The sequence below is a fragment of the Paenibacillus polygoni genome (assembly GCF_030263935.1).
GTDB classification, from domain to species: domain Bacteria; phylum Bacillota; class Bacilli; order Paenibacillales; family Paenibacillaceae; genus Paenibacillus; species Paenibacillus polygoni.
On the sequence record NZ_CP127162.1, the window covers coordinates 2,146,033 to 2,203,703 of the forward strand.

The following is a 57,671-nucleotide window of genomic DNA, read 5'->3' on the forward strand; positions in this document are numbered from 1 at the left end:
CGGCATCTATGTGTACAATCACTTATACTAACATTACGGGAAATTTGTTTATCGATCTTTTTATTTTTCTGATCATAGGTCTAATTAGCATTTATTTTAGTTTACCTATAGTTTACTCGGAATTTAAGGAGATAAAGCAAGAGGAAAGCCGAATATGGAAGATAATTTCGATGATGTGTATACCTATCTCAGCAAGTGTAGGAGTACTTGCTTTCGGTTGCTTATTTGTATGTATTTCAATATTGAACTTGATTGCAGAAATCGCTTGTAAAATATGATCGCTAAAGTTAACAATCGTGCGGATATTTGATATCAAAAAAAGTGCACCTTTTGAAGATACCAAACTTCCCCAATTGTTCTACTTTGATGATTGAACTAACAGAAAAATGATAGTTGAATATAGAGGGGAGAGAAGCTTGCCAATTGGCAGTTGCCCTTTTTTATTATACAAAGAGGCAATTTAACGCAACAAATATATCTTGAATTTATGATATGGGTTACCGTAATATATCTAAACACAAAGTACAGTTTGTCCACAAAATATACATCAAAATATAAAGACAAAGCCACTCCTAACAAAGGGGTGGTTTCTTCGAATATTGTTACTATATCGGGAAATTAAATGGGAAAGGTATATTTTAATTCATTTGAAACGTATTTTATCCATTCGTTTTGCGGCGACACGATCTCAGGTAACTTGTTAATTGGAGACCAAAACAATTTGAAAGTATGATTATCCGCTTGCTGTTCCCACTCACTAAGTTCGCTATTTGTGTGTAAATGATAAAAATGTCTTTCAACCGTTGATGCTAATTGTGTTTCCTCTACCCAACCTGTTATTTGATAAGTGACGTAGTTTGGTGCTGGATATTTATCTCCTTCAATATAGGAGATTTGTACAAACTTTTCGTTCTTGCGTTCGTGTTTGACAGTAATACCCCTTCTAATCTCAGCCCAATGTGAACTTGATAAGTCTGGTCTTGAATAGACCTTTGCTTTTTGAAAAACGATGTATCTATCTCCTGAAAAGTTCAACTCTTGTTTTCCTATATAATTACATGAAAGAAATTCATTTAGCCCAGTTTCTTCAAAGGCTTCACGTAAGGCAGACTGTTTAAAATCCTCATTTATCTCAACCGTCCCTGCTGGAAATTGAATACCTGCATTTGGATGTTGTATTAGAAGCAGTTCAATATTGTTCTTTTTCTCCCTAGTAATAAAGCACGTGACTTTTCCCATTACATTAGGTTTTATCATTATTTCCCCCACAAATTATATTCTTTTAAACCCTTTTTACTTTACTATATATTGGAAAAACATTCTATATCGTTTCGGTTTAAAATTAACGCTTAGTCGGTCGATGTGCATAGCATCTATTCAAATCCAAGAGCATTAGGAGTGGTGTACACCACCCCCACCCTGTGTCACCTTGAACAAGCTCTTTAGACCGCCTAGATCGTTTCTAATTTGTCCTACCATTGTATCCGCAACACATGAAGTCAGCAATCAGAAGCCCTATACAGTCCCGCTTCCTCCATTTTGTCAATGTCAAAAGGTATAGTTTTTGACAAGCTCCTCAGGTTCATGAAGATACCTATAATTTCCTTACTCCTTCTTTAATAGAGAAGGTGATTTGTTTAAACGATGTAAGAATGAAATCTGAACGCTCTCGTTACTGTATAAATATGGAAACAATAGTGGGTTGGTGATACAATGTAATCAATAAACGGTATTTAAGGAATTATATGGGGGGTTTTATTGGTGGAATCAACACAACAGAATAAAAAAGCATGGAACACTGGTACTTACGATTCTTGGGTTAATCGGTTTGGAACGCCGATGGAAGCTGTGGAGAAAATAAAGAAAGAACCTTTAAAGAGAATTGGAGCAGCTTTCAAATACATGGGTGAGAACATTGAGGGCAAGAGAATAATCAATCTACTTGGATCAAACGGAAATAAAGCAGTAGCTTTAGCACTTTTAGGAGCAAATGTAACGGTTGTCGATTTCTCATCTGAAAACAAGCGTTACGCTACAGAATTAGCTAATCAAGCAGGTGTTGAATTAAGTTATATCGTTTCAGATGTATTGAAGTTACCCCTAAATGAGTTATCAAATCAATACGACCTTGTATTTATGGAATTTGGCATCCTACATTACTTCACTGACTTATCCTCTTTTTTTAATTTGGTTCAAAGTCTTCTTAATGATGGTGGAATGATGATTCTGCAAGACTTTCACCCTGTTTCTACTAAATTGATAACCTCAAAGGGAACAACAGCCAATATTAGGAAACATAAGGTTACAGGTGACTATTTTGATACATCGCTTATTGAAAAGGATGTATCCCATTCTAAGTATTCCGAATGGGATCATATCAATGAAAATGCTCATAAGGTTTATCTACGTAATTGGACACTGGGTGAGATCGTTACATCTATTGCGAGTGAAGGTTTAACAATCAAAGTGTTGGAGGAGCTTCCTAATCTTTCATCTGAGGTGTTCGATAAAGGAATACCTAAAACATTTACAATAGTAGCGAAAAAATAAGGATAACCTAAGGAAGAACCCGCTCCAATATCAGGAGTGGGTTCTTCCTTATATTATAATGATGTTTTTTGGTCAAAGTGTACTTTGTATTTAGATACAGTACGGTGAACCGTACCATAGATGACAGGTGAGGTCATTACGCAAAAAAAAAGACGATAGTTGAATACTTCAGGGAGTAGCTTGCCAGTTGGCAGTTGCTCCCTTTTAGTTATGCAAACGGGCAGAATAGTTTAACAACCACTAGAATTAAATTCATATCTAGATTGAATGTTTATCTCATTAACAGAGAGCTAATATAAGAACAGGTGCCCATATATCAATAGGCACCATAAGTGTTCGAGAATTACTTTAGATTATTGATGGAGATGTCTAGCCGGTTAGAGATTTGCGGGAAATTGCCAATGAATACTTTTTTTGTTTTGGTCCCCTGCCGAGTATTGCCAATATAGTTGGCTCCTACTAAAAATAAACTAACGCTCCCAATTCCCTTTATTTAACTTTTTATGTAATTATCAAAATACAAATACATATAAAGAGAATAAGATGTCTATACTCTAGTTTTAATATGGCGCTCTAGCCAGTCAGTATTTAAAAGCCAAAGTTCCGTTGTCGGTTACTTTGGCTTTTATGTAGTGACTCAATTATTCTTTAATTTGACCAATAACATTCATGACATCATCAAGAGTACCTGTTATTGTAGAGGCAGTATAGAAATGATCCGATGTCATTAAATGAACGACTTTTCTATTCTCCCCATCTACATAGGCAGCAGTGTAATCATTAATTTTGGTTACTTGTACTTGTTCCAAATGATAGGAGTTTTCTAAACTTGCAATAGTCTCTTCATCAGTTAGAGTAGCGGGCACTTGAGTAAAGAGAATTTCACTACCAGATTGAGTGTTATAAAATGTCCGGAGCTGAAGCCCAATATCTGTTTTCCTTGCATATATTTCACCTTCGGTTAGTAACGCATTACTTTTAGTGACAGAAGATATATCTGGAACCGATTTAGGGATAAAGATTTCATTAGCCGACACTGTGGAAAGATCCACAGTTCCTTCCAGTTGAGTATCTTGATTTACTGTTGCGTCATTGTTTACAGCTTGCGAAGACTGAGCTTCTTGATTAGTTACTACTGAGCTTGTTGTAGCTTGAGCTTGTGCAATGCTATTCCCATCAGCGTAAGAATGGTAGATGAATCCTCCACTTGCAAGAATAGTGGCCACGCTTGCAACAAATAATGTTTTTTTCATTTTTCATCCTCCTTAATAAACGCTACCAGAGTTAACGACGGCGTTATTACTCTTATACAATAATTGATAGGACAAATTAGCATTGTTATTTTTGTTAGCATACATCGCCCAATATGTTGAGCTTTCCCCTGTCCATAAAGAGAAACTTACATCAGGAACTTCTACAATGGTATAGGAACTCATCTTATTCCAAGTCCCTGAACCAACTATACCGTCAGATGTTAGTTTGTGACTACTTTGAAAGCTTTTTGCCGCGTTAAACGTACCTGTTCCGAAACTGCCATCGATACTTCCGACTGTAGATTGTAACCCAAAGCAGTACAAATTAACTTGTAACGCCTTTACATAACCACCACTATTTCCACTTTTAAGTGTAGGGAAACCAGCAAAATCCACTGCTGCGCTTGCAGAAGCTATACCCGCCGCCAACGAGGAACCTAATAGGGCCAATGGGATAAGCTTTGCTAATAGTTTCTTTTTAAACATAGTTTAACTCCTTCCAAATAATAGTTTCATATATTAGAACACGTGAAAGTAGCAAAAAGTTATATATTTTAAAAAAAGTAAAAAAAATACAATAAGAGATTAAACTGTACCCTTTGTAAAGTTTAATCTATATCAGCTAATATCTTGTCAAGATTATCGGTAAAAGGAACTTAAATCATGATGACAAATAACCCTCCAACCCATTTTTTGGAAGCTTACACCAATTCAAAAAAGTTTGGCAGTGCGAAAAGATTTTTGATCTTCAGGATGACATAAAGCCAATGAACTAGCTTATTTGCCATGCGACTAATGCTATTTTATGTTGCTTTCCTTCTGCTCTTTTGCGATGTAAAAAATAAAAAGGAGGTTAATGAATGAAAGGAATCTTTGATCGGTTTGAAGGTGATTACGCGGTAATCGAAATAGATGGACAGACACATGATGTTTCTAATTCCATTGTTGATGCTTTTATCAAAGTGGGAGATGTAGTTACATATGGAAGCCAAAACCGACTGAAATAGAGCAACGAGAGAAGCAAATTGAGAAGCTTATGGACGATGTTTGGGAAGATTGATCGATAATTTATTTCTACAATTATAGTTTACTTATTGTAAAAACCTGATTACGCTTTTAGAAGTCGGGTTTAATCTATTTATTCTATCTGATTTCTGTTCAGCGTTATTAACCGTTTGGATATTTCTTCTAAACCAGTTGAATTGATTGCAGAAATGGCTGTTATGAATAGGTTTTTTTAAATAAATGGTTTGAAGCAAGACCGCAATGAACGAAGTTATGTAATAAAATAGAATAATATATTATTATTGAAATTTATTTGGCAATTTAATCGATACAGCGAGCCCTTTTAGAACTATGCAAATACCGATTTTTGCTGGATCGTTGTCGACCGTCAATTCGATGACGTCAAAGGACACCCGAATCGGGTGCTCTTAGCTTTTGCTCAACCAACGATACGATGAACCCTATTATAAGAAGAAATGCTGATCATTAAGCTAACGAGAAAACGTTAGTTTAATTAGGAAAAGAAAGCAACCGATCAATAGATCGGTTGTTTTCTTTTTAGGATACTCGGCAAGATAGCGAGAAGCATACCCTCAATATAGTGAAAATTAAAGGAATGAAGATATGTTTCAGGAATATCTACATATAGAAAATATTTAAATAGGATGTGAAAAAATGGACAAACATTACGAATATCTCCTATTAGCTTTCGAAGAAGCAGAAAAGGCAAAAGGTGAAGGTACTTTTCCAATCGGTGCTGTTATTGTTGATGCAGATGGAACAATTGTAAGCCGAGGTAGGAACAGAGTATTTTCAAGTTGTGATTCGACAGCTCATGCGGAAGTGGATGCGATAAGAAAAGCCGGAAATAAGATATTAAATCTTGAAAGCAAGAGATTTATACCAAATAATGAGCTAACCTTATATACAACTTGTGAACCTTGCCCAATGTGTACGGGGAATAATCGTGTTATCTTTGATAAAAAAAGTAGTTTGGGCAGCAAATGATTCAGATATTGGTGCATTTAAAAAATTTAAGGAAGCAACAAGCGAGTTACCAATTTATGATGAGTTGTTTCGTGACATCGAGATTGTTGCTGCTCCTTACATAGATTTAGAAATTAGACAAAGACGACTGTTAGCGGAATGGAATAACAAACGAGGATACACTGAAACTCATTGGAATAAAGAATTAAAAAATGATATTGCTCTTTACTAAACGTAGATTTCACCTGACGATTCAACTAACGAAAAAACGATAGTTGAACTAGAAAAAGTAAGCAACCGATCAATAGACCGGTTGCTTTTTCTTTAAATACTGGGCAGGTTAGTTTAATTCACTTCGCGATGCCGATTTTTCGGCTTAATATCGAAACTTTTTCCAGGTGTTTATAGTCTATATGATTAGTATACAAATACATCATAGGATGTGGAAATTCATGAAGAAATTTAGTTTTTGGTTATCGATATTTGGTCTATTGGTATGTTTATTGAATGCTACAGGGAAGGATGACAAGAACTTACTATTGTTCTTTACCAGCCCTCACTTGATGTTTATGGAAGAGTATAACCTTGTGCGACAAATAGATGGAATTTTGACCATCTATATAATCAATATTGTGGGCTGGTTCATAATAGGTCTAGTTATTGATTTAATCATTGCTGCATTTAAACGTAGATAGATTAAGGATATATGTCTAACTATAAATTGGAACCCACCCTTTGAAATTCAGCTATGTGAATGACTATAAAAATCTGGGCGGTGATTGGTACAATTATGTCTTTCATTATGACAAACCTAAAAATGAAGATGACTTTCGGAACCTTGTTTGGTCCAAAATCTCAGGAAAGGAGCACCATAACCATATCCGAAACAGAAAGCCATAGTGATCATAGAGTCTGGAAAAAACGTTGGCTATTGGATTGATGACAGAAAGTTAGATATTGCAGGAGGTGATTGTTATCGATCTATTTAAAGTTTTTATGGTTCTCGGAATGGCTGTGCTAATTACAAGTTGTTCGACTCAAAACAATGAAAATCATTCGGATAAAGCAAAGAACGATGTTGCTGCAACAGATGCAAAGGTAAGGACTCTTCCCAAGGTTGAAAAGCCGTATTTGCCTGAAAAAGCGGCTGAGAACGGGGATATTGTAAATGTGCACGGAAAATTCTCAAATTTGGAAAAATGGCAAGTTTTCTTGGAAAATATAGAGCGAAAAAATGCAGACGCTATTCGAATTACCCAATATACAACGGAAGGCGACCCGATTTTGTACGAGCTTTCCTTTAATGGGGAACAAATCGCATATACCTATAATGATTCCATGGATGCTTTTGGCGGACAAACAAAGGGCAAACAAAACACTCTTTGTGGAGGAATCACAAAGAGAGAGCCAATGGATGATTCGCAGGCCCCTAATGTGTATCTCCTTACTGGCTGTAAAGCCCAGGATGTGGGAAACACCTTCTACTTCAGTGAAAATCTTTCTTAAGCAATAATACAGCATCCAAGAACGAGTCGTTTCTTGGGCATTACTAAAACATTGGGAAATGGATTAAGGTCTTTTATTGACTAACGAAAAAACGATAGTTTAATTAGAAAAAGTAAGCAACCGATCGATAGACAGACCGGTTGCTTTTTTTAAAATATTCGGCAGATGAATGGAACTTTAATAGTTGCGTCTTCATCTATGAAGTACCACATAAAGGGGGCTTATGAAATGAAAATCAATTTAGCGCTTGTGGTCATTGTAATGACTTTGCTCACTGCCTGTGCCAAAAACGTCGATGGAGAAGATACTGCAAGTCGTACGGGTAATGACAACACCACCAATGTGGAAATGGCTGTTGTGTCGGATGCTGCTTTGCAAACCAACATGGTGGAATTTTATGGACTTGCTTTAGATGCGTTCATATCACTTGGAGACGGACTTACAGATAAGATGAAATTTATTGCCATCGATATGAGTAACTTGAAGGATCTATCGGAAGAAGACAAAGATCAGGTTTTACGCCATTTTAGCAAATACGATGTGAACGTAATGGATATCACTCTAGAACAATTGGAGAAAGAGGGTCGAGTGAAAGATGCTCGCTCTCTTGAAGGCATCTTGCTCAGAGTGGAGAACTCGGAAATCTTGGAAAATAAAATTATCATTGAAGGTTCCTTATTCAAGTCTGCAAAAGGTGCGATAGGAACATCCGTCATTCTAGAATATCTAGACGACAAATGGCAAGTTACGAAAGCATCCGATACCTGGGTGAGTTGATTTTCGTTAGGCATAAAAATAACGTTGTTCAACTAACGATAAAACGTTAGTAGAAAACAGCAGGGAGCAGCTTGCCAGTTGGCGGCTGCTCCCTTTTAATTATGCAAACTGGCAGGATAATGTAATATTCCATCATGCACCCCGAAAAATATTCGGTTGTATGTTCACTTCTTGGTTAAATTAGCTCAATAAATCCTTATAATAAGATTTTATATGGTATAATCTGTAAATATATTCCAAAAATACTAGAACGTTATGAAATGGTGGGACTAAACGAATGGAACATACAATTCAATTAATGGAAAATCATTTAAATATCACTCTTGGAAATTCGCCCTTTTTAAAATTAGATAAAGGGTTACAAATTCCATACTCTTCAATTAAGGGGATAACAACAGGGAGACCCATACCAAATGCTTTCAAGCTTTATGGTGCTTCTTTTGGAGGAAAAAGAAATGGGTTATTCAGATTCAATGGAGGTTATCATCTCTATTTTTTTAATAATGAGGTTGATACCCTTCATTTTGACCTGAATAATTTTCCTGTTGGTAAATTTAAAATATCAAAGTTAATTATTGATGTTAAAAACCCTGAAGAAATAAGTAAAACTATCTCGGAGAGATTGTTTCTCAACTAGCAGGCAGTTTAGTTGAATAATCACATGTTGAAATATCATAGCGTTGACCTAGTTCTGAAAAACTGCACTAGTTTATTACAATAAAGCTAAGTGCAGTTTTTGTATCAGGTATGATTGAAAATAATTTTATCAATCTTTAGATTTATGTCTACATATTTCATCACTAAGAAAAGGAAAACTATTATTGCTGCCACCAATAGAGAATAAAGTAAGATGTCAGGTATATCATCATTTAGATTGATTAGAGTTACTCCTGCTATCAATGTTAATCCAATATTTTCTCTAATATGATCCATTGCTCTCGACTTTATTAGTCTAAATGTTGGGATAGATAAAAGAAAAATAAATAGTATGACTCCGATAATGGTTAGCAAAATATTTTCTCTCCTTCCAGTTAATATATTTTATCATAATTTTCACAGGTAGCTGATTGTACTAAAGATAAAACGATAGCTGAACACAGCAGGGAGTAGCTTGCCAGTTGGCAGTTGTTCCTTTTAGTTATGTAAACCGGCAGGATAGTTCTAAAGTTTCCCGAATATCCTACATCTAGAATTGTCCAGAAAGTTCGTGAATAATAAGTTATGTGCAATTCCTGTATAAATTAATAAAAAGTAGATACTTTTTATTAGTGTTTAATATCACCTTGTTAATGGTTCATTCTAGAATGGGTATAAGAGAGCTTGTTCAGAAGACGATATTTTGTTGTTTGTATCAAACAATTGACTATCGTAAATATAAAGTTGTGAACGGAGAGATAGAATGTTAATTAGGGACTATAAAGTTGAGGATGAACAAGGATGGTTAAGCTGTAGAGTGCTTGCTTTTTTAAATACAGCTTACTATGACAACGTTCTAAATAAAAAGGAAGTATATGAAAATCCATCAATTGAGTTAGTTGCTGAAATCGATGGACAAATTATTGGTCTAATAGACATTGAATATGAAATACAAGAAAGTACAGTTTGTTCAAGAGGAAAAGGTTTAGGAGGGATGATATGGCATATAGCTGTCCATCCTGATTATTCACGTCAGGGTATAGGAGAAGGATTACTAAAAGTTGCCGAAAAACGAGCAATTGAGAAAAATTTAAATCGTTTTGAAGCATGGACTCGTGATGATAATTGGGTACTAAATTGGTATAGAAAAATGAGATTCAATCTAGTAGAATCATATTTTCATATTTATTTTGAAGGAAATGAGATGAACAACAGGATTACAAATAATGTTTCAAAGTTATATCCCGTATCTACTTTTGCTCATTATGTTGGCGAAGATGTTGAACAATTCAATTCTGTTAAGCGTAAACATCAATGTGTTTGTTTTGAAAAATATATCGACTAAAGAAATTTTAAGAGTTAATTCTAGACGGCAGTAACAGCACATAACACAATATTCACGTATGGGGCATTCGCCCCTAGTCTGCAGAAGCAATTACGAAGAGTAAATTCAGCAGACAATCCTGCCTGGCTAAGATAAGAGATATATCCTAAGCCAGTGAGGTTCGTGAATACCTGAACGTTAGATGAAAAACTTGCTTACTCAATAACCATTAAAGATAGGAAGAGATACAGAATGCAAATTAAAGAGACAGGCTTTATTTTGTTTTTAGAAAATTACGAAGAAAATGTTCAATTTTATACCGATACACTTGAGCTTGTAGTTAGAGAGAGAAAAGAAGGACTTGTAAAGCTTGATTTTGGTGGAAGTTACTTAATGGTCGAGAACAATGGAATTTCAAATAAGACTGAGAAGAATAGAGGCCAAAACCCAACTGTAATAAGGATTGAAGTAGATGATATTGACGGAACTGTAAGACTGCTAAGGGATAAAGATGTTCAAGTCGAGGTACATAAATTCAATTGGGGAACGATTGGGGTGCTCATCGATCCAGAGGGAAATAGAATTGAAATAAAAGAATATTGATTTTCATGTAAAGTTGAAGAAGAAAAGGACTTCGCCTAACAGAATATTCACACATCGGGCATTCGCCCTCGGTCCGGTCGGAGATAGGAGTGCTTTCGGAGAAGCCTCTCAGTTGCAGGGAATCTGAGTCAGCCGGACACATTCGCACCGACTAACCGCATCGCGGCCGGCTCCTGGCAGTAAACCAGGTCAAAGATCAATATAATATGCTTTAATTATTACTAATTCTTTTATTCAGATGCCTCAAGGCGAACCATAACTGTTATTGAACTAGTCAGGACACGTTAGCTTATCAAATACCTTTGTCTAACTAGCGGGCATTACATTGGAAGAATAGTGTAATATTAATACTTACAATATTAGGGGGAAGTTCTTTATGTCAGAAAACAGGACAGAACAATTAACAGATATTCAAATTGATGGAAAAGATATTTATTTGAGAATTGCTCGGGAGTCCGATCTAAATGATTACTTTACTTACTTACAAGATCCTGAGCTAAGACTGACTGGCACGCAAAGAGAATTCACTTATGATGAAATTGCCGCTTGGATTAGAAAAATTAGCGTCATAAGCAGTGATCGTGTAGATTTTTTAATCTTCTTGAAAAGAACTAACGAACTATTGGGTGAGGTAGTGTTAAACGAAATAGATTCTATAAATCGGTGTGCAAATATTCGAATTGGAATTCAAGGGACTCAGCATCGTGGGCATGGCTACGGTACGGACGCTATCATTCAAATGCTACGGTATGGTTTTAACACTATAAACCTGCATCGAATTGATTTAACCGTTTACACTTTTAACCCCAGAGCGATCCATGTGTACGAGAAGATCGGCTTTAAACGAGAAGGGTTGCATCGAGATACCTTGTATTTAGATGAGAGATTTTATGATATGCTCACGATGGCTATTCTCGAAGATGAATTCCGATCATTATACGAGTAGTTAAGCTAACGATAAAACGATAGTTTAATTAGAATAATTAAGCAACCGATCAATAGATCAGTTGCTTTTTCTTGAGCTGATGGGCGGGGGTTATTGGTAATCATATCCATGTTACAATGTAATTAATAAATTTATTGAAGGTGGACAAACAAATATGGAGAAATACGCCAAAATTATGGGAGTTAATTTCCCGAAGATGACGTTAGACCGTACAATAGAAGTTCTCACCGATGTAATTGAAGAGAATAGTCCCGAACTCTTTCATGTAATAACGGTTAACCCAGAGATCACCATGGCTTGTCAAAAAGACACATCGTTGCGGTCAATAATTGATGAAGCAGGTCTGATTACAGCTGACGGTATTGGAATTGTAATGGTATCTCGTCTAAGAAGTGGAAATCTTCCCGAAAGGGTTACTGGATACGACATGTTGTTAAGGTTACTTGATGCGGGGAACCAAAAGAAATGGTCTTTTTATTTTCTGGGTGCAGATCCACTAACCAATGAAAAAGTATGTGAGGTTATACACAAAAAGTATTCTGACCTTTCCATAGTAGGTAGACACCATGGTTTCTTTAAACAAACTGAAGAAGATAAGATTGTTGAAGAAATTGGAACCTTACAGCCTGATATTTTAGTCGTTGCACTGGGAGCACCTTATGCAGAAAGATGGATCCATAAGAATAAATCAAAACTAAATGCGAAGATTGCTATTGGTGTTGGAGGTAGTCTTGATGTAATTTCAGGAAAAGTAAAGGAGACCCCAGAAAAGTGGAAACAGCTAAATTTGGAATGGCTTTATAGGTTGATTCAACAACCTTCGAGATGGAAGCGACAGTTGATCCTGCCTAAATTCGCAATTCGTGCACTAACGTTTAGAGAAAAGTAAATCGTTATTTCATTGGACTAACGAAAAAACGTTAGTTGAACACAGCAGGGAGCAGCTTTCCAGTCGGCAGCTGCTCCCTTTTAGTCATGTAAACAGGCACAACAGTTGAAGCTAACATGTAACTCATCCTTAACTTTTAGCGTTGTTTATAAGATATGGCTAAATGAGTAGGAAAGAAAAACGGAAGGGTAAAGCAAAAAGGCTTTAATAAATTTTGCTGCTTTATAAAATGCGGTTAATGCAATAAGTTAGTATTCCTTGTTAGTAAGGTGGTGTATCAATGAAAGATTTAAGGAACGCTGCTGCAATAGCGATGGCATTCATTATCATCAAGTTAGTTTTCAGACTGATCCCACCCTCGGAGAGATTCTTTAGCCTTTTTGAAAATGGTGTCTGGGTTGGACTAGGAATTATTTTAACTGCTTACCTTATTTTATTCGTTATCATTTATCTAATACTGGTAGTAAAAAGAAGGCGTAAGGAAAAAGGATAAATTGTTAAGATCACTGGAAAGTTATTTGTAATAATTTCAGAGTTGAAGGATTTCACTTATATCGTTAGATCTATGTGTATAAGATTGATGCAATCTAGATAGGAAGATATCCCACTGGAGGTTATAGAATGTTGAACAAACAAGCGATAGTAAAACAACTTGAACAAGTAGGATTGGGCCAATATGGACATGCCATTGCAAACTGGGCTTATCCTACAGCTCAACTTTTTCTTGAACCTGTATCTGACACTATGATTCCTATTGGAGAAAGCAAGGTAGGAGGTAATCCTGATCTTACTGATGATATGGAATGGCCATTATGGAAAGATTATGATATGACTTTTATTGCTCAAATTAATTTGGCAGATTGCCCAGTAAATATGTCTCTTCCTCAAGAGGGGTTGCTGTCTTTTTTCTATGCTGCAAAAGCTATGTATGAGGACGATGACTTTTATAATGATCCTCACACATGTCGAGTGATCTACATCGATTCAGAACGTCTCTCAAACATTTCACGAAGAATTAATCCTAATCATTTAACTGATTCAGAAATAATGAAGCCGAACAAGATTTTATATGAGGAGGGTATATCTCTACCAACTGCTGAGTCCGCTTATTTGAAAAGTTTGGGGTTAGGCTGGAATGGTAACAGAGATCAATATTAGGCTTAACCGATTTTTTAAATGAACCGAATAAAGTAGACTTAGCCATTCCATATTTAGCTGCATTTATTACAACACTATTTATGACCTTTTTTGCATTGAAATGGTTTATGGGAATTATGAAAAGTGGAAAACTGATTTATTTTACATATTATTGCTTCATTGTTGGAGTGTTGCTTCTGGTATTTTTCTAATGGGTGTTGAATAATTGCTATAGATAATATAGTTGAATAATGATTATTGCTCCTCATTTTCTAGTAGTTTGTTTAAGCCAACGGGGAACGATAGGTAATAAAAATAAAAAGGCAGTCGATCGATACGATCGGCTGTTTTCTATTAAGTTAACATAAATTTCATATAAATGTAAAATTATAGATTAACTAAACTTTGGGTGTTATCATTAGAGGGTTAGAAGTGGATTTAGAGGAGTGAGAACTGATGCAAGCAATAGACTTGAAAGTAGAAACATATATCAACAAATATATGGATTTATGGAATTTTTATGGAGTTGTGCAAGTTATCCAAAAAGACAAGGTGCTTTTTGAAAACTCATACGGCTATGCCAATATTGAATTTGGAATGAAGAACGATATGAATTCACGCTTCTCCATCGCTTCCATATCAAAACAGTTTACTGCCTTTACGATTATGACTCTACATGAAAAGCATATGCTAGACATCGATAAATCCGCACGATTATATCTCCCTAACGATTTGAAGATTGACGATTCGATCACGATACATCATTTACTGTCGCATACTTCTGGGTTATACAATTTTTATAATTTTGAAGATGATTTTTTTGCTGGATACAACAAAACGGATTATTCACGAAACGATTTCTTCCGGCGGTATGTTGATAAGAAGCCTGTTAAACCACCAGGGACGGCGTATGATTACAATAACTCAAACTATAATTTGCTTGCCTGGGTTATTGAACATGTTTCTGGAGAGAAATATGAAGATTATATTCGAAATAACATATTTCTACCTCTGAATATGATGAGTAGCGATGTTGATGATGGATGCAAAACGATTAAGAACAGAGCAAACAACTATGTATATGATTTTGGTGAAATTATTAAATGTCCGTATTATAACGAGAAATTTAGCATCGGGGCAGGCGCCATTATCTCAACGTGCGAAGATTTGTACAAATGGTATGTTTGTTTGCGGGATGGGAAACTCTTGTCGAAGGAAACATACACTCGATTTTTCAACGTGAACAAAAACAACTACTCCTATGGGTTGGAACATCATCATGTTTATGGCACCGATCGATACTCCCATGGAGGAGATCACCTTGGGATAAGTACCTATATTCAGTATTATTTTGATGAAGATATATGTATCATCATTCTTTCAAATAATGAGTCTATTAATCAGTACAAACTGGGCAATGATCTGTCAGATATTCTGCATCATGTTAATGTAGAGGATCCGATAAAACATGAGGAGTTTCCCATTGAGGAAAGCAAGCTTAAAGGATATTGCGGAACTTACTTGAAAGATAAGATCCAAGTTGAATTGATTAACGGAAAATTATACTTTACGAGATTCGCCGGTAATCTTCATATTGAAATTTATCCCGTTGGCAAAGGATTGTTTGCACGCAGATATTGCGACCAGATCCATCCTTACCGTATTGCTGAGAATGAAGAGGGAAAGATGTCATTTTTCGGGTATGTAAAAATTTGAATTCGTATACAAGTAGTTCAGGTTTTATATTTATGATCGAACTAACGGGAAATGATAGATGAGGAGTTGAATGAGAAAGATGACAGCATTATTTTCACATAAGCCCGAAGGATACAAATGTCCATTTTGTCGTGTTTGGGGTATCGAGCAACCTAATCAGGGGACAAAACAAAGGGATATCATCTATCAGAATGATAAGGTAACGGCATTTATAGCCAGAAAGTGGTGGCCAAACAATAAAGGACATGTTCTGGTTGTTCCTAATCAACATTTCGAAAACATCTTTGAACTCCCTGCGGATTACGCTGCCGAAATTCACCGCGCGGCTCAGCTTACAGCATTTGCAATGAAAAGTACATATGGATGTGATGGGATTTCTACGCGGCAACATAATGAGCCTGCAGGAAATCAAGACGTGTGGTATTATCATCTCCATGTTTACCCTAGATATGTGAATGATCAACTATATCTGTCAAAGGGTTCTGAGTCCGATCCTGATGAACGTTCTTTCTATGCTGATAAGTTGCGTTCTTGGATACAGGAAAATATATAAGATCTAGGAAGTGCACATGATGACCCTAGTAGGAGAAACCTGCATTAAGCTCCCTCGAAATGATTTGATTACCTCGCACAAGTTAACGGGGAACGTTAATTCAATATATCAGGGATAATTAAGGTATAAGCTAGTATGGCAAGGTAGTAATGTAATATAGGAGAATTTAGCAAAAAGGAGCTGAAAAATTGCGGTTAAAAATCTGCATGCTGATTTTTTTATTTATCTTGTCCGGATGTAATATAGAAAGCGAAGAAACAAATGTACCACCTGAGAATCTGGAACCTACTAGTATCAAGCTAACACCGATCGATTTGTTCGATGGTGAAGCAGGTAAGTTTAAAAATTTTCTTGGGTCAATGTCTGGAGGAATTAAATTAGAATATGAGGGAAGTAAACCTAATGCTAGCTTGGATATAGACATCTGGGAGAATGGAAAGAAAGTAGATACCGCAGGATCGATAGGGGATTTATTTTATAGTTTGGATGAGCAAAAGAGGAGTAACGAAGTAGAAATAATCATATCGATTGATACAGTGAACTTTGAGGGACAAAATGAATACAGCATAATAAAAGTTAATAAAGTTCGGAATTCTGGTTCAAGTCTATCTACCGTTACTCTTCCTTGGAACAAAGAGTTAACCTTACGGGGAGTGCTGCAGCATACTGAACCCCACTCCTTTTCTGTGGAGCTACCTGTAAATGTTTTTGGAATGCAGGCTACCAGATCAAACCAAATATCTACTGCAGATCTCTCAGAGGAATCATTAGCAGAAACGGAATGGGCTTTAGTGTTTACCTTACGATTTGATGATTAACTGCTGGCTCAAGCTTTGAACTAAAGGAAACTTTAGAACAATAAATGGTCGATTAACTGTTTGGTTAGAGTATAGGTACGAACTGGCCGAAGAACCGATCACCTTTCTAGCGTGAGTAATATGTTTTATCGTTAAGAATGGATGAATCTAAATAGTACATATGGAGGTAATTAAGTTTGAATACTCACTACTATCTCAGTTGGTTTAATGATTTTTTTCAAAGAAACTAGTCCAATGTTTACATGAGGATATACAAGACAGAAAATTATAGAAATTCAATTTAGAATTGGAGGTATTTATGGAATTTATAACAGCAACTGTGGAGCATCTTCCTGCAATTGTTCGGTTATTAGCGGACGATAAATTAGGTGCTAGCCGAGAACGTTATGAAAAACCACTGCCAAAAGAATACTTTCTGGCGTTCGCAAAGATTGAACAACAGATAGGTAATTCCATAATCGTTGCTATGGATCAGGACGAAGTTGTAGGTTGCCTTCAGCTTACTATTATTCCCGGGATTTCAAGATTAGGTGCAACAAGAGGCCAAATTGAGGGTGTTCGTATTGACAAGGATTATCGAGGCAAAGGTGTGGGTGAGTCGTTATTTCGTTATGCAATTAATGAGGCTAAAACAATAGGTTGTGAGATGATTCAACTGACAACAGATAAAAAACGTAAAGATGCCCATAGGTTCTATGAACGACTTGGATTTGTTGCTAGTCATGATGGTATGAAGCTTATACTCAGTAAATAGTGCATTCATCTAACGGGAAACGTCAGTTTAATAATAACAAGTAAGCAGCCGCTCAAACGACCGGTTGCTTTTTCTTTAAGCTAATGTTCAGGATAGTTCAATTATAATTGTTTTCTCAATCCTATTTATAGAATGAAACTGTTAAAGTGTATTTATATTGAACGAATAGGGGAACAAGAGATGAACAAAGGAAAAATCGTGTTTTTGAATGGAGTAACCAGTTCAGGAAAAACATCTATAGTAGATGCTATTCAGTTAAAATCGGATGAGTTTTTTTATGTTGTTGCAAACGATCTTTTTGAAAATACAATTGGCGAAAACTATCTACGAGAAGATTATTGGAAATATCTAAGTGATGCAATAATTATGATGTATCATACCGCCAAACTATTTTCTGACCATGGTAAAAATGTGCTTATCGATGGTATTTTGGTAGAAAGACCTGAGTTAAAACCGCATTATGAAAAAGTTAAGAACATATATGCGGGTTACCCCTTTTATATGGTGGAAGTGTTTTGTCCTTTGGAGATTTGTCGCCAAAGAAATATGGAACGTGGAGATAGAACTGAAGATCAATCAGACTGGCAAAACAAAATTATGGCAAAAGATATACAGTACGACTGTACTGTCAACACACACATAAATTCTCCAGAAGAATGTGCAGATTCGATTCTAAATTGTTTGAGTTTGATTGTTAGGTCTGAAGGTTAATCGCATTAAGTTAAATGAAAACGATTTTGATTAGTTAAAAGGCAGCCGATATCAATGCGATTGGCTGCCTTTTTATTAAACGAAAGGGTAGAATTGTCCCAATGTATGGTAGTATGTTGGTGGTGAAGGATATTGAGACCATATTTAAGCCTTTGGAGGGTAAAAGATGAATGCGGAGCTTAGAAGCGCTCATTTCCTTAATTAGAACTGAAGCAATTGGACTCTTACACAAAAATAAATTAATTAGGGGTAGACAATTCATGGGGGAAACGAATGTATGGGATGCGGAGTGGGAGGTTAACGAAGAGCAGGCGCGAATGCTGATAGGCAGACAATTCCCTCAGCTGTCATCGAAGCAAGTGAAGCGATTGGGCTGGGACAATACGGTTTTTCTCATCGGTGACGAGTACGTGTTCCGGTTTCCAAGAAGAACGATTGCAGTTGGCTCGATTCGTATGGAAGGGAAGCTGCTGCCGAAGCTGGAGGCATATATGACCATCCCCTATCCGAAACCGTTGTTTTATGGCGAAGCAAGTGACGAATACCCGGCACCATTTCTTGGCTATGCTTACGTGCCAGGAGATTTCCCGATCGGCTTGACGGAAGAACGCCGGGTATTATCGGCAGAGACGTTGGCGAAATTTTTGCGGAGATTGCATGAGTTTCCGGTGCAGGCGGCGCTGAAGTGCGGAGTTCAGCAAGATCATAGAAACTTGACGGACATAGCATCGCGCAAAGTGAAACTGGAGGGCTTTCTATCGAAGGTGGTCGAACACTTGTCGCCGGAGGAGTCCGGTGTGATCGAAGCGTATATTAGCAGGCTGCAAAAGGACCGTGTCGAGGCGGTGAATGTACTGCTACATGGCGATCTTCATTTCAAAAATATGCTTGTGAATGAGAACGGGATCGTTTCCGGCATCATTGATTGGGGCGATCTGAGCGTAGGCCATCCGGCTTGCGATTTGAGCGTTGCTTATAGCTTTTTACCCCCTTACGCTCGCGGCGTGTTTTTCGAAACGTACGGAGGAGCGGACGAGGAAACGAAGCTGCTGGCGCGGCTGATCGCGGTATACATCCCCATACTGATCTTAATGCAAGCGGTCGATGACGGGAATGAAGCGATCGCGGCAGAGGCGAAATCCAACATCATGCGGGCACTGTCGGATTAGGCTCATTATTTCGTTGCAGCTACGGGGCTATGGCTATCGGCACCATTTTGTCGTTTAAAGGTCGCGAAAAGGTACGATCCGCCTTCTCTGATGCCGCTTTATGTTGAGGAACACGAAATTCAACCGTGTAAGTCGTTGCGCTAATAGGAAACGATAGTTGAACATAAAGGGTTTCACATATTAGTCATGACTAATATGTGAAACCCTTTAATATATCTATCTTTCTTAAATTAAGGTCTTGATAAACTGAGAAAATAAAGTTGTAGACTGGCGGTGTGCGTTAAGCTAACGGGCAGAGCTTAGACTTTTAAGGATAAAAGAGGTTTTTGTCGTATTATATGTAATTATGGGTTGTAAAATTAAATGAATTATTTGAAAATGGAGGATTCAAAATATGGAACGTAAAATTCAATTAATGGAAACCTACATAAATATCGACCTTGGAAACTCACCCTTTTTAAAATTAGATAAAGGGTTGCAAATTCCATACTCTTCAATTAAGGGAATAACAACAGGTAGACCGATACCAAATGCTTTTAAACTATATGGTGCTTTATTAGGAGGAATGAGAAATGGGTTATTTAGAGCAAAGGGTGGTTATCAACTGCACTTTTTTGAAAATGAGCTTAAAACTCTTCATTTAGATTTGAATAGCTTTCAAGTTGGTAAGTTCAAAATATCGAAGTTGATCATTGGTGTTGAAAATCCTGAAGAAATAAGTAAAAATATTTCCGAAAGAGTGAAGTGATAATTTGTTGATGAACTGTTCTTTGAACTAACGGAGAAACGATAGTTCAAGAAGAAAAAGTAAGCAACCGATCAATAGACCGGTTGCTTTTTCTTTAAGATATTGGGCAGTTCAACATGATTTTACATCACTTCTTGTTTGCAACCATTCTTCTCTCAACTCGTTCATATTTATATAATACTTAACATGGAGGAAGTCATTTTGAAAAAAATGTTTGTTTTACTCGTGTTCCTACCCTGCAGTTTTCATTTATTATGGAGAAGGCTTAATCATAATTAGTTTTGAACCCCAGATCGGATGAGATGAAAATGTACTTCTGATCAGCTGCTCGGCTTCTTCACATGCACGTTGTATGAGCAGTTCACCAAAAAGCATCATCCTCTTTCATTGAAGAAACGTTCCTCCGAACAGCAATAAACAGTTTCTAAAAAGAAATTTATTAGGCTGGATTTTGGTCTTTTTGACCCGAATTCTAAAGCGAATAAAAAGACGTAAAGTAGAGTCTCCTTTTATTATTCTTCTCCTTCAATAAATGCTTGCTATATAGCTGAATTCTCTCTGTTTATAGTTTGTCTAATACAACGTTTAAAATGACGTAAAAGCACATGAAAAATTCAGTTATTATCCAATATTTAAACCTAGTTAAAACAATTGATTATCACCAAAAATACTCATAACTGGTTTGACATTTCCAAAATATCCCTTTATTATGGACTCACGCTTAGTTTTCAGGAAGCACTTTCTGGAGAGCGGGGGAACCAGTTTTCAGGGGCGAGTCACATGAATCCATGTGTAGGGTACCATCTTACCCGAGTCCGTCAGCTAACCTCGTCAGCAGTGGATGGGTCCTTTAATACATACATAATAAATTCACATAACAAAGGCCCTTTATTCATTAATTATAGGGGCCTTTGTCTTTGTTTACTGACCCCCTGCTGGCGGAGCTATGTCTTCATCCCCTGTTTGGAGGTCTTTTTTCGTTTACTGAGGCAATGCTTTCCAAGGGTACTTATTTTGACAAGTGAAGATGTGCTTGAGTTGGAGGGGAGGTACGGAGCACACTTGGGTCAAGTTTTCTGTTTCAAGTAAGCAGATAAAGACATTTTCGAGTGTTAAATCCAAGTAAAAATGTAAGTTTACTTGGTCTATTAGTTGTGTCATTTTTTAAAATCTAGAAACGGAGAAAGGTTGTGGAATGCTTGAGAAAAGTTTTTGTTCTAGTGATGTCCTTGATCTTCGTAATATCTCTAGCGGCATGTAGTGGAAGTGGAAGTCCGCTGGACGAGGCGATCGAGAGAGGTTATATCACCGTAGGATTTGCAAATGAAAAGCCATACGCATACAAAGAGGCTGATGGAACACTAACAGGAGAAGCCGTTGAAATAGCCCGTGTAATTCTAGAGCGGCTCGGCGTGAAGGAGATGAGAGGTGAGCTGACAGAGTTTGGTTCATTAGTAGCCGGCTTGCAAGCTAAAAGGTTTGATCTTATTACAGCGGGAATGTTTATTAATCCTAATCGCTGTTCTGCAGTCTTATTCGCGGACCCGGAGTATAGCATTGGAGAAGCACTTGCAGTTAAGCAGGGGAATCCGCTAGAACTTGTAAGTTACGAAGGTATCGCGAGTAACGGGGAAGCAAAAGTCGCTGTCATGACTGGTGCCGTTGAAATCGAGTATTTAGAAAAGTCTGGTATTCCCTCGGATCGCATTATTCAAGTTCCTGACCAAGCTTCAGCTATAAGCGCACTTCAAGCTGACCGGGTGCAGGCTATAACGATGACGGGGCCATCACTTCAGGCAATGCTCGAATCGGCCAATGATAATAAAATTGAGCGTGTTGCTGACTTCACCCAACCTACAGTTGATGGTGAGAGTGTTCGCGGATATGGGGCGACAGCTTTTCGTCAAGCAGACACTGAATTTCAAGAGGCATATAATGCAGAACTTCAAAAAATGAAAGACTCAGGCGAGTTACTCGAAATATTGCAAAAGTTTGGATTCACAGAGGATGAGCTTCCAGGCGATATGACAGCTGCTGCGCTTTGCGGAGAATAACATGCCGAATTCATGGATTGATTTTCTTCCTTCGTTATTAAAAGGAGCGGAAATCACGATCTTGGTTGCTTTTTTCTCATCCATATTAGCAATCATCGTGTCCTTTATTGCCGGTTTACTCAGGCTATCGAAACTTTGGATTCTACGTACCATTTCAGCGATTTATGTTGAGGTCTTTCGCGGAACTTCCCTGCTGGTTCAATTATTCTGGTTATACTTTGCTCTTCCATTTATCGGTATTGAACTTCCGAAGATGTTAGCAGCTATTCTTGCCATAGGACTTAACTTCGGAGCATACGGATCAGAAATCGTCCGAAGCGCAGTGCTTGCAGTTCCGAAAGGACAGACGGAGGCTGCTATAGCACTAAATATGAAACCCTGGCAAAGGTTATCTCATGTCATTCTTCCTCAAGCTTCACTACAAATGCTGCCGTCTTTCGGGAACCAGATGGTGGAATTGATTAAGTCAACCTCTCTCGTCTATTTCATTACGATGGCAGATCTCACCTATCAGGCGATGGTGCTTCGCAATAACTATATCTCCTTTACAACGGAGATCTTGGTGCTGCTTCTGCTGATGTATTTTGTTATAGCTACACTTGTTTCTATTGCTGTTCGGTTACTTGAACGGAAATTGACAACGGGGAGGCTATAACAAATGTGGAATTGGGATTATGTATTTGATATTTTGCCGCAGTTACTTGGGGCATTAAAAATGACGGTGTTGATTACGATCTGTGCCTTTGTACTGGCATTATTCGTAGGTTTACTTCTCGCATTTATGGCACGAAGTCGATTTAAACCTCTATCGTTAGTGACAAAAGGAGTTATAGAGTTCATACGTAACACACCTCTGCTTGTTCAAGTGTTCTTTCTTTATTACAGTCTGCCGTTACTTATGGGTATTTCCATTCCGGCTTTTTATACGGGGGTCATAGCACTCGGACTTCATTACAGCACGTACCTCTCAGAGGTATATCGTTCTGGCATCGAGGCTGTTCCAAAAGGTCAATGGGAAGCGGCAAAAGCACTGAATTATACGAAATCTCAAACTTGGAAGAAAATTATTCTACCTCAAGCGATTCCACCAATCATACCCGTACTTGGGAATTATCTAATTGTTATGTTCAAAGAGACACCTATTCTATGTGCAATTACGTTGGTTGAGCTTATGCTCACAGCCAAGAATATCGTATCTTTATCCTTCCGAGCTTTTGAGCCGTATACATTAGTCGGTGTATTGTTCTTCATTATTAGTTACATCGCTTCATTACTCGTGCAACAGCTGGAGAAGCGCATGAATTTACAAAGGGGAAGATAAGGAGGGATCGATATGAACACGGTATTTGAACGTGAGGAAACGGAAGTTTCTGCACAAGAAAAGAAGAATCAAGTAATACCGGATACATCTCCTATTGTGAAATACACAGGTGTGACGAAATCATTCGGAAATGTAGAAGTGCTAAATGGTATTGATTTGGAGATGCAGCCGGGAGAAAAGGTCGCTGTTATTGGTCCAAGCGGTTCAGGCAAAACAACCATGGGACGCATGCTGATGACACTTGAAGAACCGACAAGTGGAACGATTGAAGTAGATGGAGAACTTCTGTGGCATATGGAGCATAAGGGGGGAATTGTTCGCGCAAACGAAAAGCATCTGCACCGGATGCGGTGCAATGTAGGTATGGTGTTCCAGCATTTTAATCTATTTCCTCATATGAATGTGATGCGCAATGTGACAGAGGCTCCACGTAAAGTGCTTGGCTTAAGCAAAGAAGAAGCAGAGGAACGCGCAGTTACGATGCTTACTAAGGTTGGTCTGGAAGATAAGTTCAAGATGTACCCATCCAAGTTATCCGGTGGACAGAAACAACGTGTTGCCATTGCAAGGGCTCTTGTAATGCGACCCAAAGTGATGGTGTTTGACGAGGTAACTTCAGCCCTTGATCCTGAGCTCGTGGGTGAGGTGCTAGAGGTAATCCGCGAAATCGCTGAAGAAGGAGAGATGGCGATGATGTTGATTACACACGAAATGGAATTTGCCAAAGAAATTGCAGACCGAGTGATTTTCGGTGCTGATGGAAAAATCGTGGAACAAGGAACACCGGAAGAGATATTTGATAACCCACAAAGTGATCGATTACAGAGCTTTCTGCAGCGTTTTCGTTCTTCAGGAAATTAACATGAACCAAAAAAATGATTATAGAAGGGGGGACATCATTAAGATGGCAGTGAACACGGAAACCGAGATCATATACCGTAATCCGATAGCAAAAGACGGAGCCAGCGTATGGGAACTCATCCGAGATACAGAGACGCTCGATCTAAACTCACCCTACTGTTACATGCTGCTCGGGGATTATTTTAATGATACCTGTATGATTGCCGAACATGAGGGAGACATCATCGGATTTATTTCAGCATTTCGATCACCACGTAATCTAGAAAGGCTGTTTGTATGGCAGGTCGCAGTAGCTCGGACACACCAAAGGCAAGGGATAGCAAAGAACATGCTGACCTATCTTTTGAAACAAAAAGCGTGCCACGGCGTGCGTTTTATTGAAGCGACCATCTCACCTTCGAATAAGGCATCGCACCGGTTATTCCTGAGCTTTGCTGAGGAGAGATCAATTCCGAGTACCGTTACTGCAGGGTATGGTGCAGATATGTTCCCAGATCGTTCGAATCATGAGGATGAGCCATTGTTTGTTATCGGACCAATCATCAATGAAATATGAAACAATTGGAGGGGTATTATGAATAATCAACTTTTAGAATTGCCAGAACTTAATGTGTTTAACGATCTTGAATCTGAAGTGAGAAGTTATTGCCGAAACTTTCAAACGGTATTCGAGAAGGCAAAAAACGCTCAATTGTGGGATCGAAATGGAAATAAATATATTGATTTCTTTGCAGGTGCAGGTGCTTTGAACTACGGCCATAATAATGAGCAGATTCGTGAAAAGCTGATTGACTATATGATGCAAGATGGCATTACACATAGTCTTGATATGGCAACAAACGCGAAAGAAACATTTCTAACTCAATTTCAGGAGGTGATCCTGAAGCCGCGTGGCTGGAATCATAAGGTGATGTTCCCAGGACCAACGGGAACGAATGCTGTAGAAGCTGCGCTGAAGATAGCAAGGAAAGTTACAGGACGTTCCACTATTCTTTCGTTTACAAATGCGTTTCACGGTATGACGCTTGGATCGCTCGCTGTGACAGGAAACTCATTCAAGCGGGAAGGAGCGGGTATAGCTCTTACTCACTCAGTATTTATGCCCTATGACGGCTACTATGGAGATGACGTAGATACACTCGCATATATCAAGAAACTACTTGATGATCCTGGAAGCGGTGTTCCTATTCCAGCAGCTGTTATTGTAGAAGCTCTGCAAGGAGAGGGAGGCCTGAATTCTGCGAGTCGAGATTGGTTAAAGGGTCTTGAGCAGCTCTGTAAGGAAAGAGATATTTTACTCATTCTTGATGATGTTCAGATGGGCTGTGGTAGAACGGGGCCGTTCTTCAGCTTCGATGATGCCGGTATCGAGCCGGATATTATATGTCTATCGAAATCTATTGGTGGCTTTGGTCTTCCGATGGCTATTACATTATTGAAACCAGAGATCGATGTGTGGGAACCAGGTGAGCATAACGGAACTTTCCGAGGTAATAATCTAGGATTCATTGCTGCTACGGAAGCACTTAATTATTGGAAGACGAAGGACTTTCAGCTTGATGTTGAGATTAGAGAGAAGATTATTCGCAAAGTTTTGGAGGATATTCCAGTGAAGTATCCGGAGTTTCGTGGTGAAACTCGAGGCAGAGGTCTAATACAAGGTTTTGCATTTGAAAGACAGGAACTCGCTGGAAGACTCTCTGAAATCGCTTTCGATCATGGGCTGATTATGGAAACATCAGGTCCGCATAGTGAAGTAGCGAAGCTAATGCCACCACTGACCATTGAACTCGATACATTAAAAGAAGGATTGAAAGTACTGGAGCGTAGTCTGGAACAATTATCTGCAGAGGAGAGATGAATCATGATTGTTAAACATTTAGAAGAGATTATTCATACGAAGGATGATATTGATACCACGACATGGAACTCGAGAAGATTGCTCCTAACCAAAGATGAGATGGGTTTTTCCTTGAATGACACACTTATTAAAGCGGGAACTGAAACACTGATCTGGTACAAAAACCATGTTGAAGCTGTGTATTGTATTGAAGGAGAAGGTGAGATTGAAATCGTCGGCGGGAAAACATATCAAATCTCTCCGGGAATGATGTATGCCCTTGATGGACATGAAAAGCATTATCTGAGGGCTCGGTCTCAAATGCGAATGATATGTGTGTTTAATCCGCCACTAACAGGTGCGGAAGTTCATGATGAAGAAGGAACATACCCGCTGCTTTCCCAAATTTCGAAGTAAAGGAGAGATAACGATGAGTAATAATCATATATCCACACTGCAAGAAAAAGAGGTAGACGTCTATCCTTCAAGAATTCATTCCGAGCCTCGAATTTTGAAGAGACAGGACCCAGTTGTTCACTCTGAATGGAATACGAGTTCACCCGTAACGAAAGAACAATCCGATTTCTATGAGCATCATGGATATCTGTTTCTAGAAGGATTTTTAAATCAGGAAGAACTAATCCATTACCAAAAAGAAGCACGAGATTTGCAGATTACAGCTAGGCAATCGGAGAGCGATCAGATTATTCGGGAACCTGAGGGCAGCGAAGTGCGATCTGTTTTTGCCATCCATGAGACTAAGCCCGTATTTCAGAAGCTATCTCAAGACCCGAAACTACTTAGCATCGTGGAGTACTTGCTTGGAAGCAAGACGTATATCCATCAATCGCGCATTAATTATAAGCCTGGTTTTACGGGCAAAGAATTTTACTGGCATTCGGATTTTGAAACTTGGCATGTGGAGGATGGTATGCCTCGAATGAGAGCATTAAGCTGTTCTATTGCACTGGAAGATAACTTTCATTTCAATGGACCTCTTATGGTTGTCCCGGGGTCACATAAAGAGTTCGTGGCTTGTGTAGGTAAGACGCCAGATAATCATTTCAAAGATTCCTTGCGTAAGCAAGAATATGGAGTCCCTGACCATGACAACCTGACTCGTATGGTAAAGGAAGGCGGAATTGATACACCTGTCGGTAGGGCGGGTTCGATCGTATTATTCGATTGCAACATTATGCATGGTTCGAATAGTAATATCACGCCTCTCCCTCGCAGCAACATATTTATGGTATATAACAGTGTTGAGAATAAGTTGGTTCAGCCATATTCTGGTCAACAGGCAAGACCAAGTTATATCGCTAACCGAGAAAATAAATAGATTTCATAAAAAAGATAGGTATCCATATAATAGGACCTATCTTTTTTATATATTGTGATCAACAGAATATCTTGATCATCGCCTAAAACAATCGTTGTTTTCAAAAACTAAAAAAGCTGAGAGCCTTTATGAAATAGGCTTTCAGCTTTTTACGATTACAGTTTCACATGAAGTGCTTCAAGTCCGCGGAACAAAATTTGATTTCGCCATATTGGCGTAGGCCCGGAGAACCTAAGGGCAGGGTACTGTTTCAACAATACCTGAAAAGCGGTGATTGCTTCGAGTCTTGCCAGCGGAGCACCAATACAGAAATGGGGCCCAGTGGCAAACGACAGATGCCGATTTTTCTTTCGCGTAATATCGAAATAATCCGGATCATTAAAAACGGCAGGATCTCGGTTAGCTGCACCTAGGGATAAGAATACTTCTTGTCCCCGTCTAATTAGCGTATCGCCAAGCAGAATATCTTCTCCAGCTGTTCGATTGGTAACCTGGACAGGACTTTCATACCTTAGGATTTCTTCTACCGCAGATGGAATTAATTCTTGCTGATCATGCAAAAGCGTGTAAGATTCTATGATATCTTCTTTTGGATTTCGCGCGCGCGCTCTTACCTGTTGACGGAAATAGTCTCGAATCTCTGCCGCAGCAAGATCGCCTTCATCAAGCTGTTCTTCGGATAAGAAGGTAACATCAAGGAGTCTCGCTAAAGAATTGGACCATCTTTTAAAAATATTCCGATCTTCTTGCGGAACACCAAGCATATCTGCAATGACCATAACGGGAAGAGGAAAAGCAAAATCATGAATAAATTCGGGATTCGTTTCTTTCAAGCTCATTTATATTTTGCCACCTAGGATCCATAACCATCGGTTCTGCTTCAAGCCTGCTTCGCTCCCGAATAAACGTAGGAGTTTTTAGAATGAACTGAACATGTTCATGTTTTGAGATAATCCAAGTGTTTCGCTCTTTTATATACTAAGCCGGATGATCTTGAAGCATTTTCGTGTAAAAAGGGTATGGATCTTGATGGATTAATGGGTCATAGGCATTGAAAAAAGCGGTAATCTCCTGTTCAGTGAGATCTTGACTGGAATTTTTCAAGCGTTATTTCCTCCCAGAAATGGTTTTATGATGCTGTTTACTGCGAGATGATCGGTATAGTAAATAAAGCAATAAGCATACAATGAGGGCAACAACAAGAATCGTTCCATAATGTTCAATCATCGTACCAATTTCCATAATCTGATCTTTCACGACAATACCTAATAGAAAATAGACCAGTGTCCATAAAAAAGCAGAAGGGTAGGCGTATAGAGCAAATTTTCGATAAGACATCTTGTTCATTCCTGCAACGTACATCGTAATATGCCGAAGAAAAGGTAAACACAGACTCATACCGATGGCATAACCACCGTATTTATCAAACCATTTTTCCGAGATTGTAAAATAACGCTCGGTTTTGGATGACTTCTGCATACTTCGGAATAATCTTGTCTTGATAAAAAAACGACCTACCACATAACTGAAGGTCATGGCTGAACAGATTCCAAGGCTCACGGCGAGATAAGCGAAAGGGTAATTGAGGATTCCTGCAGCAGATAACGTCCCCGCCGTCATGAGAACAACCTCATTAGGAATCGGAAGACCGATCAGCCCCAAACACAGTACTAAAAACAAAGCAATGTAGCCGAAATGATCAATAAATTCTAGTAAAAAATCATAAACCATCGTTAATTGACATCCTATCCGCCCATATTGCAAAATACAACACGGCTATGAAATAATATGCGCCTTTACTCGATCCATCGATGTAGTCATCGTTCGAACAGATCGTTCACTGGACTCGCATGTATAATCCCATAAACTGCCTCGATACACTTCTTTCAGGATTTCTGTTTTCTCAAAATCACTAGGTGTAACGAGATAGGCCGGTTTACGTACCGGCAGAGCGCCTCCATGTCCTAGAACAGTAGAGACAAATTGGGAGCAAAAATAAGCATTCTCCCTGTGGAGTTCAAGTTTTAGCATAACCCCAATCAGGCCAAGAAGATGATATTTATATGTATGCTGTCTCTTCATCATGTCCGAAACGAGATGGTGCATCTGATTATATTGCTCAGAGGTCACAGTTAAAGTGTATATAGCGCAGTGAGATGAATGAAAAAAGGGGGAGCTGTAATCTTCCCGGACAAGTCCTGCCAGAAAAGGATTCGCTGCATTTTTACGTCCAAAACTATATACCTCTTTCAGCTCTGGGTCAAATGCTATGGATGCATGATTAAGTGAAGCTTTCGTATAAAATTGTATCAGTTTCGATAAATACGTACCTGTCGAAGTCAGAACGATATAAACAACTCTATTCGCTGACATGTTTCTTTTCCCCTCCAAAAACAACGTTACCTTATTCTATCTTGCTAGCTAACTAAATAAAACATGCTAGGGTAGTAATCTACATCTTGACTATAGTCTATATGAAACCTGGTCTTAGGACTAGGAAGGTGACAAGATTGTGTTTTTATCCCACATTCTGTAATATTTAACGCTTTGATTCTTACTACCATGTATACGTGAATGTTAACAATCATATGCTGGGCAGGAATTTACATTTTTCAGCAGACGGAGGGTATCTTTTCACCAATCAATAATAATTACTTTATTGAAATATTACTAGTACTATTTTCTTATCAAAAAAGCGCCTCCCGTGTTTGACTTATGTCAACTAACGGAAGACGCAGCTTTTTGAACATGTGAATGATGTAAGTTCATCTACAATAATGAACAGGGCTTTTTTTTGAATTAAAACATAGGTATTACTTACTTTCCTGATACTTAGCCAGATAGTCTTTTACTTTTGCGGGATCGGCTACGAGCTCATTCCCCGTTTTAACGATAGGACTAACTGTGGATACTGCTTTAAATTTATTGTTATTGTAGAACGACAAAATTTCGTCTTGATTAATGGAGTATAGCACGGCTTTTCTTAAATCTTCGCTTTCAGCAACATCTCGGCCTTTTGTATTAAACAATAAGTAGCTGACTCCATTGCTTTCAAGGGTTTGTAATTGCAGTTTACTGTCTTGTTTAACCAAATCATATTTGGTTTCAGGAACACCGTAGTACATATGAATTTCTCCGCTGCGCAGGGCAGATAAAGCATTGTCAGCATCTTTAATGAATTTTACTTTAATTTCAGAAATCTTCGGTTCATACTCTGTACCCGTCATATATCCTGGGTTTTTATAAAATACAGCTTCATAATCATTTTTGGAAGACAAAATGTAAGGGCCGCTTGCATACAGCGTATTGTTGTAAGAGCTTCCTTCTGTTACTGTATTTTGATCTCCGTAAGGGATATCTTTATTCACGTCAAAGTTTGCTACATCATACGTATTAATGCTCTCTACCTGTTTTTTAGACACAATTCCAGCAGACTGGTGAGCTAAATAGTTGAGTACTTGCGGGAAAGGTTCGGTTGTTGTGACTTTCACAACTTGATATTTACCTGATTGATGATCTGCTTGTGTCTTGTCACTAACGAGCTGTGTAATTCCTTGATCTAAACCTTGATTCAGCACATCAATAATAGGATTTCCCGAACCCGCTTGTTTGATGGATTCAAGTGAGCTGAGATCTGTAACGATTTCAGCATCTTTAATATGCTCATGCAAGGAGTAGGTACGGTGATCGGGTACCGAATTCGGATCTTTAGCACGGTTTAGAGAGAAAATGACATCCTCTGCACCAACACGTTCACCGGAGTCTTCCGCTTTTTTATTCGTAATTTTCGCAAAATGAATATCGTCACGCAAAACAAAGTAATAGTCTGAATTACCGTCAGCAATAGCATGATTCAATGAAAGAGATCCGTCAGAAGTAATCTGGTCATCATCCGTTAGATTAACAAGACGAACATACATATTGGTGTTGATTGCGTTGATCGATCCATCATTCCCTTTAATCGGATCAAGTGAAGTTAGAGTCGAAGCTGCCTGCGTCAGAAGAAGCGGCTCTGCCGTATTTTTGGAAGCATCGTTAAACTCTATAGATTCCCATACCTGGGAGCGAGATTTAGACAAGCGAATCGTATCTGGATTCAGTACATCTTTGTTAAATCCTTGGCTTTTTAAAGAAATATAAAGCGGAGCGATATAAGCTTTATCAAAAACAAGATAGTCTTCGAGTTTTTTATACGTTTCTGTATATTCTTCAGGTGTTTCTGTCGCAGCCTGGTCGATGAGTTTGTCGACCTCCGGATCAGCTAGTTTACTGTAATCACCGCCCGTTTTGAAAAGAGAACGGACCGCATAGTCTGGGTTACCCGTTACAGTAGTCCAGCCGGAGAGTGAAATATCATAGTTGCCAGCATCTTCTTGTGCTTTAAAACTGCCGTAATCCGGTTGGAGATTCAGTTTTACATTAAAACCGTTTTTAATGAGCTGATCACGAATAATATTTACATCAGATTCATTATTGCTCATAGCCAGCAGTTCAATATCGACGGGTTCAAGATCAGTGGCAGTCGTATTCTCAGCAGGTTCACTTTCTCCTGCAACATCAGATTTCGTATTCACATTGCAGCCGGATATAACCAGGATGAGGACAAGTAATAGGGGTAAAAGTGCTTTTTTCAAGTAAAACCCTCCTTAAGTTTGTTATCAAGTTGTATTTTGTGAATTAATCAATCTTTGGATCGAGTGCATCTCGAAGTCCATCACCTAGAAAGTTAAAAGATAATACAAGTGCCACAATCGCAAGACCTGGGTAGATTGCCAGGTAGGAATGTGATTCCAGATAAGTGCTGCCGACTTTGAGGATATTCCCCCATTCAGGAATATGCGGTTCAACGCCAAGCCCCAAATAACTCAGACTGCTGGTCGCAATAACGGCTCCGCCAATAGTTAAGGTTGATTTGACAATCATCGGTGCAAAGGAATTCGGTACAATATGTCTGAAAATAATGGATAGATTACTCGATCCAAAAGCCCGAGCCGCATCAACGTATTCATAATTGGAGACCATGAGGACATTTGCTCGCATCGTTCTCGCATAAGTAGGAATGGAGCCAACACTCAGTGCAAGAATGAGATTCGTAGTATTTGCGCCAAATGCGGCAATGATCGCAATCGCAAGCAGGATACCTGGGATGGCATACAGCACATCGAGCAGTCGCATGATGATGTTGTCGGTGTAGCGTCCATAGTAACCGGCAAAAGCTCCAAGTATTCCGCCTATAATAACCGGAATTATGGTAGAGATAAATCCAACGACGAGGGAGATCCTTGCGCCAAATACAATACGAGAAAATAGATCACGGCCAAAATGATCTGTACCCAGCGGGTAAGCAAGATTGGGTGTTTGGAGGATCGCACTGTAGTTATTCTGGACTGCCATATCGTAGTCAAACGTAAAGTAGCTGGATACGGATATGGCGAACATAAATACGATGAAAAAAAGTCCGAACATGGAGCTGTAATTCCTCGTAATTTTGCCCCAGATTCGTTCCCAGTTACCAGACCCTGGTTTCAGTGTTTGGCGTATTTTGAAGATCAAGTCAAGACCAAGTAATAAAGCAAACAGGTTTCCTGTAATACTTGTCAGCATCAGCGGAATCGCCATGTAGATCATCCATTTAGGAGCCTGACGGCGGTCCACAAACACAGCCACAAGGATTAAGGTGATTAAATAAAACACGGTCATGCCGATCAAAACAAACATGGATGGTAAAAAGGTATCCGTCACATAAGGTTTAAACAAGTTTAGTGAGGATACAGCGATGACACAAATCTGGGTTACAAGCAAGTAGATCGCGAGCGTATACTCGCTTGTTGTTTTCTTTTTAATGAAATGTAAGCCAAAAATCGCAGTAAAGAGATTACCGGTGACGATCGATAACACTTGCATATAACCGAGCCGTCTTGTCGCAGATCTAATCTCGCCATACGTCAGTACATCCCGCCGAATAAACCAAGTAATCAGAACTTGAATTATCGTAAACAGCGCGTAGACGGCAAATACAGTGAATAGAGCAGGCTTAATGGTTCTATTTGCAAAATCATAACTGCTTCCAAGGAAAACTACAGTTATCAATAAAGAGACAACCCATATAAATTGAGACTGCATATACTCGGGTGACCATTTTAACTGCTGACTCTTTTCGATTCTAGGAGTCTTTTGTTCAGTAAGAGTAGACATGTCAGCACCTGCTTTAATATTGTTTCATCTTGGACCTGATTCGAGGATCGAAAAAGGCATACAAGATGTCGATGAAAACATTGACAATGGAGATGGTAATCGCCGTGTATACAACACCGCCCAGTATACCGGGAATATCGGGAATAAACTGTTTATCCACAATGTAACTTCCAATCCCGCTAATGTTGAATACCTTCTCTGTGACCGCTGCTCCCCCAAGCATCCCGCCGAATTGAAGACCAATCACCGTAATAATCGGAATAATGGCATTGCCTACTGCATGTCTCCACAGTACAACCCGTCGACTAAGACCTTTTGCTTTCGCTGTAATAATATAATCTTCGTGAATGACTTCGAGGGTAGATGATCTCGTCATCCGCGCTACAGCAGCCGTAAGTCCTGTACCGAGTACAACGACCGGCATAATGATGGAAGCCGCATTTTCTGGACTATAGGTGGCGGGCAGCCAGCCCAGTTTAATGGAAAAGTTCAGAATAAAGATGAGCCCTTGCCAGAAGTTCGGAATGGATAGTCCGAGCAGTGCGATAAACATGAACGTATAATCAAAAAATGAATTTGGTTTTGTTGCCGAGATGATACCCACAGGTATCGCAATAAGTACAGAAAAGAAGAGCGAGATGAGCGTAAGTGTCAGCGTAATCGGAAACTTACGTGCAATGCTTGCGGCAACATCTTCATTCCCTGTATAGGAAGTTCCGAGATCAAACAAAGCAATCCCTTTCATGTTGTTCCACAGCTGGCTAAGATAGCCTTGATCCAGTCCATAAATATGGTTGAAGTTCGCTATCTGCTCTTTTGTTGCACCTTCTCCAAGAATGTTGGCAGCGGGATCAAAAGGTGACATGTAAAGGAGAGTGAAGACAATAACGACAACACCCATAATAACGAAGATCGTCATTACGAAACGTTCCATTACATATTTGGTATACGGATTACTGTAAAGCAGAATCACCATATACATCAGAATTCCGGGAAGAAAAGATAAGATAAGAAACAGCCTGTTATGTACTAGGGTTTGAAAAGTTTGATCATAGGAAGGTTTCTCAAGTCCTCGTTCCTGAAGGCGGAGTCGTATAAGTTCTTCCTGTTTCTCTAGACGCGTATCGTTCGCCCACTTCTCTGCTGTTTCTTGAATCTGTTTAGCGGAACCTGATTGATCGAAAAAGGCATGTTTACGTTCTAATTGCAAAGTGTACCGCTCTACTAACTCATTATAGAAATTGGCTTCACTCAATTCTTGTTGCACTTGTGTGCTGACTTCAGTGGCAATAGATCGATTACGATGTAGTAAATAGTAAAACAAAACAAACAAATGAACCGGAAATCCAACAACAAAGAGAAAGAACGAATAGGCAGGACGAACCCTTATCTTCTTGTACAATTCACTAATGATGCTTGATAAACGGAAAAGCTCTGTTGAAGGACCTGGTTGTTTTCTCGCAATCTCCACGGTTTTGGCCTCCTTTCGGGTTTAAATTGCATAATTCCGATCAATATAGTATATTTTATTTACCGCTGTTTAAAAAGTCAATCTTTCCAAGTATAAATTTTACATAGTTTCAAGAAAACATCGTTGGTAGGTGAACATAATGGATGCTAGTATTTTACAAGTAAAAAACCTGAGAGTATCTTTTTTGAATCAGGAAAGAGAGTTTGAAGCCGTTAAAGGGGTTAGTTTTGAGCTAAAAAAAGGAGAGACACTTGGCATTGTCGGAGAGTCAGGGAGCGGTAAGAGCGTTACGGCCCGTTCCATTATGCGACTGCTTCCCACACCACCTGCTCAGATGAAAGACGGCGAGATCCTATTTATGGGCCAAAATTTGGCTCATAAAACAGAGAAAGAGATGGAATCCATCCGGGGAAGAGATATAGGAATGATTTTTCAAGATCCGATGACTTCACTTAACCCGACCATAAAAATAGGAAAACAAATTGCTGAAAGCCTAAAAAAACATCGCAAGCTGTCCAGGAAAGAAGCAAAGCAAGAAGCGATTGAAATGTTGAAGTTAGTCGGTATAAGAGATAGTGAGACGAGGTATAATCAGTACCCGCATGAATTCTCTGGGGGAATGAGGCAGCGTGCAATGATTGCTATTGCGCTTGCGTGCCGTCCTGCTTTGCTGATTGCTGATGAACCGACTACGGCTCTTGATGTGACGATTCAAGCTCAGATTCTGAATGTCATGAAACATATGCAAGAGAAATTTGGAACCTCTATCATTCTCATCACCCACGATCTTGGAGTTGTAGCCGGAATGTGTGATCGCGTTGTGGTCATGAAAAGCGGCGAAGTAGTGGAGACAGGTACGACGGAAGAAATTTTTGAGGAAGCGAAGCATCCTTACACTCAAAAACTTTTACATGCACTCCCTCGTCTAGATGAGAAGAAGAAACCGAAGCCCGCTTCCCTAATTCTGAACACAAGCAAGGAACCGCTGCTCGAAGTAACGGGACTCAAACAATATTTTAATATGGGCAGAGGACAGATCATTAAAGCAGTAGATAATATCAGTTTTCATATCGCCCCTGGGGAAACGCTTGGCGTAGTAGGTGAATCCGGTTCTGGAAAGTCGACGACGGGAAGATCCATTTTACGACTGCATGAACCTACGGCAGGAGAAGTATTATATCAAGGCATGCCGATCCACCGTTTAAATGGAAAAGAAATGAAGTTGATGCGCAGACATATGCAGATGATATTCCAAGATCCCTATGCTTCGCTCAACCCCAGATTCAAGATTATGGACATTATTGGTGAATCCATGGATGTTCATCATATGAGCGGAAGTAAAGAGGCTCGTAAAAAGCGAGTCGAAGAGCTGCTGGATCTTGTAGGTTTGGAGCCTTCTTTTGCAGAACGTTATCCTCATGAATTCTCTGGCGGACAAAGACAGCGTATTGGTATTGCCCGCGCATTAGCTGTGGAGCCTAAGTTTCTAGTATGTGATGAACCCTTATCTGCACTCGATGTATCCATTCAGTCACAAGTCGTGGAACTGCTTGAAGATTTGCAGCATAAGCTGGGACTTACCTATCTATTCATCGCGCATGATCTATCGATGGTTAAACATATCAGCGACCGGGTAGCAGTGATGTATGCAGGGAAGATTGTGGAACTTGCGGAAAGCGAAGAATTATATGCTAATCCGCAGCATGAATATACGAAATCTCTTCTTGCAGCCATTCCGGTGCCTGACCCCAAGATCGAATCCAAGAAAACTCGTAAACTACTAGAAGAACAAACAAGTGCCGATAAATATAATCTATTACAATCGGAACTCGTAGAAGTATCGAAAGGTCATTTTGTTGCAGTTCCAACGGGATAAAACTCTAATACGGGATAAAATAACTAATAAACGAATGGCTGAATAACGGCTGATAGCACGGGTTATGTGTAGGTTTTCATCATTCTTGGTGTTGTAGTCCACTTAAGATTAGATGTAAACCTATTCACAAAGAATAGTTGTAGAAACAGAAAAAAACAGAAGGAATGAGCATGCATGAGCTCTATTCTTTCTGTTTTTTATTTTACACAATCCAGCAATGTTTTTAATGTGTAGGTGCTAGAATAAGAGGGTATATACAAATATTAACATTATAGGAGGGAAAAGATGGAGACAATACGGAAGAAGAATCTTGGCAGCCGCTTTTTTAAATATGTGGTGGCAGCCGCATTAGCACTGTCTGTTCAGACTGGATGGTCAGCTGACATTACGCCTACTGCTCAAGCAGAGAGCGCACAAGATCCCGCACCCTATATTCAAGCTAAAGTAGTTAATGAAAATGCGGGTAAGAGAGTATTGTTCGACAATACCCATGCACAAACGGCAGGAGCGGCGGATTGGGTCATTGATGGAGGATTCTCCGATTTCGGCAATGCGCTTGCTTCAGATGGTTATTATGTAAAAGAACTCCGTAAGTCTACTCCAATCACGCTGACAGATCTCTCCGATTATGATGTTTTTGTCGTAGCAGAGCCGAATATACCCTTTAAACAAAGCGAACAAATGGCAATGGAGCAATATGTGGATCAAGGTGGAAGTATCTTTTTCATTGGTGATCATTATAATGCGGACCGGAACAAAAACCGCTGGGACGGTTCTGAGTCCATTAATGGATACCGCAGAGGGGCTTATACAGACCCAGCAAAAGGGATGAGTACTGAAGAGAAAAATTCAGCAGCGATGCAAGGTGTTGTCAGTTCGGACTGGCTTGCTGATAACTTTGGTGTAAGATTCCGTTACAATGCGCTGGGTGATATCACGGCGAACAATATCGTTGCTCCTAGTCAATCATTTGGGATAACCGAAGGGGTATCGAAGGTAGCCATGCATGCGGGCTCGACACTCGCCATTATCGATCCAACAAAAGCCAAAGGGATTGTATATTTACCAAAGACAAATGCAGCTTGGGGCAATGCCGTCGACCAAGGTGTATATAACGGAGGCGGAATAGAAGAAGGTCCTTATGTGGCTGTAGCAAAAGCCGGTCTTGGTAAAGCAGCCTTCATCGGCGATTCTTCCCCAGTCGAGGATGCAACTCCTAAGTACGTTCGTGAGGAAAATGGCAGTAAAAAAACGACGTATGATGGTTTTAAAGAACAAGATGATGGGGTTCTCTTGGTTAATCTAGTAAACTGGCTTTCCGAAGATGAGGATTATTCTGATTTTACGGAAGTAGATGGTCTTGCACTTGATCAGCCAACACCTTTGCTGCCGTTTGAGGTGCCCGCTGCTTCTACAGAACCTCAGTCAGAACCATGGTCTCAGCCTGCTGCCGGTTATAAATGGTGGGATTCATCTACGTTTAAAGCAGGTTCTTATGGTAGTACCGCAGCAACTCCTTCAAGCCCACAGTATAATTTTGTGCATCAAAACCAGCTTCCTAACAGCGAAGTTTTCCAAATCCGTGTGGTCGTGAATAATCTTGCGCCAAACAGTACGGTAACTGGGTATAGTGCAGGTATCTATACGACAGGCGGAACACAAGTTGCCAAAATTCAAAATGCAGACCTGTCCTGGCCAAGTGCTTATGGTTATAGTCAGACATTCAGCTTGACGGCGAATAGTAAAGGCATAGCAACAAAGGACATTACTGTACAGATAAAACCAGGTACAACCGGAGCAGCGAATTTGAGGCTCAGACTAAACGGTAATAATCTGGTGACAAACCCAGTTACAATCGCAAATGTTCCTGCAGAGCCGCTTCCTGATGGGGAAGGTCAGGCTCCTGAAATTACACTGTCAACGATTAGTGAAGCGAGAACGAAAAGCGAGGGAGCTCAGGTTATGGTCGAAGGCGTAGTGACGACACAGCCGGGCAGCTTTGGGGGACAAGCATTTTATATACAGGATGATACCGCTGGGATCTATGTGTATCAAACGCAAAGTGGATTCAAGATCGGGGATAAGGTAAGGGTAAAGGCGGCTTTAACCGTATATAATACAGAACTTGAACTTGATGAGATTGAATCCATTGAAAAAATAGGTGACGGTAATGTTCCTAGTACGAAACCCGTAGTTTCTTTAGGGGATGACACACAAGGTCAGCTGGTACAACTGAATAACGTTACCATTGAAAACTTGGTTAGTGCGTCTCCTGCAGGATCCTTTGAATTTGATGCCGTAGGGGAGCAAAAAAGTCATGTGAGGATTGATGCTCGTACGGGAATCACGGTGGACAACTTTCCTTATAAAGCCGGAGATAAAGTGAATCTGACAGGCATATCTGCTATTTTTCGCGGGGTATATCAGTTAAAACCTAGAGGACTCAGTGATATTACACTTGCGGAAAGTACAGAGCCTGAAACACCTGAAGAACCGAGTGAACCTGTTCTTGCTGAAGGTGTGCCCGGACAAGCAGTACTAACGAGCAATAACGGCCATGACAATGGACTACAGGATGGAAGTTATGAGATTACGATGAACTTGTGGTGGGGAAATAACGCGACCGAATACAAATTATACGAGAATGGAACGCTTATCGATACCCAAAAAATCAGTGATCGTACGCCGGAAAGACAGTCTGCAGTAACATCGATTACTGGAAAAGCAAACGGAACTTATACCTATAAGAGCGAACTGACTAACAGCTACGGTACGAGCGCGTCCACTTCCGTTGTCGTTGTAGTAACGGATGCCAATCCAGGAAAAGCCATACTTTCTCATGATAACTGGGATCAAGACGGTAACTACAAGGTGGAAATGAATCTATGGTGGGGCACAAACGCAACTTCTTACCGTTTATATGAGAATCGCGAGCTTATTGATACCCAGTCTTTAAGTGCACAGACGCCGAATGCCCAGCGCGCAGTGTCTGCCATAACGAATCGTTCCCAAGGAACATATGAGTATTATGCAGAGCTTGTGAATGATTCAGGAAAAACAGTAACTGATAAAGTAATCGTTGTTGTAAAATAGCGTAAAAGTGCTGATGACCTGGGCAGGTTATCAGCACTTTTTAAATGTAAAAAAAAGGTTTGACAACCATTTTTACTGTTGATAAAATAAACGACAGATCAAACAGATTGAAGTTTCTTACATTTTGTGAAATGACAATAGAATAGCGAATCGACCAGACAACTGGAGATATCACGCTTTTTTTCTTTTTGTAAAAGGTGCTTTTTTGTAGTGTAGAATACACCTGTAATGCGTTGTGTCTCTTTTTTTTATCCTTTTATCCTACTAAACAGGTAAGTTTAATTTATATACTCAAGTTAGGGGGTTCTTCGATGTCAACCAGTACACTGCGGATCGAGCAGCTGAATAAAGTCTTTCATGCACCAGCAGGAGACGTTATAGCGCTCCATCAGATTGATCTTCAAGTCCGCAAAGGAGAATTCCTAACCATGATTGGCCCGAGCGGATGCGGTAAAAGTACACTGCTCAAAATCATTGCAGGTCTAGACACTTCATATGAAGGTAAAGTCTTGCTGAATGAACAGCCCATCACGGGACCTAGTATTCAAAAAGGATTTATATTTCAAGAGCCGCGCTTATTTCCTTGGTTGAATGTAGAGAAGAACATTGCCGGAAATTTATCACTGAAAAAACCGGATGTTCGCAAAAAGGTATCTGAACTAATCGAACTGGTTCGTTTAGAAGGGTTTGAACAATCTTACCCGAGGGAGCTATCCGGAGGCATGGCGCAGCGCGTGGCAATTGCAAGAGCACTGCTTCGTGAGCCAGACGTGCTTTTGCTTGATGAACCTTTTGGAGCCCTGGATGCTTTTACAAGATCGCATATGCAGGAAGTTCTTTTGGATATCTGGCAGAGAAACCGCACCACGATGATCTTCGTTACTCATGATCTTGATGAAGCTGTGTTCCTGGGAGAAAGAGTTGTCATTATGAATCCGAGACCTGGCCAGATCCGGTCCATTCAGCCTATTGATTTACCTTTCCCGCGGAAAAGAACGGGATCTTCATTTCAAGAACTTAGAGCAAAAGTGCTGCGAGAATTTGAAAAAGGAGAAGAACCTGAATTCGACGCGGGAGCAGGCATATAACTGGTAAAGCCACTATTGAACTTAGGGGAGAGAAATAAACATGAATAAGAGATTCTGGTCTTTTACATTATTATTGGTGGCTTTACTCGCGATTGCGGGCTGTGCAAAAGATACAGAACAGAACAGCGGAGCAGGAGGAAGCAAAGATTCAGTCGTTCGGATCGGAGTTCAAGGCAGCGGGGGGTTATTCGGGAAAGCACGCGAAGAACAGTGGTTCGAGAAAGAATTCGCTAAACATGGAGTTACCGTAGAATGGGCTGAATTCCAAAGCGGTCCTCCGATGACAGAGGCCATGGCCTCAAATCGACTTGATTTTGCGGGACTTGGGAACATGCCGATTATTGCAGCACAGGCAGCCGACATTTCTTTTAAAGTCATTTCTCAAACCCTAGAGGGAAAAAATAATGTGGCTATTATTGTGCCCGCGGATAGTCCAGCTCAGTCGATCAGTGACCTAAAAGGTAAGAAAGTGGCCGTTACCAAAGGAAGCAACGCATTTAACTTTTTGTATAGAGGTCTAGATGCTGAAGGTATCTCCGCCTCTGATGTAGAGGTCATTCAGCTTCAGCCAGACGAAACTCAGCCTGCATTTGAATCAGGAAGCGTTGATGCTTGGGCAACTTGGGATCCTTATATCACGCTAAACACACTGACAGGCAAAGCAAAAATTCTAACCGATGGCGAAAAGCTAGGAATTTTATCTCCCTCTTTTAATATCGTACGCAAAGAATTTGCTGACAAAAACCCAGATCTCGTTACCCTTTATTTAAAAGTGCTGAATGACGCACTCACTTGGGAGAATGAGCATAAAGACGAGGCTATTCAGAGATACGCGGATGAGCGGGGCATTCCGGTCGATGTGATCCAAGGTACTTTTGACCGAGCGAGACAAATTAATATACCCGCCAGTGATGCGATTATAGAAGAACAGCAGAAAACAGCGGATTTTCAATATGAGCAAAAAATAATTCGCAAAAAAATTGAGGTAAAGAGCGTATTTGATAATCAGTATATCGAAAAAGCACTGCAGCCATAAAAGGCAGATGTGAAGAAACGGGGTGTTTTTCATGCTTCAAAACAGTGTCAGTAAATTAGCAAAGAAGCGGGAGGGCCCCCGCGAGTGGCTTCGGAAGAAAGACCAAAGGTGGAAAATAAGGTGGATTAACATTGCTTTGGGTTCGTCCGTACCAATAATCCTGATTATAATTTGGCAGGTTGCGGGTTCGCTAGGCTTACTTAACCCCGTTCTTCTCCCTACACCCGTTGTCATCTGGAATGAACTAGTTGCCATGACTCTATCGGGTGAATTAGTTTCAAACCTCGGCATTTCAGCAGGGAGAGCCTTTCTTGGATTTATTCTAGGAGGAGGACTAGGACTTGCCGCAGGAGTGTGGGTTGGTTTTTCTTACAAAGCGGAGCGGCTGGTTGATCCTTCTCTTCAAATGCTGCGGACGCTTCCCCATCTAGCAATCGCCCCCTTGTTTATTTTATGGTTCGGCTTTGGGGAAACTTCCAAAATTTTATTGATTGCAAAAGGAGCCTTCTTCCCGCTCTACGTCAATACGTTTCTTGGGATCCGTTCGGTAGACAACAAACTATTTGATGTAGCCCGAGTCCTGGAATTCAGCAGATGGGAGCTGATCTGGAAGCTGATTGTACCGGCAGCACTGCCTAATATTTTTCTCGGTATCCGTTTATCCATCGGGGTTGCATGGCTTGGACTCGTAGTGGCCGAACTTATGGGTTCGAGTTCCGGTATTGGATACATCATTAATGATGCTAGGTCATTCTCTTTAACATCGGTTGTGTTCGTCGGTATTATCGTGTTTGCGGTCGTTGGGAAATTGTCTGATTCCTTCATCAGATGGCTCGAACATCGCATGCTTTCCTGGCAAGACAGTTACAAGGGAGGTGGAAGATAGTGAAAGCTGATTCCACTCCGAGGAAGCAGTTCCGCTCTAAGGACTGGCTTGATCACATTCCTGCTCCTCTTCATGCATGGGTGCTTCCGATCCTGCTTGTAGCCGTATGGCAGGCAGCGGGCAGTCTCGAACTCATTGCACCTAATTTGCTCCCGACTCCAATTGCGATAAGTAAGCAGTTTATCAGTCTGGTACAAAGCGGTACGCTTTGGGAGCATTTCACGATTAGTACATTTCGTGCTTTATCAGGGTTTTTAATAGGTGGACTTACCGGATTGTTTCTTGGACTATTTACGGGACTCGGGAAAATGGCAGAACGAACACTAGACCCTTCCGTTCAGATGCTGCGGACCATTCCGCTGTTATCACTCATCCCGTTATTCATCCTTTGGTTTGGAATTGGGGAATTTTCGAAAATATTAATGATTTCTTTAGGCGCTTTTTTTCCAGTGTATGTGAATACCTTTCTTGGGATTCGAAGTGTGGATGTCAAGCTGTATGATGTATCCCGGATTTTTGAGTACTCTAAATTGCAGCTGCTGACCCGTTTAATCCTGCCGGCAGCACTTCCTAACATTCTGTTAGGTGTTCGGTTAGCACTTGGCGTAGCGTGGCTGGTACTAGTGGTCGCAGAGATGATGGGAACAAGCAGCGGGATCGGATATATGATTCAAGATGCTAGAGCGTACTCGCAAACAGATATCGTTTTTGTAGGCATTATTATTTTCGCCATTATCGGAAAACTCTCTGATTCCATCGTTCGTATGCTGGAGTCAAGACTTCTTCGCTGGAGAGAGACTTATAAAGGCTAGGTAACATTCCAAATAAATAGCAGAAGGGTTGTTTAACACATGAGACAAAGAAATGAACAGATGCATTTAGGCGCTTTTATTTATTATACAGGACATCATCATGCAGGCTGGAGACATCCAGATTCAGGTGTGGAACAACTGTTTGATATTGAAATGTACAAAAAAATAGCACAGACAGCCGAACGAGGAAAGTTTGATATGATGTTTTTTGCTGATCTGCTTTACGTAAGGGAAGTGGAGTATGCCGCTTCTGGTATGCTTGATCCGATTACTTTACTGTCTGCGTTATCCATGGTTACAGAGCGAATTGGTCTCACGGCTACCGTGTCAACGACGTATAATGAACCTTATAATGTAGCACGTAAATTTGCTTCCCTTGATTATATCAGCGGAGGGCGAGCAGGGTGGAATATTGTAACTTCTCAATTAGATTTAGAAGCTCATAACTATGGCAGACCTGAACATCCAGAGCATGCACTTCGGTATGAGATGGCAAGTGAATTTACGGGTGCAGTAACTTCATTATGGGACACATGGGAAGACGATGCGCTTGTACTTGATCGTGAGAACGGAAAATTTGCCGATGGATCAAAAGTGAAAGAAGCCGATTTTAAAGGGAAATTCTATTCGACCAAAGGACCGCTCAATGTACCGCGTCCACCGCAAGGATATCCAGTGCTCATTCAGGCAGGTTCTTCCGAACCAGGGCAAGCTTTTGCTGCTCAGTACGGGGAAGTGATCTTTACGGCACAGCAATCAATTAAAGCAGCAAAGCGTTTCTATCAGCAACTAAATGAGAAATTGGTGCAGAGTGGACGTAAAAAAGGTACGCTGAAAATTATGCCGGGCCTTTCACCTATTCTAGGAGCAACAGAAGAAGAAGCACAAAGAAAATATCAGGAACTTCAGAACCTGATCCCTGCAGAAACTGCGATTTTGGCGCTGTCTGGTTTCCTTCAATATGATCTGAGCGGCTACCCAGCAGATGGTCCACTGCCTACTGATATTCCTGATCCGGTAGCTGCTTCAAATGGAATGAAGAGCCGAGTGAAATTGTTCTTGGAAATGGCTTATGAGGACAATTTATCTATCCTTGATTTGGGTAGAAAGATACTGAGTACACGCGGACATATGCAGTTTGTGGGAACACCTGAGCAGCTGGCAGATCTGATGGAAGAATGGTTTGATTCCTATGCTTGCGATGGCTTTAATATTATGCCGCCCGTACTTCCAGGAGACCTAGAAGATTTCGTGAATCTGGCTATTCCTGTTCTGCAAAAACGAGGTTTATTTAGAGAAGAATATACAGGCTCTACGCTAAGAGAGCATCTTGGTCTAGAACGTCCTGAACTTGGACATTTTAAGCCAAAGCATGAGCTGAGTGCAGGAGTGTAATTAAAAGAAGATCTTCACTCGCAGTTTACTTTTTCTATACTTTCCTTTACAATGGAACCAAATTTCATTATCCCTTTCGTTGCTTTAATTCGGAGATATGAAATTGATTCAGTAACGCTATAAAATTTTATATATTAAATGTATGACCCCACTTTTTATTGTTTTCGTGTTTCCAAAAACAATAAAAAGTGGGGTTTTTGCGTGGGGGGATCGTTTTGTTTCAATTATTGAAGAATTCCATGTATGTATTTTTAGGAGCGTGTTCATTCGGCATCTTGTCCACCGTCATTAAACTGGGATATGAAAAAGGATTCACGTTTGGGCAACTGACACTTGGACAATTTGGGACGGGGTGGTTGTTGTTGTTTATTCTGATGCTCCTATTCTCTAGGAAAAAAGTGAGTTTTAAACAGAGTCTTCGTCTTGCTGGAGTTGGCACCTGTACCTGTCTGACAGGAATCTCTTATTATCTGTCATTAGAAAGTATACCCGCGTCAATTGCGGTCGTACTCCTATTTCAATTTACATGGATCGGTGTCCTCATTGAGGCGATCGTAACTAGGAAGCGGCCATCCACGGCTACGATGGTGTCTGTGTTTCTATTGCTTATAGGAACCTTCCTTGCCGGAGGGATTATAGGCGTTGAATCACTTGAACTAAATCTAAAGGGTACGTTATTCGGTCTAGCTGCTGCCGTGACGATGGCTCTCTTTGTTTTCTTCAGCGGCAGAGTAGAAGTACATATTTCACCGCTTACGAGAAGTTTTTATACTTCGATAGGCAGTTTACTTTTGCTTCTCACGATTCTGACACCCAAAGTAATACTTGAAGTATCGTTTGCTGACGGGTACTTTTTGTATGGACTTATATTGGGGACTTTTGGAGTAGTGTTACCTGTATTACTATTTGCCCTCGGAGCACCGAAAATAAGTACGGGACTTGCCACTATTCTAGGGGCAGGAGAACTGCCCGTTGCTGTGATTGCCTCCGTCTGCATATTGCAAGAGGATGTATCCATTATTCAATGGATCGGAATCATCATTATTTTATTCGGTATCGTATATCCTCAAATTTTCGGCAGAAATGTGGGGCACCATGAAAAGACGGCAGTTCAATTGTAAGGATGAGAAGAAGCTTGGTGAAGTAAATACGGGAATGTGATTCAAAAATACATCAAGTGATAACATAAAAGAAAGGACCCTCGCAGATGAGGGTCCTTTGTCCTTTTCTCACATATCGTCCATTCAAATTCATAAGAACAATCTTACTTAACAAGGCTGTCAAGTATATTATCGATCATTTGGGAGTTCGCCACGGCGCCTGTATACAGCCAGCTGGTATCTTTACCAAATTCATATACATTTCCGTTTTTCACAGCCGGGATATTCTTCCATAGATCATCTTTTAATGCTTCACTACCTGTGTCGGAGTCACTGTTGATGAGGAAGAGGTGGTCAGCATCAAGTTCTGCAAGTTTCTCTAGGGAAACAGGAAGCCAGTTACCTGTACCAGTAGTTGAAATCTCTTGGACTACTTCTGGAACAGCAAGTCCCAGGTCATCATACATTACTGTACCGCTGGATAGGTCTTGGCTAACCATATAGAACTGTTTTTGTACTAGCCAGATTGCAGCAGCGGATTCACCTGGTACAGCTTCAGCGAGTTTTTCTTTTGCTTCGGCTGCTGTCGCATCATAATCATCAAGTACTTGCTGTGCTTCTTTATCCTTACCTAAAATTTCTCCAATCTTCAGGAGTTCTTCTCTCCAGTCATTGTTCTCTTCACTACCGATTACATACGTGGCTGCAATCTTGGAGTACTGATCGTATTTCTCCCCAGCAGCCATATCCGCAGAATCCATGATGATCAGGTCTGGTTCAAAGCTCGCCACTTCTTCAAATGGCAGATCATAAGAGATGGTTGGTACATCTTTTATTTCCGTTTGGAGATATTCTTGGATTCCGTTCGCAACAGACCACTGTGCAACCGGCTTTACACCAAGCGCAACGAGATGATCTTCAAGGTAAGAAGCGATAATTCGCTGCGGGTTAGCTGGAATAACCACTTCATGTCCTACGGCATCCGTTAATGTACGATCTTGAGAGGTATTTTGAGCATCGGTTGCAGGTACTTCTGCATTTGTATTCGAATTCGGTGTGGTATGATTAGGAGTATCTTCATTCGTTCCGCAAGCGGATAAAAAAGCGGATACGACGAGCAAGCTCGACAGTAAAGTCATTAGTTTTTTCTTTCTCATGATTGTGGTTCCCCCTAGTTATCTATCTATTACATATGAATGATAACAATTCTCATTTACAAAATCAATTCTTTTTTTGCGGTACTTTTGTATAAAAGGTGACGATTAATAGAGCGGAGATGGATTATAGGATTACTTGTTCGCTCCTGTTTTATACGGTCAATTGAATAGTTATAGAGAGGAAGTAAAGTATGACACCTCATTTTGTACTGGTAGCCAGTGTTTCGATTGTAAGACATGGTGAACTGCTAATGATCGAAGAGAAAAAGCTAGGGGAAGCAGGGCAATGGAACTTTCCATCGGGAAAAGTAGAATACGGTGAACCCATACTCGGTGCTGCACTGCGTGAAGTAAAAGAGGAAACAGGTATGGTTGTAAAACTTACTTCTACAACAGGTGTTTATAACTTTATAAGCCCAACGAATGACCAAGTGATCTTGTTTCATTTTATGGGAGAGATCATCGGTGGTTCGTTGCAACTTGAAGAAGAATGTATTACAGATTATAAGTGGACTAAACCAAATCATCTTTTAGAGATGGATCTGAGTCGGTTGCGTAATGGGCAGATTTTGAAACAAATTACCGAAAATATAATCAAGGAGCAATTCTATCCGCTTTCGATCGTATATGAATAAGTAGGGGTGAGGCATGCTCAGGAAATGAAATGTTAGAATCTATTCCATGCAGCATCGTTTATTTGCAAGAACCAAATTACTTGCTTGCCCTTAAGGAGGATAAATGGGAATATGAATGATTTATTGAATCCATACTTTTTAAGAGAACTCCAGCTGTTGCCTGACAGTCAACGCGAACCTTTAACCTACCCATTTAACATCGCAGCGATTCGTAACCTGAGAACATTGACATTCCATCCTAAAGTAACTTATATCGTAGGGGAAAATGGGATGGGAAAATCGACTCTACTTGAGGCCATCGCCATTGCATCTGGATTTAATCCCGAAGGCGGAACCCGTAACTTTCAGTTTGCTACAAGAGAAACACATTCTAATCTGCATGAACGAATCAGACTCATTAGAGGAGGGGCTAAACCAAGAGATGGTTTTTTCTTTCGAGCCGAAAGTTATTATAATGTGGCTTCCTACATAGATACTTTAGATGAAGAAGGGGGTTTTGGTCCTCCTCTCAAAAATTCGTATGGCGGAAAATCATTACATGAGCAGTCGCATGGGGAATCGTTTTTTTCTGCTTTTCTGAATCGATTTGGTGGATATGGTCTTTATATTCTAGACGAGCCAGAAGCAGCATTGTCACCAATCCGGCAAATGTCCATGCTTGCCCGTATTCATGAGCTTGTAAAAAGCAAAAGTCAGCTCATTATTTCGACCCATTCTCCTATACTTATGGCTTACCCGGACAGTATCATCTATCAACTAACCGAGCAGGGCACCTGCAAGGTTAGGCTCGAAGAGACAGATCATTATGTCGTGATGAAACAGTTTATGAATCACAAAGAAAGTATGCTGAGTGAGTTATTTGATGGAGAGTAATGAAAAAATCAGTCAGATCCATTAAGGTAGAGTCCTACTATTCAAAGTAAATACGGTGAAATTTTGCCGCTCAAAGCAAAGACAATCTTTTTCGCTATAAAAGATTGTCTTTTTTGTGGAGAGAAGCCAGATTACATATATGAATAGAGAGAATTTAAGGTGATGATAAATTCATAAAAAGAAGTCATTCGATCAGTCTTCCACATGATAAATCGATAAATTCGAAAGAACAGAAAGAAAACAATACGGATATCATTACGGGTAACGTTACGGATAAAATTATACTATTTCAACATATGAAAAATTCATAATAATAAGATCTAATGACTGTACTTATCTCCTATCTCTCAATAATTAACTTTTACTAAATCTATCCCAGAAACTCGTATCAAAAGGAGATTACAAAAATCACCAAAGAAAAGCAACCTAAAAGCAACCCAAAAGCAACCCAAAAGCAACCTAAAAGCAACGCTATTCACAAAATAGGATGGAAAAAAATCACGGAAAGAAAGTGTTTGACAGAAAACATCATGTCCATATATTATGGTTTAGTTAAGTAAACTAAACTATTGAACGAAGGGAGTGGAGAAAACGATTGGAGAGTTACCGACAAGTGGTAAAAAGTATGAACCTTTTGCTGGATGAGTTTAATGTACTCATTACTAAGGAGTTCAAAGAATTGGATGATTTTCATCTCACTTCACAGCAAGAAGTGGTTCTGATTTATATATCTCGCCGTGACCGAGTGACTGCAGCACAGATCGCTCAAGAATTTGATATTACGAAAAGCGCGGTGAGCCAAGTACTTACGAAGCTCGAACAGCAAGATTTAATAGAGAAGATTGTGAATCCTGACAACAGACGAGAGTCATTTATTGTGTTAGGTAAACAAGGTAAGAGATTTATGGATACGTTAGTAGAGATCGAAGATCATATGATTGAGAAGTATTATTCCAAGGTGAAGATGGATGATTTAATTCATATGACAAATACGATAGAAGAAATCAATCAAGTGATTAAGAAAAACAAGAAATAAAAGAGTTGTATTTGAACTAAATACTAACAACATAGGTTACTACATGATGGAGGAAGAATTATGTCTTTAATGTTAAGGAATAGAGGCGCTATTCTGCTTCTAATGATAAACATCTTCTTAATATTTACGGGAATTGGACTGGTTGTGCCAATTATGCCGACTTATATGGATTTACTGCACATCAGCGGAAGTATCGTTGGACTTCTGGTAGCCGCATTTTCATTTACACAACTTATATTCTCACCGCTTGCAGGAAGATTATCTGACAACTGGGGACGCAAAAAAATTATTATCAGCGGTATGCTTATCTTTGCGGTATCGGAGCTTATCTTCGGTCTTAGCAATACTGCGTTTTTCCTATTTGCTGCACGTATGCTCGGCGGGATCGGGGCAGCACTTATTATGCCAGCTGTAATGGCTTATACAGCAGATGTAACATCTGGAGAAGAACGTGGTAAGGGAATGGGACTTATCAACGCTGCGATTACTACAGGTTTCATTATTGGACCTGGAATCGGCGGATTCATCGCTGAATATGGAATTAGAGTTCCGTTTTATGCAGCAGCTGTTGCAGGAACGATTGCAGCTATTGTTACCTTCATCGTACTGCCAGAATCAAAACCTCAAATTGTTGATGATCAGGTAAAAGAAGTCGTGAAACTTCCAAAACAGAATCTGCTCACTCAGCTCGCTAATTCTTACCGTGAACCGTATTTCTTAGCCCTTGTTATTGTGCTTGTCGCCTCTTTTGGCCTTGCCAATTATGAGACTGTATTCGGTCTATTCGTAGATCAGAAATTCGGCTTCACTGCAAAAGATATAGCGGTGATTATTACGTTTGGTTCGATCGCTGGTGCTGTCGTTCAGGTGACGGTATTTGGATGGATCTTGAACAAATTTGGTGAAAAGAATGTTGTCTCATTCTGTCTTTTAATGGCGTCACTCTTTATTGTTCTTACCTTGTTCGTTCATCAGTACTGGATGATTCTGCTCGTTACCTTTATCGTATTCCTGGCTATTGATATCCTAAGACCAACTATCAGTACACAGATGTCTAAGATGGCAATGGAACAACAAGGTTATGTGGCAGGTCTTAACTCTGCGTTTACAAGTATGGGTAATATTCTAGGCCCCGTTATCGCCGGAGTTCTGTTTGACGTTAATCTGAACTTCCCTTACGTTTCTGCTGGAATCGTATTGTTCTTATGTTTCCTTCTTTCACTAAAAGCAAGGAAAGATGAGCGGATTCCCGGGCTTAAAGAGACAGGCATTTAAAATGGGAAATGATTATTAAATTATAAAATACAATTAAGAATCTAATTATAGAGTCTGAAGATGTAAGCTAAGCTTGTAATTATATAAAATGAATAATACTGCAGGTAAACTAGTTGAAGTTAGTTTGTCTACAGTCTCGGGCACTGCATTTATCTATGCGGTGCTTTTTTTGTGTTTTAGATTAGGAAACTTCACTTACTGTCGGTAGGTATTCACAGCATAGTAGTCACCGTTATTATTTGTCTACAGACAGTCCAATCCGCTTATACATGGATACATAGACTATAGATAAGATCAAGCTAGAATTTCGGGGAGGGTTACATCTATGGTTAAGAAGAAACTGTCTAGACAACCACAAAGATTTGTATCCGCACGAGTATTGCAAAATACAGCAAGAGTGATGTATCCATTTTACAGGGCGATCGCATGTCATAAGAAATACGCCGAGCGGTGGAGCAAAGCGGTGATTACAACAGATCTTGATAAAATGGCTCGGCTGCTCATCAAAGTATCGCCTAGAGCAAAAGGACTTTCGCTTGGTTCCAATGGCATCGGTTATTTCGTTGGATTTCCTGTTAAACATCCATATCTAGAGTTTTCAAGTGGGACGACAATCATTCCCGGAACGACACAGTTTACCTTTAATCCGAGAATACACCAGGCCATTGCACGCGCCGTTCTCCCTTTCTATTATAAACTTGCGAAAGATCGTTCTTTTGCAGTGAGCTTATCAGACGCAGTACGGAGTGGAAATGAGAAACTTGTTAGGCACTTAATTCGTTCTTTCGTACGTACACCGGCACTCATTTCTGTGAAAATGGATCTGGATGGACCTGGAATATCCCTTAATTTTAAATATAAATCCACAAAATACACTTATCGTAATTTGCTGTTTATTGATCAGACGTAAGAAATGACGAGATAGAAGGGTGTAGCAGCTCTCGAAACGAATATATTAAGTTATGACTTTATCCTATGCTTTGCGGCAATGGTCTTTGATTATTAAAATCGTCATTGCCGATTCATCGCGGGCTGACCCAAGACATTATCCGTAATTGATTGGCAGTTTATCAGTATTTCAGATGTTGGAGAAGATCGAGGCCGTTTTCTAGGTCTATCGATGAGCCGAGGAAATGTGCCGATGAACAGGCTCAGCGAATATCAAGATCTAATTTTTACATCATACATAGGTGGACTGAGGAAGAATGGATGGGATGGTGAGGAGGAGACAGTAAAACTCAGTTATTTACTTTCTTTTGCTTTCCGCTCTGCATGGGAAATTCCTCTTATGTTAAGACAGCTCCAGCAAGAGCAGGATTCACCGGAGAGCAAGCGCTTGATATATATTACTAAGCTTCAGATGGACTCGGCAGAACAAGCAGAGCGACTTGGGAGTTTATAGATGGTATGCTAAGAATGATGACTAGATTCGTATACCGCGCAGCTCGCGGCTTTTTTTATGAGTCTGATCTTTTTACGGGAAATCTATAGTGACGAAGCACAGTTTTAACGAGTTTGTAACAAAATTGAGTTTGGTATATACAGCGTATTATGAGAGAATAACATCGAAATAGGCTAATTATATCGAAGTTAGGATGAACGCGAATGAAGATTTTACTTGTTGAGGACGATAGAACAATAGCATCTGGGCTAGAATATTCATTACAGCAGGATGAGTATGAGACAGTACTGTGTTATGATGCGGCATCTGCAGTCCAGGTGTTACAGCATCAGTTACCTGAGCTAACGTTATGTATTTTTGACTTGTCCCTTCCCGACGGCAGCGGATATGATCTGTGCAAGATTGTCAAAGAGCGAAGTGATATTCCTGTCATCTTTTTAACTGCGATTGATGATGAGGTCAATGTTGTGATGGGTCTCGATATGGGAGCGGATGATTATATAACCAAACCTTTTCGAATTCGGGAATTGCTCTCCCGCATTAAATCTGTCCTACGGCGTTATCAAAAACAAGCGCAACCGCAAACCTATATTGAACTAGGTAATGTGAGAATTAATACGCTCGAAGGAAAGGTGTATAAAAATGGAGAAGAGGTTCTGCTGACCGCACTGGAATATCGTTTACTCCTTATATTTACGAATCATATTGGACAAGTTCTATCTAGAACGCAGCTCTTAGAGCGGATATGGGATGTAGCAGGGGATTTCGTAAACGATAATACGTTATCTGTATATATTAAAAGGCTGCGAGAAAAGTTAGAGGATAATCCCCAAGAACCGAAGCTGATCAAAACGGTGCGCGGTTTAGGATATAAGGTTGGTGATTAGAATGTTTCGCAATAAAGAAATTCTAATGTTACTTCTGACGATGTCTTCGTTCAGTCTGATAGCTGTTATCACTTCACTAATGATTTCAAGGGAAACCGCGTGGATCACTATCGTTACTGCAGCAGTACTCATCACTTGCAGTATGTTATATACTCGGTACCGGTACCGTGAGATTGCTAAGTTATCAAGCTATCTTCGTGAAATTACAAGCGGCAACTATTCACTTGATGTACGTGATAATCAGGAAGGCGAGCTTAGCATTCTTAAGAACGATATCTATAAAGTAACGCTCATGTTATCGGAGCAACGGTCTCTTTTAGAGGAAGATAAAATAAAACTGACCAATGCGATCTCCGACATTTCTCATCAGCTCAAAACACCGCTTACCTCTATGACGGTCATGGCCGATTTATTAAGTGATCCAGAGCTGGATCGAAACAAACGAATAGAGTTCGTACGGAATATTAGTACCCAACTTGATCGAATCGGTTGGCTTATTTCTGCATTGCTGAAATTTTCAAAAATAGATGCAGGTACAGCTCAGTTTAAAAAGGATCGTGTTAGGGTAAGCGATCTGATTCAAAAGTCCATTGAGCCAGTGCTCGTTCCGATGGATATTAAAGAACAAAAACTTACGATCCATGGAGAAGACTCCACTTTCTTTCTTGGCGATCTGAACTGGAGTTCGGAAGCCATTGTTAACATTTTAAAAAATGGTGTTGAACATACGCCAGCAGGCGGAGAAATCACCATATCCTACGCGGAAAACGCCCTTTTCACGGAGATTATCATCTCGGACAACGGAAAAGGAATACCAAAAGAGGAGATCCCTCATCTATTTAAGCGGTTCTTTAAAGGAAAACAGGCAAGTGAAGACAGCGTAGGAATTGGCCTTGCACTCGCGCAAAGTATTATTACGAGTCAGAATGGAACGATTGATGTAAAAAGCGAGCCTGGAGCGGGAACCGAGTTTCATATCAAATTTTATAAACAAGTCATTTGAATTCTGTAATACCGGGTAGTTTCATGGGTTAAGAATATTTGGATTTATATGTAACCATGTTATGAACGATGAGAATAACTCAGGAAGAGCATTTATTCAGCCAGGTAATCGTTAAGTGACTAAAAAGTCACTTAAGAGTCACCGGAGAGTCATAGAAGGTAGATATACTGATCTCATGAACAGAGGGGGTCATCATTATGGAGATTTTAAAAGTAGAAAATCTAACTAAAATATACGGAAAAGGCGATACAGCAGTAAAGGCGCTGGATGATGTTTCTTTTTCGGTGAAAAGGGGCGAGTTCGTCGCCATCATCGGGCCGTCAGGCTCGGGGAAATCAACCATTCTTCATCTGCTGGGAGGCGTAGATCAGCCAACGAGCGGTAAAGTATATGTGGATAATACAGATATTTATGCTTTGAACGAAACACAGCTTGCGATATTTCGGCGCAGACAAATTGGACTGATTTATCAGTTCTATAATCTAATACCGGTATTAACCGTGGAAGAGAATATTACGCTTCCTCTCCTGCTCGATGGACATAAGGTGGATAAGAAACAGTTTGCAGATACAGTGAAGCTGTTAAATTTAGAAAAGCGTCTAGGGCATCTACCTAATCAGTTGTCAGGAGGACAACAGCAACGCGTGTCCATTGGCAGAGCGCTTATCAGTAACCCTTCCATTATGTTAGCAGATGAACCGACGGGGAATCTAGATAGCAAGAACAGTGCTGAAATCGTTGATCTTCTGAAAATGTTTAATAAAACCTACAATCAAACCCTTATTGTCATTACTCATGATGAACGAATCGCTCTTCAAGCAGATCGAATTATTACGATAGAAGATGGAAGGATCGCAAAAGATGAGGTGATCCGTCCGTGAATATCGTCAATAAATTAACATTACGGCATTTAAGATTAAACAAACGTAGAACGTTGGTTACCATTTTGGGCGTCATTATTTCAGTTGCCATGATTATTGCGGTAGCGTCTCTCGGTGTTTCCTTTCTTGATCTCATGAAGAGACAGAGTATCGCAACGGAAGGGGAATGGCATGTACAATACCACAATGTAAATAAGGCTCAGCTTAATGTGATTGAAGCAGATGAGGCTACCAAAAAACTAGTCATCTCAAAAGATCTGGGATACGCCCCTTTAGAGGGAAGCCAGAATGACAATAAGCCATATCTATATATCAAGTCATATAATGAGAAAGGCTTTGAACAGTTTCCTATTGAACTGATGGAAGGACGCTTTCCACAAGCAAAGAATGAACTCATTATCTCGGAAGAAATAGCTTCAAATGCAAAAGTGGATTATAAAGTTGGTGACTCCATAACGTTACAAGTGGGGGAGCGAATTACTACTGGCGATGATGAAAGTGAAAACTATGACCTAAATCAGAATGAATCATTACGTAAAATGAATGATCGTATGGAAGAGCGTCTTCAAAACCAGACTACCCAGGAGTACACGGTGGTAGGGATTATAAAACGTCCTGAATGGGAACCCGCTCAAGCGCCCGGATATACGGCGATAAGTTATTTTGATGAAAATCTAATGTCAGCTGGAGATAAGGTTACAGCGACCGTTGTTCTAAAAAAAATGGATAACTCGCTGTACGCTCATGCTAAAGAATTGGCTAAGAACAATCATATTGAAAAAATCGTCTATAATAATTCTCTGCTGCGTTATTCTGGCGTTACAAGTAACAGTGATTTGCGAACCATGCTTTTTTCATTATCCGCTATCATCATGACTATTATTATGGTCGGTTCGATCGCCTTGATTTACAATGCGTTTGCGATTTCGGTTTCTGAACGAGCTAGACATTTAGGGATGCTGGCAAGTGTAGGGGCAACAAAAAGACAAAAAAGAAATTCGGTGTACTTTGAAGGATTCGTGATTGGAATCATTAGTATCCCTCTTGGTATCATTTTTGGACTTGCTGGTATTGCGATTACGTTTGTGTGTATAAATCCGTTAATTCAAGGTGTGTTAGGAGTTTCGGAAAAATTAACGGTAACAATAACACCGTCTACTATTCTTATCACTTGTCTTGTTTCGATGCTGACGATCTTTATCTCAACGTATATACCTGCTAGGAAAGCTTCTAAGATTTCTGCTATTGATGCGATTCGTCAGACCCAGGATGTAAAGCTGACTCGCAAAGCGGTGAAAACCTCAAAGTTTGTTCGTAAGGTATTTGGCATGGAAGCAGAGATTGGTCTAAAGAACTTAAAAAGAAATAAACGCAGGTACCAAGCGACTGTTTTTTCACTTGTGATTAGTATTATTTTGTTTCTAAGCATTGCCTTTTTTACTTCCATGATGCAAAAGTCGATTGAACTATCTTCCAGCGGGTTGAATTATGATATTTTAGTTCAGATGGAACTGGACACGGAAGAAGAAACAGCTGAGCTGGTTAACTCGATTACTGCTCTTCCCAATGTCACTGATGCTAATTATATTCAATCGTTAGAAGCAAATTCTTTGATTGATAGAGCTTTCATTGCTGATGAACTAAAAGAGACTCTAAAGGAAGACGAAAGTATTCTAAAAGACGGAAAATATCCTTATTATATTCAGATTTCTGCTCTGGATGATATCAATCTAAAGGCATACGCTGAAAAGGCAGGAGCCGATTATGATCAGTTAATAGATCTTGATGAACCGGCTGCGATTGTAATCAACCAAAATAGATATGAAGATTATGAAACAAGAAAAAATGTAGAAACTAAAGCGATCTATTTGGAAAAAGGAGATCAGATCGATCTTAACTATACCGACTGGGATACTGAAGAAGAAACAAGTATGGAGCCTATAAAAATTGCTGCATTAACTGAAGAGTTACCTTTAGGTATTACTCCTTCCTATCTGGGGAACCTGAATATTGTTGTTTCAGATCAGGTTTTTAAAACGCTGGTCACTGATAGTATGAAAAAGAATATGAGAG

At 39.8% G+C, this 57,671-nt stretch carries 58 protein-coding genes, 1 pseudogene and 1 riboswitch (1 of these 60 running past the window's edge); of the genes and pseudogenes, 48 read left to right on the forward strand and 11 right to left on the reverse strand.

Going from position 1 to position 57,671, the window contains the following annotated elements; all coding sequences use genetic code 11:
* Positions 1-618 precede the first annotated feature (618 nt).
* Entirely contained in the window at positions 619-1,257 is a 639-nt protein-coding gene (locus QPK24_RS10285; protein ID WP_285748407.1) for an NUDIX domain-containing protein, read from the reverse strand.
* Between the two features lie 504 nt (positions 1,258-1,761).
* Here QPK24_RS10285 and QPK24_RS10290 point away from each other — a divergent pair.
* Positions 1,762-2,550, forward strand: a complete 789-nt coding sequence (locus QPK24_RS10290; protein ID WP_285748409.1) for a class I SAM-dependent methyltransferase — start codon at positions 1,762-1,764, stop codon at positions 2,548-2,550.
* 641 nt (positions 2,551-3,191) lie between these two features.
* On the opposite strand, the gene QPK24_RS10295 is transcribed toward QPK24_RS10290, so the two are convergent.
* Together QPK24_RS10295 and QPK24_RS10300 are read right to left on the reverse strand one after the other, a co-directional pair.
* Positions 3,192-3,803, reverse strand: a complete 612-nt coding sequence (locus QPK24_RS10295; protein WP_191799804.1) for a hypothetical protein — start codon at positions 3,801-3,803, stop codon at positions 3,192-3,194.
* A 12-nt stretch (positions 3,804-3,815) separates the two neighbouring features.
* Positions 3,816-4,289: a peptidoglycan-binding domain-containing protein gene (locus QPK24_RS10300; protein WP_191799805.1), complete on the reverse strand. Its 474-nt coding sequence runs from the start codon at positions 4,287-4,289 to the stop codon at positions 3,816-3,818.
* A gap of 374 nt (positions 4,290-4,663) precedes the next feature.
* Between QPK24_RS10300 and QPK24_RS10305 the strand changes: the two genes are divergently transcribed.
* The 29 genes and pseudogenes from QPK24_RS10305 (at position 4,664) to thpD (ending at position 27,497) form a co-directional block, all read left to right on the forward strand.
* Complete coding sequence (locus QPK24_RS10305; protein WP_225229212.1) at positions 4,664-4,810, forward strand: DUF3006 domain-containing protein; 147 nt, start codon at positions 4,664-4,666, stop codon at positions 4,808-4,810.
* Between the two features lie 673 nt (positions 4,811-5,483).
* Positions 5,484-5,816, forward strand: a complete 333-nt coding sequence (locus QPK24_RS10310) for a nucleoside deaminase (RefSeq protein WP_285748417.1) — start codon at positions 5,484-5,486, stop codon at positions 5,814-5,816.
* Positions 5,785-6,027, forward strand: coding sequence for a hypothetical protein (locus QPK24_RS10315; protein ID WP_285748418.1), 243 nt, complete (start codon positions 5,785-5,787; stop codon positions 6,025-6,027). The genes QPK24_RS10310 and QPK24_RS10315 overlap by 32 nt, the downstream gene beginning before the upstream one ends.
* Positions 6,028-6,247: 220 nt before the next feature.
* Positions 6,248-6,490 (forward strand): hypothetical protein, encoded by a 243-nt coding sequence (locus tag QPK24_RS10320; RefSeq protein WP_285748419.1) that lies wholly within the window; start codon positions 6,248-6,250, stop codon positions 6,488-6,490.
* 271 nt (positions 6,491-6,761) lie between these two features.
* On the forward strand, positions 6,762-7,301 hold the full coding sequence (locus QPK24_RS10325) for a DUF4362 domain-containing protein (RefSeq protein ID WP_285748421.1): 540 nt from the start codon (positions 6,762-6,764) through the stop codon (positions 7,299-7,301).
* A gap of 228 nt (positions 7,302-7,529) precedes the next feature.
* On the forward strand, positions 7,530-8,078 hold the full coding sequence (locus tag QPK24_RS10330; protein ID WP_285748423.1) for a peptide ABC transporter substrate-binding protein: 549 nt from the start codon (positions 7,530-7,532) through the stop codon (positions 8,076-8,078).
* A gap of 277 nt (positions 8,079-8,355) precedes the next feature.
* Positions 8,356-8,715, forward strand: a complete 360-nt coding sequence (locus QPK24_RS10335; RefSeq protein ID WP_285748425.1) for a hypothetical protein — start codon at positions 8,356-8,358, stop codon at positions 8,713-8,715.
* A 762-nt stretch (positions 8,716-9,477) separates the two neighbouring features.
* Positions 9,478-10,059, forward strand: coding sequence for a GNAT family N-acetyltransferase (locus tag QPK24_RS10340; protein ID WP_285748427.1), 582 nt, complete (start codon positions 9,478-9,480; stop codon positions 10,057-10,059).
* A gap of 231 nt (positions 10,060-10,290) precedes the next feature.
* On the forward strand, positions 10,291-10,641 hold the full coding sequence (locus QPK24_RS10345; protein WP_285748428.1) for a VOC family protein: 351 nt from the start codon (positions 10,291-10,293) through the stop codon (positions 10,639-10,641).
* A gap of 376 nt (positions 10,642-11,017) precedes the next feature.
* A complete protein-coding gene (locus QPK24_RS10350; protein WP_285748430.1) occupies positions 11,018-11,587 on the forward strand; it encodes a GNAT family N-acetyltransferase in 570 nt (189 codons plus the stop codon).
* A gap of 154 nt (positions 11,588-11,741) precedes the next feature.
* Positions 11,742-12,476: a WecB/TagA/CpsF family glycosyltransferase gene (locus tag QPK24_RS10355; RefSeq protein ID WP_285748432.1), complete on the forward strand. Its 735-nt coding sequence runs from the start codon at positions 11,742-11,744 to the stop codon at positions 12,474-12,476.
* Positions 12,477-12,756: 280 nt separating this feature from the next.
* Positions 12,757-12,969, forward strand: a complete 213-nt coding sequence (locus tag QPK24_RS10360; protein WP_285748434.1) for a hypothetical protein — start codon at positions 12,757-12,759, stop codon at positions 12,967-12,969.
* A gap of 251 nt (positions 12,970-13,220) precedes the next feature.
* A complete protein-coding gene (locus QPK24_RS10365; RefSeq protein WP_407083006.1) occupies positions 13,221-13,634 on the forward strand; it encodes a YwqG family protein in 414 nt (137 codons plus the stop codon).
* Positions 13,628-13,825: pseudogene (locus QPK24_RS23580) on the forward strand (undecaprenyl-diphosphate phosphatase); the annotation flags it as partial. The gene QPK24_RS10365 and the pseudogene QPK24_RS23580, both read left to right, overlap by 7 nt.
* 244 nt (positions 13,826-14,069) lie before the next feature.
* Positions 14,070-15,329 (forward strand): serine hydrolase domain-containing protein, encoded by a 1,260-nt coding sequence (locus tag QPK24_RS10370; protein WP_285748438.1) that lies wholly within the window; start codon positions 14,070-14,072, stop codon positions 15,327-15,329.
* A gap of 79 nt (positions 15,330-15,408) precedes the next feature.
* The gene (locus QPK24_RS10375; protein WP_285748440.1) at positions 15,409-15,882 is read left to right on the forward strand and encodes an HIT family protein; all 474 of its coding nucleotides are present in this window, start codon (positions 15,409-15,411) and stop codon (positions 15,880-15,882) included.
* 188 nt (positions 15,883-16,070) lie between these two features.
* A complete protein-coding gene (locus QPK24_RS10380; protein ID WP_285748442.1) occupies positions 16,071-16,700 on the forward strand; it encodes a hypothetical protein in 630 nt (209 codons plus the stop codon).
* Positions 16,701-16,998: 298 nt separating this feature from the next.
* Positions 16,999-17,454, forward strand: a complete 456-nt coding sequence (locus tag QPK24_RS10385) for a GNAT family N-acetyltransferase (protein WP_285748444.1) — start codon at positions 16,999-17,001, stop codon at positions 17,452-17,454.
* 180 nt (positions 17,455-17,634) lie between these two features.
* The gene (locus QPK24_RS10390) at positions 17,635-18,165 is read left to right on the forward strand and encodes a phosphotransferase-like protein (protein ID WP_285748446.1); all 531 of its coding nucleotides are present in this window, start codon (positions 17,635-17,637) and stop codon (positions 18,163-18,165) included.
* Between the two features lie 260 nt (positions 18,166-18,425).
* Positions 18,426-19,334 (forward strand): phosphotransferase, encoded by a 909-nt coding sequence (locus QPK24_RS10395; RefSeq protein WP_285748448.1) that lies wholly within the window; start codon positions 18,426-18,428, stop codon positions 19,332-19,334.
* A 394-nt stretch (positions 19,335-19,728) separates the two neighbouring features.
* Complete coding sequence (locus tag QPK24_RS10400) at positions 19,729-20,082, forward strand: hypothetical protein (RefSeq protein ID WP_160037225.1); 354 nt, start codon at positions 19,729-19,731, stop codon at positions 20,080-20,082.
* Between the two features lie 708 nt (positions 20,083-20,790).
* Positions 20,791-20,934, forward strand: a riboswitch (cyclic di-AMP (ydaO/yuaA leader).
* 347 nt (positions 20,935-21,281) lie between these two features.
* Positions 21,282-22,136, forward strand: a complete 855-nt coding sequence (ehuB, locus tag QPK24_RS10405; RefSeq protein ID WP_407082973.1) for an ectoine/hydroxyectoine ABC transporter substrate-binding protein EhuB — start codon at positions 21,282-21,284, stop codon at positions 22,134-22,136.
* A 1-nt stretch (position 22,137) separates the two neighbouring features.
* On the forward strand, positions 22,138-22,791 hold the full coding sequence (gene ehuC, locus QPK24_RS10410) for an ectoine/hydroxyectoine ABC transporter permease subunit EhuC (RefSeq protein ID WP_213535112.1): 654 nt from the start codon (positions 22,138-22,140) through the stop codon (positions 22,789-22,791).
* Positions 22,792-22,794: 3 nt separating this feature from the next.
* Positions 22,795-23,457 (forward strand): ectoine/hydroxyectoine ABC transporter permease subunit EhuD, encoded by a 663-nt coding sequence (ehuD, locus tag QPK24_RS10415; protein ID WP_285748455.1) that lies wholly within the window; start codon positions 22,795-22,797, stop codon positions 23,455-23,457.
* Between the two features lie 12 nt (positions 23,458-23,469).
* Positions 23,470-24,318, forward strand: coding sequence for an ectoine/hydroxyectoine ABC transporter ATP-binding protein EhuA (gene ehuA, locus QPK24_RS10420; RefSeq protein ID WP_283771309.1), 849 nt, complete (start codon positions 23,470-23,472; stop codon positions 24,316-24,318).
* A 43-nt stretch (positions 24,319-24,361) separates the two neighbouring features.
* On the forward strand, positions 24,362-24,874 hold the full coding sequence (gene ectA / locus QPK24_RS10425; protein ID WP_285748458.1) for a diaminobutyrate acetyltransferase: 513 nt from the start codon (positions 24,362-24,364) through the stop codon (positions 24,872-24,874).
* 18 nt (positions 24,875-24,892) lie between these two features.
* Complete coding sequence (gene ectB, locus QPK24_RS10430) at positions 24,893-26,179, forward strand: diaminobutyrate--2-oxoglutarate transaminase (RefSeq protein ID WP_285748460.1); 1,287 nt, start codon at positions 24,893-24,895, stop codon at positions 26,177-26,179.
* Positions 26,180-26,182: 3 nt separating this feature from the next.
* Complete coding sequence (locus QPK24_RS10435; protein WP_285748462.1) at positions 26,183-26,575, forward strand: ectoine synthase; 393 nt, start codon at positions 26,183-26,185, stop codon at positions 26,573-26,575.
* Between the two features lie 13 nt (positions 26,576-26,588).
* Positions 26,589-27,497: an ectoine hydroxylase gene (gene thpD, locus QPK24_RS10440; protein WP_285748464.1), complete on the forward strand. Its 909-nt coding sequence runs from the start codon at positions 26,589-26,591 to the stop codon at positions 27,495-27,497.
* A 155-nt stretch (positions 27,498-27,652) separates the two neighbouring features.
* Here the strand turns inward: thpD and QPK24_RS10445 are convergent, their stop codons facing one another.
* The 7 genes from QPK24_RS10445 to QPK24_RS10475 form a co-directional block, all read right to left on the reverse strand.
* Positions 27,653-28,336: a cytochrome P450 gene (locus tag QPK24_RS10445; protein ID WP_285748465.1), complete on the reverse strand. Its 684-nt coding sequence runs from the start codon at positions 28,334-28,336 to the stop codon at positions 27,653-27,655.
* Between the two features lie 139 nt (positions 28,337-28,475).
* Positions 28,476-28,601 carry a hypothetical protein gene (locus QPK24_RS10450; protein WP_285748467.1) on the reverse strand — a complete coding sequence of 42 codons (126 nt, stop codon included), beginning with the start codon at positions 28,599-28,601 and terminating at the stop codon, positions 28,476-28,478.
* 3 nt (positions 28,602-28,604) lie between these two features.
* Positions 28,605-29,228: a DedA family protein gene (locus QPK24_RS10455; protein ID WP_285748469.1), complete on the reverse strand. Its 624-nt coding sequence runs from the start codon at positions 29,226-29,228 to the stop codon at positions 28,605-28,607.
* A gap of 45 nt (positions 29,229-29,273) precedes the next feature.
* Positions 29,274-29,870, reverse strand: a complete 597-nt coding sequence (locus tag QPK24_RS10460; protein ID WP_285748471.1) for a hypothetical protein — start codon at positions 29,868-29,870, stop codon at positions 29,274-29,276.
* A gap of 440 nt (positions 29,871-30,310) precedes the next feature.
* Positions 30,311-32,131, reverse strand: a complete 1,821-nt coding sequence (locus QPK24_RS10465) for an ABC transporter substrate-binding protein (RefSeq protein ID WP_285748473.1) — start codon at positions 32,129-32,131, stop codon at positions 30,311-30,313.
* A 43-nt stretch (positions 32,132-32,174) separates the two neighbouring features.
* On the reverse strand, positions 32,175-33,692 hold the full coding sequence (locus tag QPK24_RS10470) for an ABC transporter permease (RefSeq protein ID WP_285748475.1): 1,518 nt from the start codon (positions 33,690-33,692) through the stop codon (positions 32,175-32,177).
* A gap of 13 nt (positions 33,693-33,705) precedes the next feature.
* The gene (locus tag QPK24_RS10475) at positions 33,706-35,163 is read right to left on the reverse strand and encodes an ABC transporter permease (RefSeq protein ID WP_407082974.1); all 1,458 of its coding nucleotides are present in this window, start codon (positions 35,161-35,163) and stop codon (positions 33,706-33,708) included.
* Positions 35,164-35,302: 139 nt separating this feature from the next.
* On the opposite strand from QPK24_RS10475, the gene QPK24_RS10480 reads away from it, so the two are divergent.
* The 8 genes from QPK24_RS10480 (at position 35,303) to QPK24_RS10515 (ending at position 46,470) form a co-directional block, all read left to right on the forward strand.
* Positions 35,303-37,039: an ABC transporter ATP-binding protein gene (locus QPK24_RS10480; RefSeq protein WP_285748477.1), complete on the forward strand. Its 1,737-nt coding sequence runs from the start codon at positions 35,303-35,305 to the stop codon at positions 37,037-37,039.
* 285 nt (positions 37,040-37,324) lie between these two features.
* Complete coding sequence (locus tag QPK24_RS10485) at positions 37,325-40,132, forward strand: chitinase N-terminal domain-containing protein (RefSeq protein WP_285748479.1); 2,808 nt, start codon at positions 37,325-37,327, stop codon at positions 40,130-40,132.
* 311 nt (positions 40,133-40,443) lie between these two features.
* Positions 40,444-41,220 carry an ABC transporter ATP-binding protein gene (locus QPK24_RS10490; RefSeq protein WP_285748481.1) on the forward strand — a complete coding sequence of 259 codons (777 nt, stop codon included), beginning with the start codon at positions 40,444-40,446 and terminating at the stop codon, positions 41,218-41,220.
* 40 nt (positions 41,221-41,260) lie between these two features.
* The gene (locus QPK24_RS10495) at positions 41,261-42,256 is read left to right on the forward strand and encodes an aliphatic sulfonate ABC transporter substrate-binding protein (RefSeq protein ID WP_285748483.1); all 996 of its coding nucleotides are present in this window, start codon (positions 41,261-41,263) and stop codon (positions 42,254-42,256) included.
* Positions 42,257-42,287: 31 nt separating this feature from the next.
* Positions 42,288-43,142 (forward strand): ABC transporter permease, encoded by an 855-nt coding sequence (locus QPK24_RS10500; protein ID WP_285748485.1) that lies wholly within the window; start codon positions 42,288-42,290, stop codon positions 43,140-43,142.
* Positions 43,139-43,954: an ABC transporter permease gene (locus QPK24_RS10505; RefSeq protein ID WP_407083007.1), complete on the forward strand. Its 816-nt coding sequence runs from the start codon at positions 43,139-43,141 to the stop codon at positions 43,952-43,954. The genes QPK24_RS10500 and QPK24_RS10505 overlap by 4 nt, the downstream gene beginning before the upstream one ends.
* Positions 43,955-43,993: 39 nt before the next feature.
* A complete protein-coding gene (locus QPK24_RS10510) occupies positions 43,994-45,349 on the forward strand; it encodes an LLM class flavin-dependent oxidoreductase (protein ID WP_285748487.1) in 1,356 nt (451 codons plus the stop codon).
* A 215-nt stretch (positions 45,350-45,564) separates the two neighbouring features.
* Positions 45,565-46,470 (forward strand): EamA family transporter, encoded by a 906-nt coding sequence (locus QPK24_RS10515; protein WP_285748489.1) that lies wholly within the window; start codon positions 45,565-45,567, stop codon positions 46,468-46,470.
* A gap of 143 nt (positions 46,471-46,613) precedes the next feature.
* On the opposite strand, the gene QPK24_RS10520 is transcribed toward QPK24_RS10515, so the two are convergent.
* Positions 46,614-47,606, reverse strand: coding sequence for an iron-hydroxamate ABC transporter substrate-binding protein (locus QPK24_RS10520; protein WP_285748490.1), 993 nt, complete (start codon positions 47,604-47,606; stop codon positions 46,614-46,616).
* Between the two features lie 191 nt (positions 47,607-47,797).
* Here QPK24_RS10520 and QPK24_RS10525 point away from each other — a divergent pair, with 191 nt between their 5' ends.
* The 10 genes from QPK24_RS10525 to QPK24_RS10570 form a co-directional block, all read left to right on the forward strand.
* Positions 47,798-48,241, forward strand: coding sequence for an NUDIX hydrolase (locus QPK24_RS10525; protein ID WP_285748491.1), 444 nt, complete (start codon positions 47,798-47,800; stop codon positions 48,239-48,241).
* 111 nt (positions 48,242-48,352) lie between these two features.
* Positions 48,353-49,114, forward strand: coding sequence for an AAA family ATPase (locus QPK24_RS10530; RefSeq protein ID WP_285748492.1), 762 nt, complete (start codon positions 48,353-48,355; stop codon positions 49,112-49,114).
* Between the two features lie 595 nt (positions 49,115-49,709).
* On the forward strand, positions 49,710-50,150 hold the full coding sequence (locus QPK24_RS10535) for a MarR family winged helix-turn-helix transcriptional regulator (RefSeq protein ID WP_285748493.1): 441 nt from the start codon (positions 49,710-49,712) through the stop codon (positions 50,148-50,150).
* 60 nt (positions 50,151-50,210) lie between these two features.
* Complete coding sequence (locus QPK24_RS10540) at positions 50,211-51,425, forward strand: MFS transporter (protein WP_285748494.1); 1,215 nt, start codon at positions 50,211-50,213, stop codon at positions 51,423-51,425.
* Between the two features lie 325 nt (positions 51,426-51,750).
* Positions 51,751-52,335 carry a hypothetical protein gene (locus QPK24_RS10545; RefSeq protein ID WP_285748495.1) on the forward strand — a complete coding sequence of 195 codons (585 nt, stop codon included), beginning with the start codon at positions 51,751-51,753 and terminating at the stop codon, positions 52,333-52,335.
* A gap of 231 nt (positions 52,336-52,566) precedes the next feature.
* A complete protein-coding gene (locus tag QPK24_RS10550; RefSeq protein WP_285748497.1) occupies positions 52,567-52,827 on the forward strand; it encodes a hypothetical protein in 261 nt (86 codons plus the stop codon).
* A gap of 203 nt (positions 52,828-53,030) precedes the next feature.
* Entirely contained in the window at positions 53,031-53,714 is a 684-nt protein-coding gene (locus QPK24_RS10555; RefSeq protein WP_285748499.1) for a response regulator transcription factor, read from the forward strand.
* 1 nt (position 53,715) lies between these two features.
* Positions 53,716-54,717 (forward strand): sensor histidine kinase, encoded by a 1,002-nt coding sequence (locus QPK24_RS10560; protein ID WP_285748501.1) that lies wholly within the window; start codon positions 53,716-53,718, stop codon positions 54,715-54,717.
* A gap of 197 nt (positions 54,718-54,914) precedes the next feature.
* Positions 54,915-55,598 (forward strand): ABC transporter ATP-binding protein, encoded by a 684-nt coding sequence (locus QPK24_RS10565; protein ID WP_160035389.1) that lies wholly within the window; start codon positions 54,915-54,917, stop codon positions 55,596-55,598.
* Positions 55,595-57,671, forward strand: partial view of an ABC transporter permease gene (locus tag QPK24_RS10570; RefSeq protein WP_285748503.1) — the 5' portion only. The gene runs 530 nt beyond the window's last position; 2,077 of the gene's 2,607 nt are visible here — the first part of the coding sequence; it begins with the start codon at positions 55,595-55,597; its stop codon lies beyond the right edge, outside the window. Before QPK24_RS10565 ends, QPK24_RS10570 begins: the two co-directional genes overlap by 4 nt.

Excerpts from the sequence above, each read along its gene's own strand:
- QPK24_RS10285 (WP_285748407.1), bottom strand. The coding sequence starts at position 1,257 with ATGATAAAACCTAATGTAATGGGAAAAGTCACGTGCTTTATTACTAGG.
- QPK24_RS10295 (WP_191799804.1), bottom strand. The coding sequence starts at position 3,803 with ATGAAAAAAACATTATTTGTTGCAAGCGTGGCCACTATTCTTGCAAGT.
- QPK24_RS10300 (WP_191799805.1), bottom strand. The coding sequence starts at position 4,289 with ATGTTTAAAAAGAAACTATTAGCAAAGCTTATCCCATTGGCCCTATTA.
- QPK24_RS10305 (WP_225229212.1), top strand. The coding sequence starts at position 4,664 with ATGAAAGGAATCTTTGATCGGTTTGAAGGTGATTACGCGGTAATCGAA.
- QPK24_RS10310 (WP_285748417.1), top strand. The coding sequence starts at position 5,484 with ATGGACAAACATTACGAATATCTCCTATTAGCTTTCGAAGAAGCAGAA.
- QPK24_RS10320 (WP_285748419.1), top strand. The coding sequence starts at position 6,248 with ATGAAGAAATTTAGTTTTTGGTTATCGATATTTGGTCTATTGGTATGT.
- QPK24_RS10330 (WP_285748423.1), top strand. The coding sequence starts at position 7,530 with ATGAAAATCAATTTAGCGCTTGTGGTCATTGTAATGACTTTGCTCACT.
- QPK24_RS10335 (WP_285748425.1), top strand. The coding sequence starts at position 8,356 with ATGGAACATACAATTCAATTAATGGAAAATCATTTAAATATCACTCTT.
- QPK24_RS10340 (WP_285748427.1), top strand. The coding sequence starts at position 9,478 with ATGTTAATTAGGGACTATAAAGTTGAGGATGAACAAGGATGGTTAAGC.
- QPK24_RS10345 (WP_285748428.1), top strand. The coding sequence starts at position 10,291 with ATGCAAATTAAAGAGACAGGCTTTATTTTGTTTTTAGAAAATTACGAA.
- QPK24_RS10350 (WP_285748430.1), top strand. The coding sequence starts at position 11,018 with ATGTCAGAAAACAGGACAGAACAATTAACAGATATTCAAATTGATGGA.
- QPK24_RS10355 (WP_285748432.1), top strand. The coding sequence starts at position 11,742 with ATGGAGAAATACGCCAAAATTATGGGAGTTAATTTCCCGAAGATGACG.
- QPK24_RS10360 (WP_285748434.1), top strand. The coding sequence starts at position 12,757 with ATGAAAGATTTAAGGAACGCTGCTGCAATAGCGATGGCATTCATTATC.
- QPK24_RS10365 (WP_407083006.1), top strand. The coding sequence starts at position 13,221 with ATGATTCCTATTGGAGAAAGCAAGGTAGGAGGTAATCCTGATCTTACT.
- QPK24_RS10370 (WP_285748438.1), top strand. The coding sequence starts at position 14,070 with ATGCAAGCAATAGACTTGAAAGTAGAAACATATATCAACAAATATATG.
- QPK24_RS10375 (WP_285748440.1), top strand. The coding sequence starts at position 15,409 with ATGACAGCATTATTTTCACATAAGCCCGAAGGATACAAATGTCCATTT.
- QPK24_RS10385 (WP_285748444.1), top strand. The coding sequence starts at position 16,999 with ATGGAATTTATAACAGCAACTGTGGAGCATCTTCCTGCAATTGTTCGG.
- QPK24_RS10390 (WP_285748446.1), top strand. The coding sequence starts at position 17,635 with ATGAACAAAGGAAAAATCGTGTTTTTGAATGGAGTAACCAGTTCAGGA.
- QPK24_RS10395 (WP_285748448.1), top strand. The coding sequence starts at position 18,426 with ATGGGGGAAACGAATGTATGGGATGCGGAGTGGGAGGTTAACGAAGAG.
- QPK24_RS10400 (WP_160037225.1), top strand. The coding sequence starts at position 19,729 with ATGGAACGTAAAATTCAATTAATGGAAACCTACATAAATATCGACCTT.
- ehuC (WP_213535112.1), top strand. The coding sequence starts at position 22,138 with ATGCCGAATTCATGGATTGATTTTCTTCCTTCGTTATTAAAAGGAGCG.
- ehuD (WP_285748455.1), top strand. The coding sequence starts at position 22,795 with ATGTGGAATTGGGATTATGTATTTGATATTTTGCCGCAGTTACTTGGG.
- ehuA (WP_283771309.1), top strand. The coding sequence starts at position 23,470 with ATGAACACGGTATTTGAACGTGAGGAAACGGAAGTTTCTGCACAAGAA.
- ectA (WP_285748458.1), top strand. The coding sequence starts at position 24,362 with ATGGCAGTGAACACGGAAACCGAGATCATATACCGTAATCCGATAGCA.
- ectB (WP_285748460.1), top strand. The coding sequence starts at position 24,893 with ATGAATAATCAACTTTTAGAATTGCCAGAACTTAATGTGTTTAACGAT.
- QPK24_RS10435 (WP_285748462.1), top strand. The coding sequence starts at position 26,183 with ATGATTGTTAAACATTTAGAAGAGATTATTCATACGAAGGATGATATT.
- thpD (WP_285748464.1), top strand. The coding sequence starts at position 26,589 with ATGAGTAATAATCATATATCCACACTGCAAGAAAAAGAGGTAGACGTC.
- QPK24_RS10445 (WP_285748465.1), bottom strand. The coding sequence starts at position 28,336 with ATGAGCTTGAAAGAAACGAATCCCGAATTTATTCATGATTTTGCTTTT.
- QPK24_RS10455 (WP_285748469.1), bottom strand. The coding sequence starts at position 29,228 with ATGGTTTATGATTTTTTACTAGAATTTATTGATCATTTCGGCTACATT.
- QPK24_RS10460 (WP_285748471.1), bottom strand. The coding sequence starts at position 29,870 with ATGTCAGCGAATAGAGTTGTTTATATCGTTCTGACTTCGACAGGTACG.
- QPK24_RS10470 (WP_285748475.1), bottom strand. The coding sequence starts at position 33,692 with ATGTCTACTCTTACTGAACAAAAGACTCCTAGAATCGAAAAGAGTCAG.
- QPK24_RS10480 (WP_285748477.1), top strand. The coding sequence starts at position 35,303 with ATGGATGCTAGTATTTTACAAGTAAAAAACCTGAGAGTATCTTTTTTG.
- QPK24_RS10485 (WP_285748479.1), top strand. The coding sequence starts at position 37,325 with ATGGAGACAATACGGAAGAAGAATCTTGGCAGCCGCTTTTTTAAATAT.
- QPK24_RS10490 (WP_285748481.1), top strand. The coding sequence starts at position 40,444 with ATGTCAACCAGTACACTGCGGATCGAGCAGCTGAATAAAGTCTTTCAT.
- QPK24_RS10495 (WP_285748483.1), top strand. The coding sequence starts at position 41,261 with ATGAATAAGAGATTCTGGTCTTTTACATTATTATTGGTGGCTTTACTC.
- QPK24_RS10500 (WP_285748485.1), top strand. The coding sequence starts at position 42,288 with ATGCTTCAAAACAGTGTCAGTAAATTAGCAAAGAAGCGGGAGGGCCCC.
- QPK24_RS10510 (WP_285748487.1), top strand. The coding sequence starts at position 43,994 with ATGAGACAAAGAAATGAACAGATGCATTTAGGCGCTTTTATTTATTAT.
- QPK24_RS10520 (WP_285748490.1), bottom strand. The coding sequence starts at position 47,606 with ATGAGAAAGAAAAAACTAATGACTTTACTGTCGAGCTTGCTCGTCGTA.
- QPK24_RS10525 (WP_285748491.1), top strand. The coding sequence starts at position 47,798 with ATGACACCTCATTTTGTACTGGTAGCCAGTGTTTCGATTGTAAGACAT.
- QPK24_RS10530 (WP_285748492.1), top strand. The coding sequence starts at position 48,353 with ATGAATGATTTATTGAATCCATACTTTTTAAGAGAACTCCAGCTGTTG.
- QPK24_RS10540 (WP_285748494.1), top strand. The coding sequence starts at position 50,211 with ATGTCTTTAATGTTAAGGAATAGAGGCGCTATTCTGCTTCTAATGATA.
- QPK24_RS10545 (WP_285748495.1), top strand. The coding sequence starts at position 51,751 with ATGGTTAAGAAGAAACTGTCTAGACAACCACAAAGATTTGTATCCGCA.
- QPK24_RS10550 (WP_285748497.1), top strand. The coding sequence starts at position 52,567 with ATGAACAGGCTCAGCGAATATCAAGATCTAATTTTTACATCATACATA.
- QPK24_RS10555 (WP_285748499.1), top strand. The coding sequence starts at position 53,031 with ATGAAGATTTTACTTGTTGAGGACGATAGAACAATAGCATCTGGGCTA.
- QPK24_RS10560 (WP_285748501.1), top strand. The coding sequence starts at position 53,716 with ATGTTTCGCAATAAAGAAATTCTAATGTTACTTCTGACGATGTCTTCG.
- QPK24_RS10565 (WP_160035389.1), top strand. The coding sequence starts at position 54,915 with ATGGAGATTTTAAAAGTAGAAAATCTAACTAAAATATACGGAAAAGGC.